This is a genomic window from Bacillus sp. 22475 (assembly GCF_052044835.1).
Classification (GTDB): Bacteria; Bacillota; Bacilli; order Bacillales; family Bacillaceae_G; genus Bacillus_A; species Bacillus_A cereus.
Genome location: NZ_JBQENW010000006.1, coordinates 227,043 through 284,713, shown reverse-complemented (window position 1 = coordinate 284,713; position 57,671 = coordinate 227,043). Strand labels below are relative to the sequence as shown.

The following is a 57,671-nucleotide window of genomic DNA, read 5'->3' as shown; positions in this document are numbered from 1 at the left end:
TTACTCTCTACTTTTGTTTTCTCTTCTTTTACTTGTGTATCTGTTTTCGCTTGATCATTATTTTTTGTTGTAGCAGCTACGCCGTTATCGCTACCTACAGCTTTTACATTTGCATCAAAAGCAAAACGAATTGTGTAGTGGTGGTCATAGTTTGCATTCGGTACAACAACATGAATTTTTACAGCTGCTGGTTTGGATAAATCATCTACTTTAAACTCTACTGTTCTTTTATCTGCCGATTCATCTTTACTAACAACTTTCGCATCAACAAAATTCCCGTTCTCTGGTGCTTTAAATTCTGTAATCCAAGCACTATGATTCATTGGAACTTGTACTCTCATCTCACCGTTTTTCACTATTAATTTTGCTGGCTTTTCAAAATAGTCATTTGCCATTGAAGCTGAATCATTTTCCGCTTTTTGAATTACGTAATTAATATCGTAAGTACCATCAGCTAGTTTTGCTGATGCATTCCCGTATGGCATTACAAGAAAAGCTAGCATACATACGAACGTTATAATAAAAGCGGGTAATACAGAAACCTTTTTCATTTTTCTTGTTTCCTCCTTGGTTATCTTTCACTTCACTTTTTAAAAATGATAATTATTCTCAATTTATAAGAAAAAAAATAATCTCTTCTACCTATTATTTAATTAGCATTCTTTTATGTAACATAAGCATTATTGATTATCATTCTCATTGAATGTTAAAAATAATATCTCACCCTATTCCTTATATGAAGGCATAGAAACTGAGAAAAAATTACACAACTCATTTATTGATTATCATTCTCAATGTAAATCAAAAAAAATAAACTATCTCTTCTCCTCTTCTTTCACTTCTTCCCCCTAACAACACTTTAGTTATAGAAACCCCTTTTCCCTCACTTCCCTTCCAATATTTCCACAACTAAGTCAATCTTAGCCTACTCATAAATTTTTTGTCAACTATATTACGTATAAAATTTTTAATATCTGAATTTCTCTATATGTGGCTTTTTCTACAAAAAAAGAGACTTTCTACTATAGAAAGCCTCTTTTCTCTATTTTTCTACAGCAATTTCCTGCTTTTGAAACTTAGAAACTATATAACCAAATCCTATACCGATTATGCCTGGAACTAACCAACCAATTCCTACACTATATAATGGAATCTTATCTAAAATAGGTGCTAGCGCTGCAATTTGAAGGTTTGCATTGTGTAACCCATCAAAGAAACTTATTGCAAATGCTCCTACAATCCCGCCCACATACATCGCTAATGGAAGACGAACGTAGTTTTCAACAAGTGATAATACGATAAGTACGATTCCAATTGGATAAATGGCGATTAAGATTGGTAATGCTAATGCATTTAACTGAGTTAACCCAAGGTTTGCTACCATAAATGCTAATACACAGAAAATGAAAACGACTTTTTGATAAGAAAGCTTTGGTAATAAGGAAGAGAAGTAATCACCACAAGCTGCAACAATACCTACAGAAGTTGTTAAACATGCTGCTGTAATTGCGATCCCTAGTAATAAAGTTCCGTAGCTACCAAATAAATGATTCACGACATTTGTTAAAATAATTCCTCCGTTTGCGCCCATTCCAAGCGATACACTAGAAGCTCCAAGATACGCAAGCGCTAAATATACAAGTAGTAAACCAAGTGCTGCAATAAATCCTGCAAAGATTGTTACTTTTGCAATACTATTTTTATTTGTAATGCCTTTTTCTTTTAACGCATGAATTACAACATTTCCGAAAACAAGTGCTGCAAGTCCATCTAAAGTTAAATATCCATCAATAAATCCTTTGAAGAGAGGAGCACTATACGCTTCTGTCGGTGCACCAAATTCTCCAATTGGTGTAATAAGTGCTTTACCTACGATAATTGCAATAACTGCTAATAATATCGGAGTTAGTACTTTACCAATACGACCCACTAATTTTGAAGGATTTAAAGCTAAATAGAAAGTGACTGCAAAGAAAATAAGTGTAAAGATAACAAGTGGATATGACTGACCAGCTATCTCACTTGGTAAAAACGGTGCAACACTCATCTCATAAGCTACTGTTCCTGTACGCGGCACACTTACGAATACGCCTAAACATAAATAAATTGCAGTGATAAAAACAAGTGCGAATATAGGATGTACACGTCCTGCTAGCTCATTAATATCTCCCTTTAAAGCTATAACAATTACTCCTAATAAAGGTAGTCCAACCCCTGTTACGATAAAACCAAACAGCGCGATCCATACGTCCGTTCCAGCACCTTGCCCTAACGCTGGTGGAAAAATCATATTGCCTGCACCAAAAAACAGTGCAAATAACATTAAACTTATTGCAAACATCTCTGAAAACTTTAAAGATGATTTCATTTCTACTAACCTCCTAAAAAAATAATTGACAAAATATTCTGAATTAAAATCCGTCACATTTCCTCTTTCAAGCATACTTCCCCGTAAAAGAACGCAAAAAACACCCGTCCCTAACAAAGGGACGAGTGTTGAAATCGTGGTTCCACCCTTATTCTAATAAAATGAATTCATAACGAAATAAGCTCATTTTATAGCTCGTGTAAATTGATAACGGTTTTATCCGCCAAGAATTACAATGCATCATGTATGCAGTTCACTCTTGAAGTTTAGAGGTGGTAAGCTTGTCTTTTCGTATTAGGAAGCTCACAGCCTAAGGCTTCCCTCTCTGAGAATCGTAAAATACAACTCATGTCCTCATCATTACTTTTATAAAATATCTTGTCGAAACTTGTTGTTTTTTATTATATGGGCTATTTTTTAAAAAATCAATAGTTTTATTTTTTCTGACAAAAAAATATAAGGAGAAAATTTTTCCTCCCTATAACTGCCCTTTTAATATCTCTAATTCCTCAGTTGCAATGTTCCGCCATTTTCCTACTCCAAGCTCATTTAGCTCTATATTCATAATGCGCACTCGCTTTAGCTTTATTACAGTAAATCCGAAAGCACGACTCATTCTACGAATTTGCCTGTTCATTCCTTGCGTTAAAACGATACGAAATGTTGATTGATCGACTCTCGTCACTTTGCACGGCTTCGTCATACCATCTTTAATCTTTACACCGCTGGACATCTCATCAATAAACCAGTCCGTAAAAGGTTTATCGACTGTGACAACATATTCTTTCTCGTGTTCGTGATCACCGTGTAAAATTTGATTGGCAATCGCGCCATCATTCGTTAATAAAATAAGTCCTTCTGATGCTTTGTCTAATCGCCCAACTGGAAAGATTCGTTCTGGGTAATTGATATAATCGATAATATTATCTTCAATATGATCAGCTGCTGTACAAGTAATTCCGACTGGTTTATGAAAGGCTATGTACACCTTTTCTTTCTCTTCTTTTGCAATAACCTGCCCATCAATCGTTACAACATCACCATCTCTCACAAGTGCACCGTGCGTACATATTTCGCCATTAATAGCCACGCGTCCAGCTTTAATAAGGCGATCTGTTTCACGTCTGGAGCATGATTTTGCTTCGCTTATGTATTGGTTGATTTTCATGTTTTGTTCCTTTTCATATATAATAAAAACGTCAATCTATGGCAATATCATTATGCCACGATTGACGCTTTTTCACTTCGCAAAAACAACTAAATAAATAACCCCAATCACCAAAAATATTCCACAACAAGCTAACAATACTTTTGCAAGTTTGTCCATAAACATATAATGGTTTCCCCTTTGTTTCGTTGTTTTCTATTTCAATTCGACAACTGTTACGCCTAGGCCTCCCTCGCCCATGTCACCGTAACGGTAATTCTTCACGCCGCGGTGCTTCTTCAAGTAATCTTGTACACCTTGGCGAAGCGCTCCTGTTCCTTTACCGTGAATGATTGATACACGAGGATAACTTGCAAGCTGGGCATCGTCTAAATATTTTTCAACGCGCATCATTGCATCTTCATAACGTTCACCGCGAAGATCAAGTTCCAATGAAACGTGGTAATCTCTACCCTTCACACTTGCGACTGCTTTTTTCTCTGTTTGCTTCGGTGTGTTAATGTATTCCATGTTAGATTCTTTTACCTTCATCTTCAGAATACCGATTTGTACGCTCCACTCTGTATCACTTACTTTTTCAAGTAATTGACCCTTTTGACCGAACGTTAATACTTTTACTTCATCACCTGCGCGTAACTGTTGTTTCGGCGCAGTGTTTTTCACGTTTACTTTTTGTTTCTTCACAAGCTCTGGCGCTGTTCCTTCTAGACGGCTCTTCGCTTCAATAAGCTCATGGTCTTTCACATTTACAAGCTGTGCTTTACGCAATTGACGAAGTTCTTGAATAATACCTTCTGCTTCTTTCTTCGCAGCTTCGACTTTTTCTTCCCCTTCTTTTTGCGCTTTTAATAGTTTTTCATCACGCTCATCGTTAAACTCAATAATTTGACGTTGCAACTCACGATGAAGTTTCTGAGATTGTTTGCGAAGTGCCTCTGCTTCGTTCCAGTCACGCTCTGCGTTCTTCTGGCTTTCTTCTAACTTCGCAATCATATTTTCAATTTTATTTGTATCTGTACTAATATGGTTACGTGCTTGGTCAATAACGCGATCAGATAATCCAAGGCGCTTCGAAATTTCAAAGGCGTTACTGCGACCTGGTACACCGATTAATAATTTATAAGTTGGACTTAATGTATTTACATCAAACTCAACACTCGCATTAATAACTTGCTCACGGTTATATCCGTATGCTTTTAATTCTGGATAATGCGTCGTTGCAACAACGCGAGCACCGCGATTACATACTTCATCTAAAATTGAAATGGCAAGTGCAGCCCCTTCTTGTGGGTCTGTTCCAGCACCTAATTCATCGAATAAAACTAAGCTTTCAAAATCAGCTTTTTCTAAAATATCAACAATGTTCACCATATGTGAGGAGAACGTACTTAAACTTTGTTCAATCGATTGCTCATCACCGATATCAGCAAATATATTTTTAAACACACAAATCTCTGACTCATCCATTACTGGAATGTGAAGGCCAGATTGCGCCATTAACACACAAATACCAACTGTTTTCAGCGTAACTGTTTTACCACCTGTATTCGGTCCTGTAATAACAATTGTCGTGAAATCTTTACCTAACATAATGTTATTTGGCACGATTATTTCTGGATCGATAAGCGGATGGCGTGCTTGTCTTAAGTCCATATAACGCTCGTTATTTACAATCGGCTTTGTCGCTTTAATTCGCTTCGCATAAAAAGCTTTCGCAAAGATGAAATCAAGATTTGCAACTACTTCTACGTTTGATAAAACGATATCCGCTTCTACTGCCACTTCTTCTGTTAACATCAATAAGATGCGTTCGATTTCTTGTTTTTCTTTCACACGTGCTTCTTGCAGTGCATTATTTAATTCTACAATGACTTGCGGTTCAATAAATAACGTTTGTCCAGAAGCTGATTGATCGTGAACAATACCGCCATATACGCCGCGGTATTCTTGTTTTACTGGGATTACGTAACGTTCATTACGAATTGTTACAATCGAGTCAGACAGCATCTTTTGCGCGTTTGAAGAACGCGTCATATTTTCTAGCTTTTCACGAATACGGCTTTCCGCAGTACGAATTTGAGTACGAATACCACGCAGTTTATCACTCGCGCTATCGACTACTTCACCGCCATCACCGATGCAATTTGTAATTTTCTTTTCTAAATCATATAAAGATACAATTTGAGCGACATGAGTTTCTAAAATCGGAAGCTCGACACCGTTATCAGCCATATCTTCAATGAAACGTTTCATATTACGACTACCATACATCGTATTCGCAATATCAAGTAATTCATTTGGACTTAACATACTCCCAATTTTTGCACGCTTCACATTGGAGCGAATATCCGTAATACCACCTAATGGTGCACTACCTTTTAAACGAATAACTTTCGCTGCTTCATCCGTTGTATCTTGCATTTCTACAATTTCTTCAAAATCAGTGCTCGGCACTAAATTCTTCACTTTATCACGGCCAAGTGAAGAGGCTGTATGTTCAAGTAATTGTTCTTTTACTTTATTATATTCTAATACACGCAACGTTCTTTCTAACATGTTGCAGGTCCCCCTTGTGTTACTTATTACGTTTAATATAGTCTAATAAACGTTCAATATCCCATGTGTTAATCACGTTATCTTTTTGAAGCCAACCTTTACGTGCTGCAGCTACACCTGTTTCCATATCTTCTAACATTTCAAGTGTATGAGCATCCGTATTAATCGCTACTTTTACACCAGCATCTTGTGCTTGTTTTAATAATTTCGCGCTTAAATCTAGACGGTTCGGATTCGCATTTAATTCTAAAACTGTATTTGTCTCTTTTGCGAGTTCAATTAATAAATCTGTATCTACATCGTAACCCTCACGGCGCCCGAGAAGACGTCCTGTCGGATGGGCAATCATTGTGACATGTTTATTCTCAAGTGCAGTACGCAGACGCTTCATAATCGTTTCACGGTCTTGTGAGAAGCTAGAGTGAATCGCTCCAATGACATAGTCTAATTCTTCTAATACTTCATCATCAAAATCAAGCGAGGCATCTGGTAAAATGTCCATTTCAATTCCGCGTAAAATTGTAATGTCTGGATACTTTTCATTCATACGTTCAATTTCTTTCGCTTGCTCACGAAGACGCTCTTTCGTTAAACCATTCGCTACTTTCAAGTATTGCGAGTGATCAGTAATCGCCATAAACTTATATCCACGAGCACGGCACGCTTGTACCATTTCTTCAATAGAAAAAGCACCGTCACTCCAAGTTGTATGCATATGTAAATCACCTTGTATATCGGAAAACTGAATTAAGTTCGGATACTCTTTAATTAATTCAATTTCTTTTCCATCTTCACGCACTTCTGGCGGAATAAATGGCAGACCGAAATGAGCAAAGAAGTCTTCTTCAGTCTCAAATGTTTTCACTTCACCTGTTTCCAAGTTCTCTACACCGTACTCACTAATTTTCTCGTCTTTATCTTTTGCGATTTGACGCATTTTTACGTTATGGTCCTTTGATCCTGTGAAATGGTGAAGAGTTGTAATAAACTCTTCTGGTTTTACTAAACGAAAATCGATTGAAATATCATATTCATATTGAAGACGGACAGAAACTTTTGTATCTCCACTTGCGATTACTTCAATCATATTATCGAATTGTAGTAAATGCTCACGTACCGCTGCTGGTTCTGTCGTTGCAATGATAAAATCTAAATCTTTCACTGTCTCACGAACACGGCGTAAGCTACCAGCACGAGAGAAACGAATTACTTCAGCAATATTCGACAATTTCTCCTCTATTTCCCCGGCAATAGGCAATACCATCGCAATTGGTAAACGCTCTGGACGAGAGCCTACTTGATCGATTGCTTCTAATATTTTCTCTTCTGTCTTCTTACCGAAACCTGCTAAAGCCTGTACCTTATTTTCCTCACAAACAGCTTTTAGCGATTCCATATCAACAACACCAAGTTCTTTATATAACTTAGCCACCTTTTTACCACCAAGTCCTGGTAGTTTTAATAACGGCAATAAGCTACTTGGTACTTCTTTCTCAAGTTCTTGTAATACTTCAGATGTTCCCGATTCTATATATTCTTGAATAACGGCTGCTGTTCCTTTTCCGATTCCTGGAATCTTTGTGAAATCTTCAATTTCAGAAAGACTACGATCGTCACTTTCTAATGCTGCTGCCGCTTTACGAAATGCAGATATTTTAAATGGATTCGCACCCTTTAGTTCCATAAAAAGCCCGATTGTCTCTAATAATTTGATAACTTGTTTTTTATTTACTTTCATCATTGCCCCGCCTTTCTTTCATAGAAAAAAACTTCTCTTTCCGAAAAAAGAGAAGTTATACTCTGCTACCTGTCTGCCATAGTTCCTTCACCTTTTCAGATAGAATCGGTGTATCGTCTACAATTATTTTGCTAATTGATGATTTTTGTAATGGTGTTTGTACTTGTTCAATCGGAAGAATATTTCCAATGATAATTAAGACAAACAAAATAATATATACTTCTAAAAATCCGAGGATTGCCCCCGCAAACGCATTTACTTGCTTTAAAACCGGTATTTCTGCAAACATATTTAACAAATTACCAAGTAATGAAAGTGCAATTTTAGTGATAATAAACAATATGATAAACGCAAGCGCTTGATAAAATACTGTCTCAATATTATTTGCATCAATCCATTCTGGAACAGATACGTTTTTATCAAATGGATACGGAATAAATTTCGCAAGTGCTGGCGCTAAATCTTTACAGTACCAGTATGCAACAAGGTATGCGATAATAAAGCTTGTTAACTTTACAAGTTGCAGAATAAACCCTCTGCGTAAGCCGAGGAAAAATCCCATAACAAGCAGTAAAATGATAATAATATCAATCATGTTATTCCATTCCTTTTTTTGTCATACTTTCTTTCAATTTCTCATGTTCTTCTTTTAATTTTATGTAATCGTGTATGACGTTTACCGCCGTCAATACCGCTAGTCTACTCGTGTCAAGCGAAGGATTCTTGGCATTGAGTTCGCGCATTTTATCATCCACAATCGCTGCTACCATGCGGATATGACTTGTACTTTCATCGCCAACAACTGAATATTGCTGACCATAGATTTCTACATTAATTCGACTTTTCTTTCCCTTTTGTTGTGACAACTCACCGGCCTCCAATCACGTACAGAATCCTAAAGTTTATCATACCATGAACCTTCATAATATGGAAACAGAAAGAACAATCCGATATGATAAAAATAACAATATAAAAAAAGGGGCGACCATTATGTCAAATTCTATCGTAATTCAAACAAATTCTACAGTAATTGAAGACATGAAACAACAATATAAACATTCGCTTAGCCCGAAAACTCCGCAAGGCGGGATCTTCATGGCAAAGGTACCATCTTGCACGATTACAGCGTATAAATCTGGAAAAGTAATGTTCCAAGGAGGCCGCGCTGAAGCAGAAGCTTCTCGTTGGCAAACTGTCTCTCAAACACCGAAAACAGCTGTAAAAAAATCTGTCGATTCCCATCGTTATGCGCCTCCTGCTTCCATCGGTACAATGTCTATTGTAGGGTCTGATGAAGTTGGTACGGGAGATTTCTTTGGACCGATGACAGTCGTTGCTGTATATGTGGATGCAAAGCAAATTCCACTACTAAAAGAACTTGGTGTAAAAGACTCTAAAAACTTAAATGACGATCAAATTACTGCCATTGCGAAACAACTTCTACACGTTGTTCCTTACAGCTCCCTTGTCCTTCATAATGAAAAATATAACGAGCTATTTGATAAAGGAAACAACCAAGGTAAGTTAAAAGCTTTACTACACAATAAAGCTATTACAAACTTATTAGCTAAAATGGCACCTACAAAACCTGAAGGCGTCTTAATCGATCAATTCACACAACCTGATACATACTATAAATATTTAGCAAAACAAAAACAGGTACAGCGTGAAAATGTTTATTTCGCTACGAAAGGTGAAAGCGTCCATTTAGCAGTAGCCGCTGCTTCTATTTTAGCTCGCTACTCATTCGTAAAACAATTTGACGAACTAAGTAAAAAAGCTGGTATGCCACTTCCAAAAGGTGCTGGTAAACAAGTTGATATCGCTGCAGCTAAATTAATTCAAAAGCTTGGTAAAGAACGATTACCCGAGTTTGTGAAACTGCATTTCGCTAATACGGAGAAGGCGTTTCGCTTATTAAAATAGTATCGACAAAAACAGGAGCCTACAAACTCCTGTTTTTTGTTTCACCCTACTATTGTCCTTGTAATTATGTCACAACATAAATATACATATTATTAAAATTAAAGAAGATCATTCCTATTACTATTTCTACAAATGATTCTAAACATCTTACTAGGTAATCCCATGAAAGAAAATTCAAAATTAGGGAGAATATCCAACTATTAAGTGAGCAACAGGAGTTCCAAAATTTAATCGAAAGATATGGTAGATCATTCCTATTAAATTTTCGGATTCGAAAATTTATCGTGAAACACGATGCACAACAAGCTACAACACTTCTGTGAGGAACTTGAATGTATGATTAGAAGAAAAGGATTGTTTACATAAGGAGGGGATTCATATGAGCGCCGTTAAAGTTAAAAAGGTATTATATGTTTTCGTACACCTCGTAGGTCCACTTTCTTACCTCACTATTTCTACCATTTGGGGAGCTTTTTTCACTACTAAATCTACATTTGAAAATATATCTGATAATCTTGGCGTTATGGCCATCTATTACGTGTTCATGAGTTTACTGTGGTTTTTTTATTTAGATCGATTAGACAAAGATGTAGATAAAATTACAAAAGAGATTCATGATAATAAGATGTAATATAAAAAAGGAGAGTCGCCAAGACTCTCCTTTTTTATATTAGCTTCGTTTCTGCTTCTTATTAGATGAAGGTACTTTATGAGAGCCCGTTTCATGTGTCGTCGTTCCTTGTCCTTCTACTTCCGGAGAACCTAGGCCCGATCTTGAATGATCTTTTTTCACTTTTTTACTCATTTTATACTCACCCCTTCGCGTTACTTTTTGCTACGGGGGAGTAAACTATACAATATGCAAAATAAAAAGCGAGAGGAAATCCTCTCGCTTTTTTTATATTTTAGAATTCAGAAGAACCTGGAGTTCTTGGGAATGGAATTACGTCACGGATGTTAGCCATACCAGTGATGTACATTAGGAAGCGCTCGAAACCTAGACCGAATCCAGCATGTTTTGTACCGCCGTATTTTCTAAGTTCTAAGTACCACCAGTAGTCCTCTTCGTTCATACCTAATTCTTTAATTCTGTCTACTAAAACGTCCATTCTTTCTTCACGTTGACTTCCGCCAATTAATTCGCCGATGCCAGGAACTAGAAGGTCAGTAGCAGCTACTGTTTTACCGTCTTCATTCAAGCGCATGTAGAATGCTTTAATGTCTTTCGGATAGTCAGTTACGAATACAGGGCGTTTGAAGATTTCTTCTGATAAGTATCTTTCGTGCTCTGTTTGTAAGTCAATACCCCATTCTACTGGGTATTTGAAGTCAGCACCTGATTCTTGAAGTACTTTAATTGCTTCTGTATAAGTGATGCGACCGAAGTCAGAGTTAATCACGTTGTTCATACGCTCTAGAACTGTTTTATCAACGAAGCTGTTGAAGAAGTCCATTTCTTCTGGTGCATGCTCTAATACGTATTTCATTGCATATTTCAGCATATCTTCTGTAAGGTTCATTACGTCACCTAATTCAGCGAATGCAATCTCAGGCTCAACCATCCAGAACTCAGCAGCGTGGCGAGTTGTGTTTGAGTTCTCTGCGCGGAATGTAGGTCCGAATGTGTATACATCGCGGAATGCTAATGCATAAGCTTCAGCGTTCAGCTGTCCACTTACTGTTAAGTTTGTTTCTTTGCCGAAGAAGTCTTTTGACTCATCAACTTTTCCGTCTTCACCTTTTGCTACGTTGTTTAAATCTTGCGTTGTTACGCGGAACATTTCGCCAGCACCTTCTGTATCACTACCAGTGATGATTGGTGTGTGAACATGTACGAATCCACGCTCTTGGAAGAATTGGTGAATCGCAAATGCTGCGATTGAACGTACGCGGAACGTTGCAGAGAATGCATTTGTTCTTGGACGTAAATGAGCGATTGTACGTAAGTATTCAAACGTATGACGCTTCTTTTGAAGTGGGTAATCAGAATCTGATAAGCCCTCGATATCAATTTTTTCTGCTTTAATTTCAAAGGGTTGCTTCGCTCCAGGCGTTGCAATTACTGTTCCTTCTACTTTCACCGAAGAGCTAAGTGGAAGTTTTGCAATTTCTTTGAAGTTCTCTAATTCTGTATCAAAAACGATTTGAACGCTTTTGAAGAAGCTACCGTCGTTTAATTCGATGAAACCAAATGCTTTTGAATCACGTAAGTTACGAATCCACCCTGATACTTGTACTGTTTGACCTGCATACTTTTCTGTATCTCTATACAGACTTTTTACTAATGTGTTTTCCATAGTGAAATTCTCCTTTGCTGATATATTTAAATACAAAAAAACCTTTCATCCATAAAGGGACGAAAGGTTAAACTTCGCGGTACCACCCAATTTGTCATAAAGACCAACTTTAACTCGTATGTAATACATACTTCCCGGTTTGTAACAGGCCGGATTCCCGTCTAAGTCTACTCTTGAATACAAAATTCAATTTCGGTTAGCAACTCCAAGGTGTTCTTCACATATACCGCCTCATCAGGCTCTCACCATCCCTGACTCGCTTTGGATTATAGTATATACTACTTTTCCTTATCATCGTCTTTCGTTTTGTTAAACTAAAATTAATGTACTACATTCGAGAGAAAGATGCAAGATGCCAGAAAATATATAAGCGATTTTTATAATATATGGACTTACCGACATCTTTCGACGATTGTGCAATAAAAAAATTGCCGGAATGAATCCGGCAATTTTCTAATTACTTACGTAACTCCGCACCAAATTTCTCTTCTACCGTTGTTAATACACGGTTATGTGCTTCTGTTACTTCTTCGTCTGTTAACGTACGTTCTGCATCGAAGTAAGTCATAGAGAATGCAAGTGATTTCTTGCCTTCTTCCATTTTTTCACCTTCGTATAAGTCGAATAGTGTTACGTCTTTCAGAAGTTCTCCGCCAGCTTCAGCAATGACTTGCTTCATTTCACCAGCTTTTGTTTCTTTTGTTACTACAACAGCCATGTCACGTGTCATAGATGGGAAACGTGGAATTGCTGAGTAGTAAGTTTCTTCTGCGTCTGCACCGAATACTTTTACAAGAGATAGTTCGAATACGAATGTATTTTTCACATCTAATTGTTTTTCTGCTTCTGGGTGCAATTGACCGATGAAACCAATTACTTCGCCATCTAATACGATATCAGCTGTACGGCCTGGATGCATACCTTCACGTTTTGCTGGTGCATATGTGATTTGGTTTGAAACGCCAAGTACGTCGAATAGTCCTTCTAGTACACCTTTCATAACGAAGAAGTCTACTACTTTCTTCTCACCTTGCCATGCATGGTGAAGAGCAAGACCTGTCATAACACCTGCAAGGTGTTGTTCTTCTTTCGGAAGTTCTCCTGCTTCTGTTGGTAAGAAGATAGAACCTACTTCGTACAAAGCAACGCTGTCGTTTTTACGAGCAACATTGTATGAAACTGCTTCTAGCAATTGTGGCACTAAGCTTAAACGAAGTTGGCTGCGCTCTTCGCTCATTGGAAGCGCAAGGTTTACAGGTGCTTTTTCGTTTGGCTCAACCATGTATTGTTTCGCTTTGTCAGCGCTTGTTAATGAATACGTGATTGCTTCATATAAACCAGCACCCTCTAAGAAGCGGCGTACTTTACGACGTTTCGTTTGTGCTGATGTTAATTTACCACGAGTCATCGTTCCAGAAGGTAATGTAACTGGAATGTGGTCATAACCGTATAGACGGCCCACTTCTTCTACTAAGTCTTCTGAAATTGTAATATCAGGACGACGTGCTGGTACATTTACATGGAATGTTCCTTCTACTTCTGTGAATGGGAATTTCAAGTTTGTGAACATTGTACCCATTTCACTCGCAGAAATATTTGTACCTAATACACGGTTTACTTTTTCAGCAGTAACAGATACTGTACGCTCTTGTACTTGTAAGTTGTCAGCTTCTACTACACCTTCAAGTGCTTCACCGCCAGCATATTTCGCCATTAAAGCAGCTGCGTGTTGAATTGCTTCAAATGTACGTGTTGGGTCGATTCCTTTTTCGAAACGTGCACTTGATTCACTACGAAGACCTAAGTCTTTTGATGTACGACGCACTGTTTGACCTGCAAAGTATGCAGACTCAATTAGAACGTTTACTGTCTCATTTGTAACTTCAGAATCCGCTCCGCCCATCACACCAGCAACAGCTAAAGCTTTTGTACCGTTTGTAATTACAAGGTGGTGGCTTTGTAATGTACGCTCTTGATCATCTAACGTTTCAATTTTTTCGCCTTCTTTTGCAAGACGAACAACGATTTCTTTTGAACCTAATTTATCGTAATCGAATGCATGTAACGGTTGACCGTATTCCATTAAAATGTAGTTTGTAATATCAACTACGTTGCTAATTGGACGAATACCAGCTGCCATAAGGCGAGTTTGCATCCACATTGGTGATGGACCAATCTTTACGTTTTTAACCATTTTTGCAATGTATAATGGGTTTTCTTCTTTCGCTTCTACACTTACAGAAATATAATCAGAAGTTTTTTCTGCTGTTTCTTGTAATTCGATAGCTGGAAGTTTTACTTCGCGGCCGTAAATAGCAGCCACTTCATATGCAACACCTAACATGTTTAAGCAATCTGCACGGTTTGGTGTTAAGCCAAGCTCAAGTACTTCATCGTGTAAGTTTAAAATTCCAAGTGCATCTGCACCAACTTCAGCGTCACTTGGGAAGATGAAGATACCATCTGCATATTCTTTTGAAACTAACTTTCCATCAATGCCAAGCTCTTGAAGAGCACAAACCATACCGTGAGAAGCTTCACCACGTAGTTTTGCTTTTTTAATTTTGAAGTTACCAGGAAGTACAGCACCAACTTTTGCAACTGGTACTTTTAAACCTTTTGCAATATTAGCAGCTCCACAAATAATTTGAACTGGCTCTTCTTCACCGATATCGATTAAGCATTTGCTTAATTTATCAGCTTCTGGGTGTTTTTCACATTCTAATACGTGACCAACTACAACACCTTTTACACCTTTATTTAATACTTCAACACCTTCTACTTCAATACCACTTTTCGTGATTTTGTCTGCTAGTTCTTGTGCTGTTACATCTTTAATATCTACATACTCTTGTAACCAACGATATGATACGAACATATTTATCCTCTCCTTCCCTTACGCTCGTTTGAATTGTTGTAAGAAACGTACATCATTTGTATAGAAATGACGAATGTCATCTACGCCGTATTTCAACATTGCGATACGCTCTGCGCCCATACCGAATGCGAAACCTTGATATTCTTTTGAATCATAACCAGCCATTTCAAGTACGTTCGGGTGAACCATACCTGCGCCTAAAATTTCAATCCAGCCAGTTCCTTTACAAGTGCCGCAACCTTTGCCATGACACATCATACAAGAAATATCCATCTCTACAGATGGCTCTGTGAATGGGAAGAAACTTGGACGAAGACGGATTTCACGATCTTCACCGAACATCTTTTTCACGAATACTTGCAGTGTACCTTTTAAGTCACTCATACGAATGTTTTTATCAATTACAAGACCTTCAATTTGCATGAACTGATGTGAATGCGTCGCATCATCATCATCGCGGCGATATACTTTACCAGGACAGATAATTTTGATTGGGCCTTTTTCTTTATTATTTTCCATCGTACGTGCTTGCACAGAAGATGTATGTGTACGTAGTAACGTTTCTTCTGTAATGTAGAATGTATCTTGCATGTCACGTGCTGGGTGATCTTTCGGTAAGTTTAGTGCTTCGAAGTTGTAGTAGTCTTTTTCTACTTCTGTTCCTTCAGCTACTTCATAACCCATACCGATGAATACATCTTCAATTTGTTCAACAACAGCTGTTAACGGATGGTGACAACCTGTTTCAACAGGACGACCTGGTAATGTAACATCAATTGTTTCCGTAGCTAATTTCGCTTCAATTACTGCTTTTTCTAAGTTACCAATTTTGTCTTCTAGACGCGTTTGGATCGCTTCACGTACTTCATTTACTAATGCTCCCATACGTGGACGCTCTTCTGCTGATAATTTTCCCATGCCGCGTAATACTTCTGTAATTGGACCTTTTTTTCCTAAATACGCTACGCGTACGTCGTTTAAGCCCTTTAGCTCTTTCGCTTCTTCAATAAGCTCTAACGCTTTTTGCTTTAGCTCTTTTAAACGTGCTTCCATTTTGGAACCCTCCTAATTTTAAAAATAAAAAAACCTCGCTCCCAAAAAGGGACGAGGTAAATTCGCGGTACCACCCTAAATTGACAGAACAAGTCTGCCCACTCATTAGTTATAACGATCAATTCTGACCGGAACGCCTTTACATATATATGGTCCTGGCGTCAACTCCAGAGGTGAATTCACTTCCGTCTACCATAAGAATGCTTTCAGTCTACGGCATTCTCTCCCTATATGGCGATTTTGTAAGCTACTCTTCTCTATCAACGTTTTTCGTTATTTAACTTTTAATATAATGTACTTCAACTTATTATAAGAAGTTTTTTATTTGTTCGCAACCGGGCTTTGCAAATAATACGTTAAAATCCCTGCTGCAACCGCAACATTTAATGATTCTGCCCCACCGTAAATCGGAATATACAAGTTTTGATCCGTTTTTGCAAGAATTTCTTGGCGTACGCCATTTCCTTCATTTCCAACAATTAATGCAAAACTTCCGGCCGGAGTTACTTCACCATACGGAACTCCATTTTCAAGAGCTGTTCCATATACAGGAACGTTATTTTCTTTTAACTTGTCTACCCATTCTTCTAAGTTCCCTTTTACAATTGGTAAGTGGAAAATAGAGCCTTGTGTAGAGCGGAGTACTTTACTATTGTAAACATCAACACAACCTTCTCCAAGCACAACGGCGTGAATACCAGCTGCATCAGCTGTACGAATAATTGTTCCTAAATTACCTGGGTCTTGCAGGCCATCTAATAAAAGGAATTTCCCATCAGTAAGAGCTACTTCTTTCTCATGCTTCTCACAAACAGCAAATACACCTTGCGTCGTTTCTGTTTCACGAAGTATTTTTACAATCGCCTCAGGCACGATATACATTTCCACATCATTAACTGTCCAATCTTTCGGAAGGTCTGTCTGATCTGAAACGATAAGTTCTGTTACAATTCCTGCCTTCAGAGCTTCCTCGACTAAGTGAAATCCTTCTACAAAAAATAAACCTTTTTTATCGCGTTCTTTTTTCGTTTGCAGCTTTTTCCACTGCTTTACACGCGGATTTTGTACTGAATCAATGTTTTTCATAATATGTATTTCCCTCTCTTCTTGTCTTATCATTATAGCCTATTTTTCATACATATTTACATAAAAAAGAACAAAAACTAACGTCAGTTTCAATTCTGAAGAAGAGGTGAAAGCAATGAGTTTTAATTTACGCGGTGCCGTATTAGCGAATGTATCTGGTAATTCACAAGATCAATTACAAGAAACAATTGTCGATGCAATTCAAAGCGGTGAAGAAAAAATGCTTCCAGGTCTTGGCGTTTTATTTGAAGTCATTTGGAAAAACGCTGATGAAAATGAAAAGCACGAAATGTTAGAAACACTAGAGCAAGGATTAAAAAAATAAGCAATTTGAAAATCACCTTCGCATAAGCTAAGGTGATTTTTTTACGAAAAAAATTTTTCTTCTCCTAAACATTTCTACTTTACTAACGAACTATGATGGAGTACAATGTTCAAAATACATTTAAACCGATCGATTTTTCTTCGTATACATCATTAGATAAAAGGAGTGAATGTTTTATGCACCGTATTACGCTTGAACAAGTTTTTAAACATCACATTACACAAAAATACGTAAACCGTTCCGGAATGGTCCACGCGATTGCTGTCGCTTACCATGCGTTTCACTTAGCTAAAAAGCACCACGCCTCAGTCGATGCTGCGACAAAAGCCGGTTTCCTTCATGATATCGGACATCATACGTGGTACACAGGCGGCGAATGGGACTATGACTTATATAAAAAGAATGATATCCATGCAATTAAAGGCGCAGAAAGAGCTCATAAATTACTTATTAGATTGGGAGAGCATCCAAAACTAGCAAAAGAAATTTCTATCGCAATTCTTCTTCATACAGATTCTTTCTTAGTGGAACAAGAAATTGAAAGAACATCTCTTCAAAACATTATTAAATGGGCAGACGAAGCAGATGAAGAACCAGGCGGAGCTCATCATTATAGAACGATTTCTTATGAAAAAGCACTTAAAGCTATTCAGCAACTAGATCGATTGGTAGAGCGTGAATTGCAAATAGAGCAAGCAAAATTGAATAACAAGGCAGAACATAGTTATCAATGAGAAAGAGGCATCACTACAGGGTGATACCTCTTTTATTATTTTATGGAAAATAAACCTTTATCCCGCATTAACGGGCAGTAAGACCCTCACCTCGAAATTCAGCAAAGACGAGGAAGTTAGGCGGGGAATCAACTGCCCGTAAAAGCCCGATTGGTGAGGGCTGATAATCAGTGGGGGATGAACCTCCCCAATGATTAAAGTTTCACTTTATATGTAATATTTAAATGTTACATTCAAAAACACTTTACTTTATAATTAAATATATAAATATAAAAGAGGTGATTTTACAAATGCAACCCGCTACACAGCTTTCTAATGAACAAAAATACTCGATGTCATGGGGACAATTTATTAGCTCTGTTTTATTCGCTTTTTTTGGAACTGGACTTATTACTGTGTTCCTCGCAATGCCATTAACAATTTATACAGCAGGTCTTACAGATAAAAAACAAGTTGCCCTGTATGAATCTATTGCAAATACTGTAAGTACCGTATTACAACTAGCTGTATTGTTATTCTTCATTTTTAAATTCGAACCCGCAAAAAAATTACTACTAAAATCTTTTAACTTTAAAACACTGAAAGAATGGCGCACATACGTATACTTACTTCTTTTCTTCGTTATCAACATCATACTCAATTACATCTTGTTAAATTATGTGTTCCAAGACGCAACAAAGCAGCAATCTTCCGCACTAAGCTTAGACGTCTTTAAGCAATATCAAATATTATTACTTCTCAGCTTTGCAATACTCACACCCATTTTTGAAGAGCTTATTTTCCGTGGTTTTATACTTCGCTTCTTCTCAGAACGCTTTCCATTTTGGATTGCAGCCATCGTAACAAGTTTCTTCTTCGGTATCGCTCATACATACTCACTTGGGGTAATGGTAATTACTTTCTTTATGGGATTATTAATGGCCATTTTATGTAAAAAAACAAAGTCCATTATTCCAGCTATGTTATTTCATATTATGAATAACATGTCGGCATTCTTAAGTTAAAAAGAGGTATCACCGCGATACCTCTTTTTACTCTTTTATCATAACTTCAAACTCTTCTGCGGTTAGCGCTTTTGATAATCCGTATCGTTATTACCCATTTCCTTCAATTTATATATATTCATTAATAATATCCAAAATAAACCTTATGTAGTAAAATATAACTTGACTATTATAAAGGAGTTTACATATGTTCAGTATTATGTGGATGGTTATTATGCCACTTCTCTTACTATGCGGAATTGCTGGTGGTATTTTTTTAATTGTAACAGGAATTAAACATCGGAAATTACTTGTTATCTTAATGGGGATTATTTGCTTTTCATTCGTTATAATGCCTTTTATTTTTTTGAAAACAGGTATCAATGGAGAAACCGTTCTCCACATTCCACCTGTCCTATATTGGATGCTTTTCTCTCTAGCTGGTTTATTAGCAGGATTGAATGGGGCACGTTCAAAAATTAAGAGTATACGCAACATGGGATTCATTATTTTCTCAATAGGACTGTTTGCAGCTATTTGCTATCAACTCATGTCCATGCCTGATTCAACTTTTATTCGTTAAGGAGTTATTACATATGGAATCTACCGGTTTATTTATTTGGCTTATCTTAGCCCCTATTTTGTTATTATGCGAATTCATCGTCGGCTTTTTTTTAATTATTGCTGGCATGAAGCATCGTAAATTACTTACTATTATAGCTGGTTTAATTAGCATATTACTTATCGTTGTTCCTATCGTTTGTATAGGTTCTGGAATAGATTTAGAGGGGATGGTTCCAATTTCGGGAACTTTATATTGGTGCTTCTTCTCTTTAGCTGGACTATTAGCTATTATAAGCGGCAGGCAAATATCGAGTATTTGTTCTATGGGGACAATTTTGTTTATAACAGGGCTGTGCTCTGTAACTGGTTATCATCTTTTATATGTAACTGCATAAAAAAGCAGGGAAATTAATTCCCTGCTTTTCTATTTGGTTTATTGCCTGATGGTAAGAAGAACGATAACACCCAAGCAATCCCTGCAAGTATCGTTGCAATTAAGAAGGCATCGTTAATACCGTTAATTGCAGATAGCTTTGAAATTTGTCCATATAATAGTTGCGTACCCATCGCATCTCCTGCTTGCGCTGATCCAGCTAAAGCCGCTAAGCTTTGCCCTATACCGTGTACTTTATCAACTAAAATTGGGTTTGACGTCGTTAACATATTTCCATAATCTGCTACGTGAGCAGTTGTTTGTTGCGTCATAAGTGTGATTAAAATCGCTGTTCCGATTGAACCAGCTACTTGTCTTGACGTATTTTGCGTTGCTGTACCGTGAGAAATTAATTTCATCGGCAGTGCGTTCATACCAGCTGTCATAATTGGCATCATAATGAATGACATACCAATTGAACGTATAATATAATCCGTCATAATAACGCTATACGGTGTATCCATCGATAATTTTGTAAATTCATATGTCGCATACGTCGTAATTGCCAATCCAATTATCGCTAATGGACGGATGCCATATTTATCGAATAATTTACCCGCTACTGGTCCCATGATCCCCATAATTAATGAACCTGGAAGAAGTAGTAAACCTGATTCAATTGGCGTGAAGCCACGAATATTTTGTAGATATACTGGAAGTAATAGCATACCTCCGAATAATGCCATCGTTACAATTGCATTAATTACTAAAGTAAAAGTAAATACTGGATATTTAAACACTTGTAAATCAAGCATTTTATTGTCCGTTGTTAACTCTCTCCAAATAAATAACGCTAAACCAATTACACCGATAACAAGTGAAATAATGACTTCTGCACTAGTCCAACTATTATTTCCAGCTTCACTAAATCCGTACAATAAGCTTCCTAGTCCAATACTTGAACTAACCACACCGAATATATCTAATTTCGTTTTAGACACTGGCTGAGCTAGTGTAAAGAATTTTAAAGATAGGAACGTAATAATTAAACCAATAATAAACATCGCATAGAACATTAAGTTCCAGCTATAGTTTTCAATCACCCAACCTGTTACAGTTGGTCCGATAGCTGGTGCTAAAATCATCGCTACACCTAGTAATCCCATCGCTGCTCCGCGCTTATGAGGTGGGAATAATGTCATGAAGATATTCATACCAACTGGCATTAAAATACCCGCACCAACCGCTTGAATAACGCGGCCCGTCATCATCATTGTAAAGTTTCCTGAAGTAGCACAAATGATAGATCCTACCGTGAAGAATAACATTGCTGCTACGAATAATTTACGATACGTAAATCGTGAAACTAAAAAGGCACTAATCGGTACTAAAATACCATTTACAAGCATGAAGCCTGTAATTAACCATTGTGCTGTTGAAGTTGATACGTTAAATTCATTCATTAACGGCGGCAATGCAACGTTTATGATTGTTTGGTTTAAAATAGAAACGAACATACCGAGAATTAATACTGTTACAACTGCTTTTACGTTCACATTCTCTATAGGCATAGACGTTTGTTTTTTCGGTACTTCTTTTTCTTGTTTTACTTCTTCTTGCTTGCCTGTTTCTAATTCAACTACATTAGAAATTTCTACTTCTTGCTTTTGTTCAATTTCTTTCTCTTCTGTTTCAACTTTACTTACTTCTATTTTACTTACGGCTGGGACTTGTTCTTCTCCCACGTTCGTTTTTTTCTTTCGTAAAAGACGATTTACAAGGAAGAAGACGATTATACAAAATAGTGCATATCCTACAATTGTAATTGAGGACATCTCATCTCCCCCTTACTTATGAATACGAACTGACACATTCATTCCAGGAACAATATTTACTGATTTACTATGATCTAAAGAAATTTTAACTGGTACTACTTGTGTTACTTTCGTATAGTTCGCTGTTGCGTTGCTTGATGGCAACATAGAGAATGTATTTGCTGTTGTTAAGCCAACTTGTTCTACTTTTCCTGTTAACGTTGTATCTGGGTATGCATCTACATACACATCTACATCTTGACCTTTTTGAACATCATCAACATCTGTTTCTTCAATGTTTGCTGTTACCCATAAATTGTTCATATCGAATGCGTAAGCAATCGGGCTACCAGCTCCAACGAAAGCATTTGTTGTTGCGTTTGATTGTACAATCGTTGCATTTTGTGGAATTGTTACATCTACTGTTTGTTCTCCATTAGCTGCCGCTACAGTAACAGCGCCTAATTTATCGTTCTCATTATAATTTTTTCCTACTTCAGCTTTCCAGTCAGTTAGTTTACCTGCTACTGGCGAAGCAACCGGAATTACCTTTCCATCAATCTTTGCATTGTCTGTTTTTAAGTAATTTTCCGTTTGGTTGTAATAGTAATAACCGCCAATACCGCCGCCAACTAGTACAGTTAATGTGATAATGTTGATAATTACCATTCTTCGAAACTGATTCATTGCATTCCTCTCCTTATATCGCATATAATTTTTTCTAAACTATTTATGTCCTTATTGTTTAGATTGTTTAATTGTTAATTATATTAACCTTTTAACAAAAAAATCACACCATCTGCAGAGTAAATCGAAACTTATCTACCTGCGAGCGGTGCTGATTTCTGAAGGACTATCGTTTATAATTATAAATAATTATTTTGAATCTACAACCGACAATTCACGTATGAAATGTTGCTTAAACAACAATATAATACCAATATGTTGTTTAAGTATAGAAAATTAAACGAGGAGAAGTAAAATGTCTATTAAAAATACAAATGATCCACGTGTAAAGCGAACGAGACAACTCATTCAGGATGCTTTTGTCGCTTTAGTAGGCGAAAAAGGCTTTGAAAATGTAACTGTGCAACATATCGCAGAACGCGCTCCTGTAAATCGCGCTACATTTTATAGCCATTACCATGATAAATATGACCTATTAGACAAAAGTATTGAAGAAATGTTAGAGAAGCTAGCAGAAGTAATTAAACCGAAAAATAGAAATAAAGAAGATTTTCAACTTACATTCGATTCACCTCATCCTACATTTTTGGCTTTATTCGAACATATCGCAGAAAACGTGAACTTCTATAACGTTATGCTTGGGGATAAGGCTGCCGGAAACTATTCTTATAAAATGATGAAAACGATACAAGTGCATTTAACATTAAGCTTGTCTATTTCACAACCAGATGACGAAGATCTTATGGTTCCTCGTGATATTTTGATTAGTTATGTGACAGGGGCTCACATCGGAATGATTATGTCATGGTTAAAAAGAGGAATGATATATACCCCGCATTTTATGGCGATGCAATTAACTCGTTTAATTATTTTAGGCGCTCATACTGCAGCGGGATTAGAACGACCTTTTTAAAACACAAAAAAGCGAAGGAAAATCTCCTTCGCTTTTTCTATTAATTAAATGTAATGTTATGTACAGCCTCTTTATCAAGACGTTTAATAACTTCTACAATTAACTTCACTGCATTTTCATAATCATCACGGTGTAACATTGCCGCATGAGAATGGATATAACGCGTTGCAATTGTAATTGCCATAGAAGGAATACCGTTTACAGCAATATGAATCGCACCCGCATCCGTTCCTCCGCCCGCTACTGAATCATATTGATACGGGATTTGTAATTCATCAGCAACATCAACTACGAAATCACGTAAACCTGTATGTCCAATAACAGAAGCATCATATAAAATGATTTGTGGTCCATCGCCCATTTTACTTTGCGCTTCTTTTGACGTTACACCCGGTGTATCTCCAGCGATACCAACATCTACTGCGAACGCGATATCTGGTTTAATATAATTCGCAGATGTTTTTGCGCCACGAAGACCAACTTCTTCTTGTACAGTTCCAACGCCGTATACAACGTTTGGATGCTTTTCATCTTTTAATTGTTTTAATACGTCAATTGCAATTGCACAACCGATTCGGTTATCCCACGCTTTTGCAAGTAACATTTTTTCGTTCTTCATCACTTGGAATTCAAAGTACGGTACAACTTGATCTCCTGGTCGTACGCCCCACTCCATCGCTTCTTCTTGGCTAGAAGCACCGATATCGATGAACATGTCTTTAATTTCAACTGGCTTTTTACGAGCTTCTGGAGGTAAAATGTGCGGTGGTTTTGAACCAATTACACCTGTTACATCTCCTTTACGCGTTACAATCGTCACGCGCTGTGCAAGCATAACTTGTGACCACCAGCCACCAACCGTTTGGAAGCGAAGGAAACCTTTGTCATCGATTTGTGTAATCATAAAGCCAACTTCATCTAAGTGACCTGCAACCATAATTTTTGGGCCGTTTTCTTCCCCTACTTTTTTCGCAACTAAACTCCCTAAATTATCAGTAGAAAGTTCGTCCGCAAACGGCTCGATATATTTCTTCATTACTTCACGTGGTTCACGTTCGTTACCAGCAATACCACGTGCATCCGTTAATTCTTTTAGCATTGTCAATGTCGCGTCTAATTTTGTCATTGCCAACACCCTCCTTTTTCTTCAGTCAATTCATTATACAATAATTAAATTGAAATATTCAAAAATTAAATTAGTATCCTTGTGTTTGACGCTGATGATTTACTTCATTTTTATCTAAATATGCTTTTTCAATCTCTTCTTGCTCAAATTCAAGTGCTTGTCCAAGTCGAAGATAGCTCGTAAATAATTCAATATAGTTTGTAATAGATGGTTGATCTGTAAAACGAATTACTTTCGCATATGTGTCTAAGAAAATTTCCACTTGTGTTTTATTCGTTTGTGCACATTTATAGAATAGGAAGTTTTTATCAATACCTAAATCAATTCCGATTGATAAAATAAAATGCAAACCATCTACGTATTCTTCTAATATTACTTCACGTTCCGAAGCTGGTTTGTTGCTCCAATATTTAAAACAACGTGTTTCATTTGCAAGTTCACCAATTTCTACAAGAAGAGCTAACATTTTTTCTTTTAACAATTTTTTCGGTTGTAAGTCATGTTCTTTTGCAATACGGTCATCTAATTCTTTTTGTAATTTAAATAGTTGTAGTAAGTCCATTCTATTGTCCTCCTCCAACATCGCATTTTACGTAACAATGTTGTTTCATCTCAAAGTTCATTATTATGTTTCAGTTCTTATGAATAAGTCAGCTATCTACCTCTTTATAAAATAGCTTGTCCTTAATTTGCAAATACGTTTCAGTCATCACTCTTAAATTGTTCATCTGATGAAAGTTCCATATCATCTTTCCATTATAGCAGTGTCGTTTCGGCTAGGAAAGATACTCTTCTTTCCAAACGTGCATAATTAAAAAAAGCCAGGAGGATTCTCCTGACTTCATATATATATTCTTCTATATCACTATAGTTTTTATGTTGATTTTGTCATATCGATAACAACACATACGTTAATCTTTAGAACTTCAAACTTCTCTCTGAATACAAACAAAAAACCTTAGAAGAAAATTCTTCTAAGGTTTCAACTAATTAATTAGTTAATGTTGTTTTTTGCAACTGTTGCTAATTCAGCGAAAGCTTTTTCGTCATGAACAGCTAAGTCAGCAAGCATCTTGCGGTTAACTTCGATGCCAGCATTTTTAAGACCGTGCATTAAGCGGCTGTAAGAAAGACCATTCATACGAGCTGCTGCGTTGATACGTGTAATCCATAATTTACGGAAGTCACGTTTCTTTTGACGGCGGTCACGGAATGCATACATTAGAGATTTCATAACCTGTTGGTTAGCAACCTTGAATAATGTATTTTTTGAACCGTAGTAACCTTTTGCTAATTTAATTACTTTTTTACGACGTTGACGAGTAACTGTACCACCTTTTACTCTTGGCATAATATTACCTCCTAATTGTTCTATATATCAGCCGAACTTATTTTAAGTTGTCAAGCATTTGACGAATGCGTTTGAAGTCACCAGCGCTTACTACACCAGCTTTACGTAGTTTACGTTTAGCTTTTGTAGATTTGTTAGCGAATAAATGGCTTGTGTAAGCGTGAGAACGTTTCAGTTTACCTGATCCAGTCTTTTTGAAACGCTTTGCAGCGCCGCGATGAGTTTTTTGTTTAGGCATAGGTATTTCCTCCTCTATCTATTACTTATCGTTTTTCGGTGCTAAAACTAAGAACATACTGCGTCCTTCCATTTTAGGCTTAGATTCAACTGTACTAACTTCAGCACAAGCTTCTGAGAAGCGATCTAAAACACGTTGACCGATTTCTTTATGAGTAATGGCACGTCCTTTAAAGCGAATTGACGCTTTAACCTTGTCGCCTTTCTCTAAAAACTTGATAGCATTACGAAGTTTTGTGTTAAAGTCGTGTTCATCAATTGTTGGACTTAAACGAACTTCTTTCATGCTAATTACTTTTTGATTTTTGCGCTGCTCTTTTTCTTTCTTCTGTTGCTCAAAGCGGAATTTACCGTAGTCCATAATGCGGCATACTGGCGGTTTCGCATTTGGAGCAACTAATACTAAATCAAGATTAAGATTTGCAGCTAAGTCTAAAGCGTCATTACGAGACTTGATTCCAAGTTGATCGCCATTTGCGCCAACTAAACGTACTTCACGTGCACGAATTTGCTCGTTAATCATCATATCCTTGCTAATAGTAAGCCACCTCCAAGGTTTTCTCAGAACATATTTTGTAGTCATAGAACCCGACAAAAAAAGTGCGGGCATACGACACCCACACTTGTAAAATCTTAAGTAAGAAATACATTTACCTGCTAACTGCGAATGCGTCCATCAGGTGAGAAGCGGGTGCTTCTACTTGTTCCACAAAACAATATTCTATTATCCTTGATGAGTTTATCATAGGACATGACGTCTGTCAAGAAGACGCGATGTGTTTTACTAACAACAAGAAATATTGTAACAAACAACTAACATACTTGCAATACTTTTTTATGATAAGTGTTACATGGTTATTTTTTCTAGTTTTTCTCTTTTATATTACAAAGAAAAGCCGCGGTATACCGCGGCTTTTTCTTATCGTTTTCCTTCTACTTTAATCATGTCAACAAAAGCATCTAATGCGATTGTTTCTGATTTTTGTTCACCATATTTACGTACGTTTACACCGTTTTCAGTTACTTCATTGTCACCTACTACAAGCATGTACGGAATTTTTTGCATTTGTGCTTCACGAATTTTGTAACCGATCTTCTCTTCACGAGTGTCTAATTCAACACGGATACCAGCACGACGCAATTCGTCTTGTACTTTCTTCGCATAGTCTAAATGTACTTGCGGAGAAACTGGAATTACTTGTACTTGAACTGGAGCTAACCAAGTTGGGAATGCACCTTTGTATTCTTCAATTAAGAAGGCTACGAAGCGTTCCATAGTTGATACAACACCACGGTGAATTACAACTGGACGATGTTGCTTACCGTCTTCGCCAACATAAGTTAATTCAAAGCGTTCTGGAAGTAAGAAGTCTAATTGTACAGTTGAAAGTGTTTCGTCTTTCCCAAGAGCAGTACGAACTTGAACATCAAGTTTTGGACCGTAGAATGCCGCTTCACCTTCAGCTTCATAGTAATCAAGACCCATTTCATCCATAGCTTCTTTTAACATACCTTGTGCTTTTTCCCACATCTCATCATCCGCATAATACTTTTTAGTATCTGCTGGATCACGATAAGATAGACGGAATGAGTAGTTCTCTAAACCGAAATCTTTGTACACTTCTAGAGTTAAGTTTACAACACGTTTTAACTCTTCTTTAATTTGATCTGGACGAACAAAAATGTGCGCATCGTTTAAAGTCATTCCGCGTACACGTTGTAATCCAGATAACGCACCTGACATTTCATAACGGTGCATTGTTCCAAGTTCCGCAATACGGATTGGTAATTCACGGTAGCTGTGAATATCATTTTTATAAACCATCATATGGTGAGGACAGTTCATTGGACGAAGAACTAATTCTTCATTATCCATTTCCATTGATGGGAACATGCCATCACGGTAGTGATTCCAGTGACCAGAAGTTTCATATAACTCTCTACTTCCTAATACTGGAGTGTATACGTGATCATAGCCTAAGCTTGCTTCTTTATCAACGATGTAACGCTCGATAATACGACGAATTGTTGCACCCTTTGGTAACCAAAGTGGTAACCCTTGTCCTACTTTTTGGCTATTAGTAAATAGTTTTAATTCTTTACCTAATTTACGGTGATCGCGCTCTTTCGCTTCTTCAAGCATACGTAAGTGCTCATCTAATTCTGCTTTCTTAACGAATGCAGTACCGTAAATACGTTGTAGCATTTTATTATTGCTATCGCCGCGCCAGTAAGCACCTGCAACGCTTAATAATTTAAACACTTTAATTTTCCCTGTAGATGGAAGGTGAACACCACGGCAAAGGTCGAAGAATTCACCTTGCTCATAGATTGAAATAACTGCATCCTCTGGAAGATCGTTAATTAAATCTAATTTTAACTCATCACCAATTTCTTCAAAGCGACGAAGTGCTTCTGCACGTGGTACTTCATGACGAACGATTTCTAAGTTTTCGTTCACGATTTTTTGCATTTCTTTTTCGATTTTCTTGAAGTCTTCAACTGTAATTGCTTCTTCCATATCGATATCGTAATAGAAGCCATTTTCAATTACTGGACCAATGCCAAGCTCAAGCTTAACATCTTTATATAAACGTTTTAACGCTTGTGCTAAAAGGTGGGCTGTTGAATGGCGTAAAATATATAAGCCATCTTCAGAATCTAATGTAATAATAGAAACTGCACCATCTTCTTCGATTGGTGTAACAAGATCGATCATCTCATCGTTTAATTTTCCAGCTACAGCTTTTTTCTTTAAGCCTGGGCTAATAGAAGCTGCGATTTCTTCAGTTGTTACGCCTTTTGGAAACTCCTTCACAGCTCCATCAGGGAAAGTAATTTTAACTACATCTGCCATCACTGGTCACTCCTCTTTTTCTCAAAATAAAAAACACTCATCCCGTAAAAAGGGACGAGTGTTGAATTCGTGGTTCCACCCTTGTTCCAATTAACATAATTGTTAATTGCTCAAGTTCAACATAACGGTGTTGTCCGTTAGCAATTACTAGAAAAAACGTTCACTGCTAAAGTTTAGAGGTGGTAAGTAATAATCCCGTACTAGGAAGCTCACACCCTAAGGCTTCCCTCTCTGAAAATCGTAGAAAACTACTCATGTCCTCATCATGACATTTCGATATATTTCATTTATGTAGGTAATTATATGCTCAAAAACTTAGAAAATCAAGGGCGTTACCTTTATTTTTTAAATTTTTCACATTGCGCTCAAAATCGTGTAATCCATGTAATTGGACCCGTTCTTGAAACACATTTCGCAAAGTAATAATCATATTATGGTCTTGTTCTTTCGTATATAAATAAATCTTTTTGGGCGAAATAGAAAGAAGCGGCGCAATTACTTTCGTATCAATATATACATCGTTTTGCTTTAATAATTCCTCATCTATATATTGGACCAACTTCTCCTGTTTTAAACGTCTACCTTTATCATCATAAAAGATAAAGCTTTCATCAAAAATAAGATGCACACAGGACAAGCGTGATTTACGGCTACTTACTTGTTGCCGAAGCGTCTCAATGAACATTTGGTATTCTTGCTCCATCTTATATTCATCAATTGCCACTTCCGCAAGTTTAGCCACCATTTCCCTATATGTACGAAGACGAAAACGGATATATGATGAAAACGAGAATGAGAGCGGATCACAAAGCCAATTATTTAAAGAAGACTTAATATATGACTCAAATGCGTTACGCGTTAAATCCTGAGCTACACCTTTTCTTCTTCCCTTTAAAATCTCATGTGCCATGTGCAATATTTGATGACACTCTTCTTGTTCTTCATAAAAAAACTTTTCTTTTAAAATCGTATAAATCCACTCATTTTGTTTCACATTCACAATGAAATACACCATTACTGGCAATAAGATCTTTTCAATATAATTCGATTCACGTACTGGTATGTGAATTACCACTTTTTGTTCCTGTAAATACACACTCGTTTCCTTATATAATACTTCCGCTCTTTTCAGCAATTGTCTATATACGTGCATAGCATCATTTTTTTCTTCGAAGCAAATTTCAATCACTTTTGTCCCCCCTTTTATCCCAGCTCTAAAGGACTGTATCTATACGTTACAAATCCTATAAGAGTCCGTCCCGTGGAAGTTCACTCTTAGTAGAATTACATTTCCTATCGTTAGAAAATCCACTCAATATGGCTTGCTAATTTTATATATATTAAGGGAGGGAGAAAAAAATGATACAAGCTACTATGAATTTTTTTATTGTATACTTTACTTATTACTAAAGGGAGGTATCTGAATGTATGAATATAAATTCGTAAAAGTCGAATTGCATTGGGGGCTCACTCGTTCAAAACTAGCTGAAGACTACCAAGAAATTATTCAAGAACACGCTAGAGATGACTGGAGGTTCGTACAGATTGTAGCCCCTACGATTGGCAGTTCTGGACAACCTGAATATTTCGACCTCATATTTGAAAAGAAAATATCACTATAATACAAAAGAGCAAGCTTCTCAGCTTGCTCTTTTACTTATGACGACGGTTTTTCCCACCAATTGGAATTGGTTTCGCTAAATATTTAATTCGTTCCATAATACGTGCTGCCTTCATTTCTTCAGCCTCACCACGTTGTGTATACGTTAAATGATGTTCCAATTGTTTAAAATCAAAATTAGACGTAAAGAACGTCGGTAAGTTTTCTAACATACGGAATTGCAAGATTGCACCAAGCACATCGTCACGCACAAAGCTCGACATCGCTTCTGCCCCGATATCATCTAACATTAAAACTTGTACGCGTTTAACCGCATCAATCTTTTCGCCAATCGAATTATCTTGAATCGAACTTTTAATTTCACGTAAAAATTCCGGGAAGTATACGAGCATCGAACTTATTTTCTTTCGAGCAAGCTCGTTCGCAATTGCTCCTAAAAGGTACGTTTTTCCTACACCAAATTTACCGTACAAATATAACCCTTGTGCTTTTTTACCTGGTTCATATGTACTTAAAAATTCATTCGCTGCGCCAATTGCATCGATACGTGCATTTAAGTCAGAAGGGTCTAAGTTTTCCATAGTTGCCTGTAAAATATCCGTTGGCATATATACACTTTGAACGAGTTTTTCATATTTCTTTCTCTCGTCATATGCTACTTTTCTAACGCAACGATCGTATTGAATATCAATCATCTTCCCTTGAATAACAAGCTTTGGCTCGTATCCTTGCAGCATATTTTTACATGCACCTAAATCCGGACAATCCACGCAACCTACACTTTGTCCAATATATTCATATAACTTCACAAGACTGCGCTCAATCATAGAAGTCGTTACTTCACCTTTATGTTCGTCTATAAATTCTTTTACACGCGGGTGCGCCATTACTTCTGCCTTTAATACTTCATATCTATTTTTAAAGTTTTCATTTTCCATTAATTTTGTAAATGAATTTTGAATATGCTCCATTTTCTCACCTCAAAGAGCGTTCATTCTCTTCTATTAATCACGCTTATATTTTTTTAACACTTCTTCTAATCGTTTTCGTTCATCTTCTAGCGTACTTGCATCTTTTTCTACACTTACATCTTTCTTCGCTGTTTCTTTCTCTTGTTCTTTCGGCTCTTCTTCCTTAAGCCAATCTGGCACCATTTCTTTTCGTACCGTTTTCTTCGCCGTACGGCCTTTTTTCTTTGTCTCAGCCCACTCTTGATATTGACGGTTCTCTTCTTTCGCTAACGCCATCGCGTCCGCTACTGTACCGACCTTTTTACGTGCCCAATGCCCAGCAATCTTCTCGACATACGTTTTCGCAAGTTTCATATCTGAGCGTAGCATAACGTAATAAATAAGTACATTCACAACTCCTGGTGTCAATTTTTGATTAATCATGACATCTTCAACGATTTGCAAGTCCGCTTTCGTTGCCTCTGCACCACCAGAAATCTCTTTCAATAATTGTTTTGGCGAGATTTCTTCTAGCTGCTTTATTAACATCTCCTCTTGCGATGAAGGCTCTTTCTCTTTCATCGTACGTGCAGCATGAGGCTGTACTCTTTCACTTAGTACCGGTAATGCTTGACCATTTTCAAATTGATACCAATCGCGCGCTCCTTTTCTAAGCCTTTCCATATCAATTGTTTGCATCTCTGTCACCGCACCAAGAACGATATTTTGCATCGATAACACATCTACACCATACACGTAAGCAAGTGTTATAACGCAGTCTCTTACTTGATCTGTAATCGCCTTTTTAGGAACAAGAGCGGACAATCCATCTACAAATAAAGAGAAATCAAAGAAATCATTCCAAACTTTCGGAGCGTCTCCCTTCTCGTTACTTGGCATAGTTGTCGTTTTTGGAATACGAAGGTCTTCTTGCGCATGCTCAAGCTGTCCTGGATTAAACGAACCAAACACATCATTGAAAGAGCGCGTAACATTTTCATAAGAAGCAAAATCAAATTCTTCTTCTAAGAAATATTGCTTTACTTGATTATATTTTGTCCGACTCAATCGATTGTATAAAAAGATACTTAAAACAATATCATCAAAAAACTGCTTCGGAGATAAAGGTGGTTGCAACTCATATATGAACATTCGAATATCTTTTTCTTTCTTAATATATACCTTCAAAAGCCCAATTGCCTCTAACTTTACTCGTTCCTCATATATTTCAGGAAGTTGCATTTGCATAGTCACCATAAGGGAATGATGTGTATTCTCTTTTCCAAATACACGATCTTGCTCTAGCTCCCCCCATAGTGTCATGTATAAGCTAAAAGCTCTACTACCTATTAACGGCTGATACAACATCGTTAGTACTTTTCGGTCGTAATTATGCAGTAACCCTTTCGCACTTACTTTATAACGATCAATCGGCAATAGCTCCATCCATGACTGTTTTTCCATTCTTGCTTTTCCTTTCTCTCATCCAATCTATCCTCTACTTCATTCGTTCTATCTTCATTATATAAATTCTTAGTGAAAAAGAGCTATTAGCTTGCGCTTCTAGCTCTCTTATCCTATTACTTACGGTATGTAAAGAGAATAAAATACAACTTCTACTCTCTTTCTTTTTGCAGTATATCTTTTAATTCTTCAATAAATACATTTAAATCTTTAAATTGACGATATACAGAAGCAAAACGTACGTAAGCAACATCATCAATATCGCGAAGTTCTTCCATAACAATTTCACCAATCATATCACTTTTCACTTCTGATATACCTAAATTACGCAGTTCACGTTCCACGCTTTGTGTTACTTCTTCTAATTGTCTTAAAGATACTGGTCTTTTTTCACACGCTTTAATTAAACCGCGTAAAATCTTTTCTTTATTAAACTCTTCTCGTGTGCCTTCTTTTTTAACAACGATAAGAGGTGACTCTTCTACCCTTTCAAAGGTCGTAAAGCGACTTAAACAACTTTCACACTCTCTTCTTCTTCGAATAGAGCGCCCCTCGTCTACCGGACGCGAATCTAACACTCTTGTACCATTATGAGAACAGGATGGACAACGCAATTCATTCACTCCTTTACACTATACTCTTTATTTTTCTCTACTCAATTCACCTAAAATATATATACAATATTATATAACTCATTCTAACTCTCTTACCACTTTAAGTTTCAGCGCATCACTTTATCATCTCATACTTAAAAATAAGATGGTATATAGGGCACTACCTCATTTGCAAGAGTCCAATGTATTCAACTAACGAGTACGTTATATTTTTCCTTTTTTATAAACTAAAAAAGAGGTGCATTATACACCTCTTTACATTTTAAATCAATTATGTTCTTTTTTAAAGAGCTTTTGTTTCTCTCTGCTTAATTTCGAAGCTACCAGTGCCTCGAGGAAGCTCGATGCTCTCACGCGTTTTCGCGTTTAAACCTTCTGCAATATATTCTGCAGCAACATTTGGATCAATACGATCCCCACAAGTATAAACATCAATACTTGCGTAACCGTGCTCCGGAAAGCTATGAATTGTTAAATGTGATTCTGAGATAATTACTACTCCACTTACACCTTGTGGTGCAAATTTATGGAAAGCAACCTCACGCACTTCAGCACCAGCTCTTAGTGCTGCATCCACAAATAATTGTTCAATATACGGCATGTCATTAAGCTTGTCGAAATCGCAATCCCAAAGTTCAGCGATCACGTGACGACCCATCGTATCCATAGTATCCATTCTACAGTTCCCCCTTGTAAATTTATTCTAACTGTTCGAATTGAAAACTAATTTGCAATTTGGCTTGCTCCACTACCACGGGGGAAAGTTAGTCCAGAGAGGTCCTAACCCTTTAAGTAGTGACTACGTACCTCAGCTCTTAAGTTTACGAGTGTTAGTATACTTTGTTTATTTTCATTTTGCAACAACAGTTTTTTCGATTTTCTGTCATATTTTCCTCTTTACTTTTCCCTAAAAAAAATAAACGATTCACAAATGCAGTAATCACAACGTTTCGTGGTATGTCCACTTTTTAAAATATACTTATATAATTTTTTTCCTTTTCAGAAAAAAATAAAAAAAGAGGGCAAATATTGCCTTGCCCTCTCCTCCCTTATTCACTTAAATGTGTTGCACATTTTCTTGTTTCGCTAACTCTTCAACAACTAACGTTACAAGATCTACAACACGACGAGAGTAGCCCCACTCGTTATCATACCAAGCAAGTACTTTCACTTTACGATCACCCATTACCATTGTAGATAAACCATCGATAATAGCTGAATGTGTATTTGTATTAAAGTCGATAGATACTAAAGGCTCTTCGCTGAATTCTACAATACCTTTTAAAGCACCGTTTGCAACAGTTTTGAATGCATCGTTAATAGCTTCAACTGTCACATCGCGTTTTACATCTACTACTAAGTCAACAAGAGACACGTTTGGTGTTGGTACACGAAGTGCCATACCATGAAGTTTTCCGTTTAAGTGCGGAAGAACTTTTGCTAGCGCTTTCGCAGCACCTGTCGTTGTCGGAATGATTGATTGTCCGCAAGCACGTGCTCTTCTTAAATCTTTATGTGGGTTATCAATATTTTTTTGGTCATTTGTATAAGCGTGAACTGTCGTCATTAAACCGTTTTCAATTCCAAACTGCTCATCTAACACCTTCACAACAGGCGCTAAACAGTTTGTTGTACAAGATGCATTTGAAATAACAGTATGTTTTGTAATATCTAATTGGTCTTCGTTCACACCAACTACAATTGTTACATCTTCATTTTTACCAGGCGCTGTTAAAATAACTTTTTTCGCTCCAGCTTCAACGTGAAGAATTGCTTTTTCTTTTGAATTAAATTTACCAGTTGCTTCAATTACAACTTCAACACCTAAATCTGTCCAAGGCAATTCCTTTGGATCGCGGTTGTTTAAAAGGCGAATCATTTTTCCATCAACTAATAAGTGATCTTCAAATGCTTCTACTGTTCCGTCAAACTTGCCATGAACTGTATCATATTTAATTAAGTGTGCTAACGTTTCAGATGGATAGCTTGCATTGATTGCTACAATTTCGAATGCGCTTTCTTTTATTGCTTGACGAAATACCATTCTCCCAATACGTCCAAATCCATTAATTGCCACACGAGTCATAATATGTTATCCCCCTTGAATGCGTTATACTATTTATCTCCAATCCCAATAATAGTATAACACAAAAAGGAGATATGTCACTAAGCATTTTCATTAATTTCACAATTTTTTAGTCAATAATGTTCCACTTCTTTAAAATTACCTGCAATTGTGTTTTCGTTCCCATAATTGTGCCATCATTATTTATCACTTCATCTGCATTTTTCACTTTTTCTTCTAACGGCATTTGAGATTGAATACGAGCTGTTGCTTCTTCTTCTGAAAAGTTATTTCGTTTCATTAAACGCTCTAATTGCGTATGCGGCTTAACTGCTACAACTAAAACGCGGTCAACGAGACTTGTTAATTTGCTTTCAAATAAGAGAGGAATATCTAACACAACCGCTTGCATATCTTCTTTTATGTACATTTCCTTTTGCCTATTCATTTCCTCACGCACTGCAGGATGAACAATTTTATTTAACTGCAATCGTTTTTCTTCATTATAGAAAACGACACTTCCCAGTTTTGGACGATCTAGTTCTCCATCTTCTTGTAACACTTCCGTTCCAAATACTTCTACTATTTTGTTATATGCTGGTTTTCCTTGTTCTACAACTTCTCTTGCAATAACATCTGCATCAATAACTGGTATACTTAGCTCACGAAACATTTCTGAAACCGTACTTTTTCCGCTTGCAATGCCTCCCGTTAATCCAATTACTACTGTCATAATAATCCTCCTCATAATAAAAGGCGCGAAACCAAAGTTCCACGCCCATACTTACATTTTCCAAATTCCAATTATAATGAGTAATACCCCAGGCAGGAATGTAAATTTTTGTAACCACTTCATATTCGATAAAACCGTTCCAAGTTTCATTCCAATAAATAAAAACAAAGAACTCATAATTGCAACTAATATCGCCATCATAGCGGGTGCATACCCTAATAAAGATGCACCAATTCCGGCACCAAATGAGTCTACAGAAAGAGCGATACCAAGAAGCAATGCCTCTCCTGCAGAAATGGTGCCTGATTTATCAAAATCTGCTACAGTCGGTTTCCGTAAAATTTGAATCACTAGCCCTAGCGAGGCAATCTCTAATTTCCAGACCTTCTCCTCTTGCTTCGGTTCTTCTTTTTTCTCACTTCGAAAAAATTGATACAATACCCAAATCCCTATTCCAATAAGAACAAGCCCACCGATACGCGTTGCGATAACAGGTGAAAATACTTTCGCGATCATATGTCCAATTCCCATTGAAACAAGCATAACAGCCGCTGAACACATTCCGATAATTATAATTGATCTTAGTGGAATTCTTACGCTTCTTAAACCATATGTTAGCCCTACACTACAGCTATCTAAGCTTAATGTAAAAGCTAATAAAATAAGAGATAAATAAAGGTACATCGGTAAGCTCCTCCCTTATACATAGCTCTGCTGTATGTATATGACAAATGCCTATCCGATGTTATCTCTTTTCTATATTCTTGGCTGACAAATTGGGCAGTAATGCGTTCCTCGCCCGCCAACAACTGTTTTTTCTAATATCGTACCGCAAGTTACACACGGTTCTCCTTTTTTTCCGTATACATTTAGGAGTTCTTGGAACGAACCAATTTGCCCTTGTGAGTTGATATACGTTCGAATTGTACTTCCGCCACGCTTCACTGCTTCGCCTAGCGTTGTAACGGTAGCCTCATAAATTCGCTCAATTTCTTCTATTGTCAAAGACGAAGCTTCTCGTTCCGGATGAATTTGAGAACGGAATAAAACTTCATCTACATATATATTTCCAAGCCCTACTAAAAGACGCTGGTCCAATAGCACAACTTTTATTTTACGATTTGTCTTTTGCAATCTTTCTTGTAAATACTGTGGTGTCAATTCAGCATCAAACGGCTCCGGACCTAAGTCAGCAAGAGGCATTTGGTTCATCTCTTCACCTTTCTTAAAGAGATGCATCGTACCAAACTTTCTCACATCTTTATAATGTAATTCAGTTCCATCTGTAAATAAGAAACGGACGTGCGTATGTTTATCAATCGGCTCATCCTCTTGATGTAGTAAAAACTTACCTTCCATACGCAAATGTGAAACAATAACATAATTTGTTATATATAGAAGCAAAAACTTTCCTCTTCGCTTTATATTTTCAATCTTCTCGCCTTTTAGCATTTCTTTAAAGATTTCTGCATCATCCGGTCGTTTCACTATTTTTGGATAAGTAACAATAACATCTTCAATCGTTTTTCCTGTTACAAGATTTTCAAGTGTCCGTCTGACGTTTTCAACCTCTGGTAATTCAGGCATTTCATCACTTCCTTATTTTGCGTCGTACCAAGTTGGACCGTAAGAATAATCAACTTTCAGCGGAACTGCGAGTTCAATTGCATGCTCCATTACTTCAGGTACAAGCTGCTCTAATTTTTCAATTTCTTCTTTTGGTGCTTCAAATATTAATTCATCGTGTACTTGCAGAAGAAGACGCGCTTGTAATCCTTCTTCTTCTAAACGATCTGCCATAATAATCATCGCTTTTTTAATAATATCTGCTGCAGTACCTTGAATTGGTGTATTCATCGCTGTACGCTCAGCAAAGCTACGTAAATTGAAATTACGACTCGTAATTTCTGGAATATAACGACGACGATTTAATAATGTAGCCACATATCCTTTTTGTTTCGCATCTTTTACGATGTCCTCCATGTATTCTTGTACACCAGGGAAACTTTCTAAATACTTTTCAATAAATTCCGCTGCTGCTTTTCTTGTAATTCCTAAGTTTTGTGAAAGACCATAATCACTAATACCATACACAATTCCGAAGTTAACAGCTTTCGCTTGTCGTCTCATATTTGAAGTGACTTCATCTTTTTCAACGCCAAATACATCCATAGCTGTTTTCGTATGAATATCCATGTCATGCTGGAATGCTTCAACTAGCCCTTTATCATTTGCAATATGAGCTAATACACGCAGTTCGATTTGTGAATAATCAGCCGCATACATAATCCAACCTTCTTCTGATGGAACAAATGCCTGACGAATCTTTCTTCCTTCTTCTAATCGAATCGGGATATTTTGCAAGTTCGGATCCGTTGAACTTAATCGACCTGTTTGCGTTAACACTTGATTGAAACGAGTATGGATTTTAGATGAATCTTCATGTACAACTTTCAGTAAACCTTCAATATAAGTTGAATTTAGTTTCCCTAATTGACGATAATGTAAAATGTTTGGAATAATTTCATGGCGATCCATAAGCTTGTCTAATACATCAGCTGACGTAGAATAACCTGTTTTCGTCTTTTTGATAACCGGTAAGTTTAAGTTCTCAAACAGAATTACACCAAGCTGCTTTGGTGAATTAATATTAAATTCTGTTCCCGCAAGCTTATAAATTTCCTGTTCCATTTCCTTTAATCTACCTGCGAGTTCTTCTCCCATATTACGAAGACGCTCCGTATCAACTTTTACACCTTTTACTTCCATATCAGCTAATACACGCGCAAGTGGCAATTCTAACTCTGTAAACAGTTCATATTGCTCATTCTTCTTTAACTCTTCAACGAATGTTTGCTTTACATCATATAATACATGCACTTTACGAGCCACATGCTCCGCTACTACTTCTAACTCTGGAACAGCACGCTTCGCACCTTTTCCGTAAACTTCTTCATCTGATTTCACAGCATGCGTTTCTTTCATTTTCGCTACAGTACGGAAATCTTTATCTGTATCAGCCGGGTCAAGTAAATAAGCAGCGATTAATAGATCAAAGTCAATCCCTTGCATATCTATCCCATTCCATTTCAGTGCAACGATTGCTCGCTTCGCATCAAATGTATGCTTTCTCATTTCTCCATTTGCAAGCCATGCTTTAAATGCATTCGATGCAAGAGCAATATCCTTCTGAATAAAGTAGCAACCATTTTCATTTTGAATACCAAAGCCTTGAATATCCGCCTTATGATAATTATCTTCTTGCACTTCTACGATAAGCGCACTATCTTGCTGAAGCATTTCTTCTGTAACTTCTTCCACAATATCAAATGTAATATCATCTAATTCAGCTGGAGCTGTTTCTTCTGGCGTAACGCCTAATTTATTTAAAAGAGATGTAAATCCTAAACTCTCGAACATTGGAATCACATCACTTGCTTCATATCCTTTATACGCCATATCATCCACATGAACTGTAATCGGCGCATCTGTAATAATAGTCGCAAGATCTTTACTCATAAGAGCTTGTTCTTTATTTTCTTCCAGTTTTTCTTTTAATTTCTTCCCGCTTACTTGATCTAGATTTTCATACACTTCTTCAACCGTTCCAAACTGTGTTAACAATTTAATCGCCGTTTTTTCACCAACTCCTGGTACACCCGGAATATTATCTGATTGGTCTCCCATTAAACCTTTCATATCGATAATTTGCTTTGGTGATAAGCTATATTTTTCAAATAAAGATTCTTTCGTATATTCATCTACTTCCGTAATCCCTTTTCGCGGAATACATACAAGCGTGTTATCAGAAACAAGTTGAAGTAAATCTTTATCTCCTGAAATAACTTTTACACTTGCTCCTTGTTCACTCGCTTCTTTTGCTAGCGTTCCCATAATATCATCCGCTTCATAATTTTCTAATTCATAACGCGGTACATTGAACGCATCCAGCATCTCACGAATAAACGGGAACTGCTCTGATAATTCAGGTGGAGTCTTTTGACGTCCTCCTTTATACTCACTATACGTTTTATGACGGAAGGTTGTTTTGCCTGCATCAAACGCCACTAACATATGAGTTGGCTTTTCTTCCTCTAATATTCTCATTAACATCATTGTAAAACCGTAAATTGCGTTCGTATGTATACCTTTGTCGTTATTTAAAAGCGGTAGTGCAAAGAAAGCACGATACGCGATATTATTACCATCTACTAATACGACCTTTTTTTCCAAAATTGAAACCTCCCCATACAAATTTGAAATGATTTTTTTCACAGAAAAAAACCGTTCCTTTCCTCTCTCTATATTAACATGACTAATAGAGAGAAGAAAAATAACGGTTATTTTCTTTCATATATAAAACAGACTTATATTGGCATAAAGGGAAGTGACGAGAACAGCTTAACTATTCTCGTCCAAAATTACTCCTTGGATGAAGGGGTTTTCATGTATTATATTAACAGAGCTTTATTAATATTTAATTAAGCCATTGTTAATATATTGTAAACATCCTTCATCCTATTTTTCAGTTGCTGATTTTGGTAAAACAACTGTAAATGTTGTCCCTTCCCCAACTTCACTATCCACTGTAATTGTACCGTGATGCGCCTCTACTAAATGCTTGACAATTGATAACCCAAGGCCTGTACCACCAGTATTTCTACTTCTCGCTTTATCCACTCGGTAAAAGCGTTCAAAAATACGCGGAATTTCCTCTTTACTAATACCAATTCCAGTATCCGATACTTTTATATAAACATTATATTTATCGTCCGCTAACTCTACTGAAACAACGCCTCCAGCCGGTGTATATACGATCGCGTTATTCATTAAATTAATAAAGATTTGTTTCAAACGACTTGGATCTCCAATAACAGAAGCACGTTTTAATACATTCACTTGTAAAGAGATTTCTTTTTCTCCTGCTTTATTATCAAGCACCATATGAATATCTTCAAGCAGCCCCTTCATGTCAACGGTTCCCATATTTAATTTAAATCCTTGTTGTTCAATCTTCGACAAATCTAATAAATCTTCAATTAACCCTTGCATACGCTCACTTTCTTTTAAAATAATGTGCAAGAAATGTTCGCAGAATTTTTTATTATCCATCGCTCCGTCTAAGAGTGTCTCTGAAAAACCTTTAATAGAAGTAATCGGTGTCTTTAATTCATGAGAAACATTCGCTAAAAAGTCTTTTCTCATTTGTTCTAATTTCTTTAACTCTGTTATGTCATGGAATACGAGAACAATCCCTTTCCATTCATGGTTTGTCCCGATAATCGGCGCTCCATATACTTCGAAATGCTTCCGCTCAATTCCAAGTGGCAATAACATTTGTTTACGCACTTTCACTTCTGTCATAAAGATTTCTTCTACAAGCTCAATAATTTCTGTATGATGAAACGATTCATAATATAAGCGATCTAAATATTCTTCATCTGTTACGTGGAAAGTTTCCTTATAAGAGCGGTTTACAAGGTTTATATACCCGCGGCTATCAATTAAAATCATTCCGCTTCCCATATTTTCAATTAACGTATGCAGACGATCTTGCTGCATTTCTTGTTCAAGTGTCATCTCTTGTAAGTTACGAGCTAAAATATTAATCGCTTTACTCAGCATTCCTGTTTCATCCGAATGACTTTCGTATGCACGTGCTTTATAATTACCCTTTGCCAATTCAATTGCAACTTTCGTAACCGATTCAATTGGCCTAATATATTGCCCTGTAATTTTCATACCTAAAAATACAACTACGAGACAAGCAATGACAAATCCGATAATTAATAATCCCCACGTTTTTTGATGTACGTCTTTTAAAGGATCGATTGTACTTTTCACCAAAACGTATCCTTGTTTTCCTTCTACATCTTGAACGAACACCGCATGATAAAATTCATTCTTTCGATCTGTCTCTTTCGTAATCACTTTACTTCGTTGTTTTGCCACTTCCGAAGTAAGTTCTTTAATCGTCTCTGGACTAAATGCCAATTCTTGTCCTTTTCTATATTGAACTTTCTTTTTTTCATCCACAAATACGATAGAAGCTGGTATTTTTTCTTCTAACTTTTCAAATACGTATGGATTTTTTAAAACATTATCAAAACCTTGCTCTTCTGCTAACGCCGCAACATACTCCGTCTCTTTTACCATTCTCTCTTTAGCATGATCTATATAGTAGTTTTCAAACACAGTTTCTAGCAATAAACCTAGTCCAACTAAAATAAATACAATAAGAGAAACAAATGTAAAAAGAAGCCTGGAACGAAATTTATTCATTCCCTTTTGGCTCCTCTAATTTATATCCTAAACCACGTATCGTTTTAATGTACGTCGGTTTTTTCGTATTTTGTTCAATTTTATCGCGCAAATGGCTAATATGAACATCAACAATTCGTGTATCACCAGCAAAATCGTAATTCCATACAGCACTTAATAATTGATCACGCGTCAACACGCGACTTTTATTTTTCGCAAGATACACAAGTAGTTCAAATTCTTTTGGTGTTAATTCAAGCTTTCTTCCTTGGAAATAAGCCTCATAAAACTCCGGTAAAATTTTAAGTTCTGCAATTGTGATGCTATCTTCATCTGGCGCTTCTGCAACTTGTTCTTCTTGTTGTAATTTCGTGCGGCGCAAAATTGCCTTCACACGAGCAACAACTTCCCTTGGACTAAATGGCTTCGTCATATAATCATCTGCCCCAAGTTCAAGGCCTAGCACCTTATCAAACTCATCATCTTTTGCCGTTAACATTAAAATCGGCGTCATAACGCGCTGCAATCGTAATTCTTTACACACTTCCATACCATCCATTTTCGGAAGCATTAAATCTAATATAATTAAATCTGGGCGTTCTGTTGTCGCTTTTTGAAGCGCCATTTCTCCATCCATCGCTGTTATAACTTCAAACCCAGCTTGTTGTAAATTAAATTCGATTAAAGTTAAGATAAATTCCTCATCATCAACTACTAAAATACGATTGTTCATTCTTTTCCTCCAAGTTATAGACTTGAAACCTTCTTCATCCTAGTATTTTCCCCGTTATTCTCATCATACTAGAAAACAAGGTCCCTCTCAATATAATTGTCTATTCATGGAGATCGTTTGTGTAGAATTGAGAAAATAGAAGTAATTACGATTCACCTGCAACTACACAGGATTTTGCCAAACTTTATAGATTGCCCTCTCTTCTTTAAAGCTCACTTCCGTATGAACTATAAAATCTTGATTTTGTGCTAGGAAAAACGAAAGAGCATACGCTATTTTATAATCTGGTGTTTCATATCCATCAAATACTCTCCCGTACATTTCATTCGCAACCCCGTCTGCCCACACTTCAGCTTCTCTTACCGTTTCAAAGATCACGTCTTCTCTTTTCCACCTCACCTAAAAAACCACTCCTTTAATTGACTTCAATTACCGATAATTATATTATTAATCTTAATATATAAATTAATAATATACGGAGGTCTATTATGCGACTAATACTATCCATTCTATCTTTAGCAGTCACATGTATTCTTGCTTTCAACACTCCGAGCTGGGATACGATTAAAACGGGGTGCTCAGAATTTGCTGAAGGGTTCAAAGAAGGATTCTTCAACTAAAAATAGCGCTAGCATCCTTATTAAAGGTATGCTAGCGCTATTCATATTTTCATCTTTTAAAAATTATCTAATGCTTTTTCCATAATGGAAACAGATTTATAAGGTGGCGTTACTGTTAATGAACCCTTTACAACAGTTTCTCCTTTTTCATCATGAGCAGATACAAGCATATCAATTGTATGTTCCTCCTCAGAAACAGCCACAACTTCAAAGTGGATTTGTAACGTTTCATAATGGTGAACATGTTTCACGAATGTAAGGTCCTTTCTCGTAATATGACTTCCTGGACCCGGTAAATATTTCGTAACCGCCGTTGTAATCATTCCCGTTAGCATAATGCTTGGTACAATCGGCTTTTCATACGGAGTTTGGGATGCGTAATCATGCTGAATATATAATGGATTGGCATCATTCGTTAACCCTAAGTACAATAACAAATCTTTATCCTCAACTTTTTCAGTGATAGATAATTTCTCTCCTACTGTAATTTCATCCATTTTACGACCAATTTGAACTTTTTTCTTTAACATGTTACAACCCCCTCCGATTTTTTTCACCTTATTATCCTACTAAAAGCGATACCTTATCCGAACTTTACTATGATGAGGGCAATATATAGTATAAATCTATAGTTTCATTATAGGATACTACAAATGACAGCGTTTTCATATTATTTCAAAAAAACAATTCGGTAAATAGTAGAAAAAGATTCGGAATCCCGAATCTTTTTCACTACTATTCAATTATTAAACAAGAACTTTCATTACGTTACGTACAGATTCTACAGAGCGATCTAACGCTTCTTTTTCATCTGAAAGAAGTTCTAATTCAATAATTTTTTCAATTCCGTTACCACCTAGAATTACTGGTACCCCTAAGTAAAGGTCACTATAACCATACTCACCTTCAAGGTACGCAATAGCTGGTAATACACGGCGTTGATCTTTTAAGATTGCTTCTGTCATTTCAACTAAAGAAGCTGCTGGTGCATAATATGCACTACCGTTTCCTAATAAGCCTACAATCTCACCGCCACCTTTACGTGTACGTTCTACGATTGCTTCTAAACGCTCTTTCGGAATTAACGTTTCTAACGGAATGCCACCTGCATAAGAATAACGCACAAGAGGTACCATATCGTCACCGTGTCCACCAAGAACAAATCCTGTAATGTCTTTTACAGAAAGATTTAATTCTTGTGCGATGAATGTACGGAAACGAGCTGTATCTAATACACCCGATTGGCCGATTACACGCTCTTTCGGGAATCCTGCTTCTTTAAATACAGAATATGTCATTGCATCAACTGGATTTGTTAACACAACAATAATTGCATTTGGTGAATGTTTTGCAATGTCGCGCGTAATACTTTTCATAATTTTAGAGTTCGTTGCTACTAAGTCATCACGGCTCATACCAGGCTTACGTGCAATACCTGCTGTAATAACGACAACGTCAGAATCAGCAGTATCTGCGTAATCAGATGTTCCAATAATGTTAGCATCAAAACCTTGTACTGGGCTCGCTTCTAACATATCTAACGCTTTCCCTTTTGTTGGATTTTCCAGTTGTGGAATGTCCACTAATACAACATCTGCAAGTTCTTTTTGTGCTAATAAGAATGCCGTTGTTGCTCCTGTAAATCCTGCACCGATGACTGAAACCTTCTTGCGTTTGATTGTCATAATTTACCCCCCGCTTTAATTATGCGTTTTTGATTATCGCTACATCCATGTTTTTAATAAGCTCATTAGCAAACTCAGAACACTTCACTTCTGTTGCGCCTTCCATTAGGCGAGCGAAGTCATATGTTACTACTTTTGATGCAATTGTTTTCTCAACTGAATCTGTTACTAATTTCGCTGCTTCATTCCATCCTAAGTGTTCTAATAATAATACACCTGAAAGAAGAACTGAAGATGGGTTTACTTTATCTAAACCTGCATATTTTGGAGCTGTACCATGTGTAGCTTCAAAGATAGCATGTCCAGTCACATAGTTAATGTTTGCACCAGGTGCAATACCAATTCCACCTACTTGTGCAGCAAGTGCATCAGAGATATAGTCACCATTTAAGTTCATTGTTGCAACAACATCGAACTCACGTGGACGAGTTAAAATTTGTTGTAAGAAGATGTCTGCAATAGAATCTTTTACGATGATTTTTCCAGCCACTTCAGCGTCTGCCATCGCTTTATTTGCTGCATCTTTACCATCTTTTTCAACAATGCGATCATATTCAGCCCAAGTAAATACTTTGTCGCCGAATTCTTGTTCCGCTACTTCGTAACCCCAGTTTTTGAAAGCACCTTCTGTAAATTTCATAATGTTTCCTTTATGAACTAATGTAACAGAAGAGCGTTTTTCATTAATTGCATATTGAATTGCAGCACGAACAAGACGCTTTGTCCCTTCTTCTGAGATTGGTTTAATACCAATACCAGATGTTTCTGGGAAGCGGATTTTATTAACACCCATTGCTTCTTTTAAGAAAGCAAGAACTTTTTCTGCTTCTGGAGATCCTTGTGCATATTCAATTCCAGCATAAATGTCTTCTGTATTTTCACGGAAAATAACCATATCAGTATCTTCCGGACGTTTTACAGGTGAAGGAACACCTTCAAAATAACGAACTGGACGTAGACATACATATAGATCTAATTCTTGACGAAGTGCTACGTTTAGAGAACGAATACCACCGCCAACTGGAGTTGTAAGTGGACCTTTAATTGCGATTAAATATTCGCGAATTAAATTTAAAGTTTCTTCTGGTAACCACTCGCCTGTTTGGTTGAATGCTTTTTCCCCTGCAAGCACTTCTTTCCAAACGATTTTCTTCTCACCATCATAAGCTTTTTCAACTGCTGCTTCTATTACGCGAGATGCAGCTGCCCAAATATCAGGACCAATTCCATCTCCTTCAATAAATGGAATAATCGGATTGTTTGGTACATTCATAACACCATTAGTTACAGTAATTTTTTCACCTGTCGTCAATGTGATAACCCCCATGTTTGAATTTCATATGTATGAAACTGAGGGAATAACCCCTCAGTTCAAACCGTTAGTCAAATTAAAATATTCTAATCATTACATCTTTCCGAAAAAATCAGACTTTTGAAAGCGTATTTTCACTATCGAAATAGTGTTTTTTGCTTATCTTTGTGCGATTGGAACATACACTTGATGCGTTGGTCCATTATAATCAGCACGCGGACGGATTAAACGGTTATTTTCATATTGTTCTAGAATATGAGCTAACCAGCCTGACATACGGCTAATTGCAAAAATAGGTGTAAATAAGTCATGGTCAATTCCTAAACAATGGTATACAGAAGCTGAATAGAAATCAACATTTGGTGGAAGACCTTTTTCTTTTGTTACAATGTCTTCAATTTTGATAGACATATTATACCATTTGTCTTCTCCTAAAAGCACGCATAATCTCTTAGACATTTCACGTAAGTGTTTTGCACGCGGATCACCTTGCTCATACACACGGTGACCAAATCCCATGATTTTCACTTTATTTTGAAGAGCATTATGAATATATGATTCTACATTTTCTTCTTCGCCAATTTCAGTTAACATCTTCATTACATTTTCATTCGCCCCACCGTGAAGAGGACCTTTCAACGCACCGATTGCTGCTGTAATACCAGAATATACATCTGAAAGTGTAGCTACGCAAACACGTGCAGTAAATGTAGAAGCGTTTAACTCATGATCCGCATGAAGTACAAGCGCCTTATCAAAAGCTTCAATTTCAACTTCATTTGGCTCGCGATCATTTAACATGTACAAGAAGTTTGCAGCTAATGATAAATCTTTTCTTGGCTCAACAATATCTAAACCTTTACGGATTCTCGCGTAAGCAGCAACTAAAGTTCCCACTTGAGCCTGTAATTTAACCGCTTTCAAATAATTAGACTTTTCATCCATAATTTCAGCGCTCTCATCGTATAATGATAGCATGGAAATCGCAGTTCGTAAAACAGACATCGGATGTGCAATTTTTAAATCTACTTGTTTCAAATATGTTAAAATCTCACCTGGAACTTTATAGTATTCAGATACAATTTCATTAAATTCCGCTAGTTCTTTTTCATTAGGAAGCTTGCGGTGCCATAATAAGTACACTACTTCTTCAAACGTAGCATTCTCAGCTAAATCATCAATATTATACCCAACATAAGTTAATGTATCATCAATAATAGAGCTCACAGATGATGTTGTTGCTACTACCCCTTCTAAACCTCGAATAACAGTCATGACATTCTCTCCTTTTCCTGAAAATTCTCCCAACCTTGCTCCTTATATCTATTTGCTCCCCTTATGAATTATGAACGCCCGTTCACTCTTTAGGCAAGCAAAATGCACGATCATGCAAATTTGTTGCGATGTTCCCCTCTTATTGTCCATTGTTTACATGGAAAGCATGAGCGTGAATGTCTCCCCGAATCCTCACGCTCAAAACAACAAGTTAGTGAGGAAAATACATTCCGAAGAGTTTTATGATAAAAACAACATAAAACAATATCATTATAAAATTGTTTTATGTTGTTTTTATTTTATCTGGTGTAAAGTCTCTGCTGTTATGTAACTTTTCAAAGTTTCTAATCCTATTATAAACAATTATCTGACTTTTGTGAACAGAAAGAATTCAAAAATTTTATATTACTATAAAATTCCTTATTTAAACATTTGTATAATACTCATAACCGCATAGGCAATTCCAGCCCCAATTAACGGACCAACAGCAACCCCATTAAATAACGCAACCGCTATAATTGTCCCAAAAACAAGCGCAGTTGTAATATGAGGATCCGTTGTCAACAATTGTACGCCGCCTTTCGCTAACAAAGCGACCGCTACACCTGAAGCTAAAGCAATCCACGCATAATACGATTTCGCCGCTTCTCCAAGTTGTTTAAAACCTATTTCCCCCGTCGCAATCGGTACGAGCACCGCTATTGTAATGACCGTTACACCTAGGTTAATTCCTTTCGTTTGTAAATAAGGAAAGACCTTATCTCCTAAAAACGTAAACTTCAATAGAAATAACACACCAATAGCTACAGTAAGCGATTGGTTTTTAGCAATAAGTCCTATAATAAGTAGTATGAATAAAAATAACGTTGACTGACTAATCATGTTTGCACTTCCTTTCTGAAAATAATGAACTCATTTCCAAACAAAAATACCTTTAAACCTATCGTTATACATGCTATATCGATGCCTATCCAACATGAATCACTTCATTTTTTATGTATTTTAAAATGAAAAACTGAGACTTTCACCATCAAAATTTAAGCATGTATACATTTTAAAAAACGGGCGTCTCTTCTTTCTTTTCTAATTAGAAACAGGTAAAATAAAAAGAAGAGAAAATGAAGTTTTTACCATATAGTAGAAGCATCACCAATAGGCTTTCACAGCTATTCATATACCGAAAAAAGCAGGTTAAATCCATCATTCCACTATAACATAAAGTAAAACTTTAATCAGTTGGGCATCTTCCGCTGATTATTGACCTTCACCAATTGGGCTTTGGCGGGAGATTTACTGCCGATAAAGTGAGACTTTAATCAGCAGAGCACGCTAGTTATAAGTTGAACGAATTAGGATAATCCAAATCGGAATGGGAGGTATACATCTTTGAACCGAAACTTACTATATATGATATTGCGACTCATATTTGTCATTGTAGCAACGATAGCTGGGTTCTATGTATTACTATACATGTCAGGGCTTATCTATCCTTTTATTATCGCTTTTGCATTTGCTTATTTGATTAATCCTGTCGTCAATTTCCTTAATCAAAAACTACAATTTCCTCGCGCACTAGCAGTACTCGTTAGCTTAATTCTCGTATTTGGAGCTATCGTTGGACTTGTTACATATCTTGTGACTGAAGCAATATCTGCCACAACATACTTACTCCAACTTGTTACAGTAAAGTTTCCGGATATCGTTACATTCGCTCAGCAATTTGCACTTAATCATATTATGCCTCTCTACGATGATTTAATCTCTAAATTTAATCATCTTGGAGAACCACAGCGCTATACAATTACACAAAACATCCAAAACTTAGGAACAGAAGCAACAACACAAATGAAAGAACTTTTAACCGCCATTATAAGTGGGTTAACGAATTTCATTAGTGCACTGCCAACAACGTTAACTGTCCTTGTATTCATTTTATTAGCCACTTTCTTCATTAGTTACGATTGGCACCGTCTTGCTCAGAAAGCAAGAAATTTGCTACCGAATCGTGTACATGGATACGGAAAAACTATTTTTGTCGATTTAAGAAAAGCTTTGTTTGGTTTTGTGAAAGCACAACTTACACTCGTATCTATGACAACCGTTATTGTACTGATCGGACTTTTAATATTACGCGTACCATACGCCATTACTATTGCGATTATTACAGGAGTTGTAGATTTACTACCCTATTTAGGAACAGGCGCGGTCTTCGTTCCGTGGGTTATATACGTATTTTTCACTGGCGATACCGCATTCGCCATTGGCCTTCTCATTTTATACATCGTCGTGATTGTCCAAAGACAAATTATGGAGCCGAAAGTACTTTCATCTAACATCGGTCTCGATCCATTAGCAACACTCGTCGCTCTATTTGTCGGCTTTAAGCTTTTTGGCTTTTTAGGATTAATCATCGGTCCAGTCACCTTAGTACTACTTAATACATTACACAAAGCTAATGTCTTCCATGACTTGTGGAAATATATTAAAGGTTCACCTTCAAAATAACAGTTTCTAATTCATACAAAAAATCAAGCTATAATCAGTGGGAAATTCCCACTGATTATTCCTTTTACCTATTTTCCACACTACTCACACGCAACAAGAGAATTACCCAGAAACAGGATAATCCTCTTGTTTTTTTGCATAAAAAAACACATATTGTAGCTAAAAATACATTTTTATTCTATTTTACCTATAATTATTACTTACATTTATTACTTTTTATGTAAATGAATAAATATACAAAACGGCATAAAATAAGGCTTCAACTAACAATCCCCACCTTTTATATTAATTCTTTACACCCATCGCTCCTTTATATACGAAAGCAAAACTTTAATTTGGCTGCATTTCGCACCATCTTATTCATCCAAATTAATAGCACTAAAAAATCACACGTTTAATCGAAGCACAACAAGAGTTCAAACGAAAATTATATAGCAAATATAATAAGCGGACGTTTCGTTCATCCCCCCACATCAAACACTTACGAGCATCCCAGCTTTGAGATAGAAATTCCACACCCTACAAATAACGCGGTAAAGCAAAGCTTCAATCAGAAAGTTCCTCCCCTCTTACAAGACAAAAAAATAGCACTTAGATCGTTATAATCTAAGCGCTACTTCTGAATGATAATAGTAGAGTTCTTTCTAAACTTCCATTCCATCCACTTCATAACAAGCGGCTTCAATAAAGCTCTCGTAATAGGGATTACGCAGATAAACCCTAGCACATCTGTCACATAACCAGGAAGCACTAAGAGAATACCTCCTACAAATACAAAAATACCATCTAGTACTGCCTCACCTGGCATTTCCCCTCTATTCAACTTAGATTGAATCTCTCCAAGCACTTTAAATCCTTGTCTTTTCGCCAAATACACACCTACTACACCTGTAAATACAATCATAGCGAACGTAGACCATAAACCTATTACATGACTTGATCCGATTAAGACCGTAATCTCAATCGCCGGTATTAAAATAAACAAGAATAGTAACCACTTCATAGTTCTACACCTCTCTCACAACTCACTTTTAACGCCCTCACAACGCCTATATACATCATATGAAATATAATACCCTTTCATATTAAAACCCATAACAAACAGCTTTTAAAAGCAATTCTAGGCGTTTTAAGCTAATTCTATCTCGTTTTTGTGTAAAAAAAAGAGAAGGACTCCGATCCTTCTCTCCGTATTACTTATAGCACTTCCGCATGTCCATTATAAACAATTCCGCGTGCTGCATCAACTGTTACTTCTTGGCCATTTTTTAAAGTTGCTGTTACGCCGTTTACACCAACGATAACAGGAATACCGATTGATACGCCTACAACAGCAGCATGGCTTGTTAAGCCACCTTCTTCTACAACTAAAGCAGCAGCTTTTTCGATTGCAGGAATCATATCTTTATCAGTGCTTGTTGTAACAAGGATATCACCTTCGTTTACGTTCGCTACAGCTTCAGCAGCTGTTTTTGCTACAACTACTTTACCTTTTGCAGCTTTACGACCGATTCCTTGTCCTTTAGCAACTTCTTCACCAACAACGTGGATTTTCATTAAGTTTGTTGTACCAGTTTCAGCAACTGGAACACCAGCAGTAATTACTACAGTATCTCCAAGGCCGATTAGACCTGCATCCATACCTGTTTGAATTGCTGTATCTAACATTTCGTCAGTTGAAGCTGCGCGCTTCTCAGCCATAAATGCTTGTACACCCCAAACAAGTGCAAGACGACGCCCTACTTGCTCGTCAGATGTTACAGCTACGATTGGAGATTTTGGACGGTATTTAGAGATCATTTTCGCAGTATGCCCACTTTCTGTTGGAGCTACGATTGCAGCTACATCAAGAGCAAGTGCTGTATGCGCAACAGATTGGCTAATTGCATCTGTAATTGTTGGAGTGAACTCTTTAATACGTTTTTTGAACATATCTTCGTATTGTAATGATTTTTCAACACGTACTGCAATGTTAGCCATCATTGTTACTGCTTCTACTGGGTATTGACCAGCAGCTGTTTCACCTGAAAGCATGATTGCATCTGTACCATCGAAGATTGCGTTAGCTACGTCACTTGCTTCCGCACGAGTTGGACGTGGGTTGCGTTGCATAGAGTCTAACATTTGTGTCGCAGTAATAACTGGTTTACCTAACACGTTACATTTTTTGATTAGACGTTTTTGTACTAATGGTACTTCTTCTGGTGGAATTTCTACACCCATATCACCACGAGCTACCATTAAACCGTCAGAAACTTCTAAGATTGAATCGATGTTGTCGATACCTTCTTGGTTTTCGATTTTCGGTACGATTTGGATGTATTGAGCGCCATGCTCTTCTAATAATTCACGGATTTCTAATACGTCAGACGCTTTACGTACGAATGAAGCTGCGATGAAATCAACTTTTTGCTCGATACCGAAGATGATATCTTTTACGTCTTTTTCAGTGATACCAGGAAGCTTAATGCTTACGTTTGGTACGTTAACACCTTTTTTATTTTTTACAGTTCCGCTGTTAAGAACTTTTGTACGGATGTTTCCATCAGCTTTTTCGATTACTTCTAGTTCGATAAGACCGTCATCGATTAGAATGCGAGAACCTGGGTCTACATCGTCATAAAGACCAGCATAAGATACAGAGAACTTCTCTGCAGTACCTAATACTTGCTCAGTAGAAAGAACTACTTCTGCACCTGTTACAAGCTCAGCTTGTCCGTCTACGAAGTCGTGAGTACGGATTTCTGGACCTTTTGTATCAAGTAAGATACCAACTGTTTTACCAGTTTTCTTTGAAGCTTCACGAATGTTTTTAATACGAGCTCCGTGCTCTTCATGGCTACCATGAGAGAAGTTTAAACGAGCAACGTTCATACCTGCTTCAATTAATTGCTCTAATTTTTCAATACTTTCACTAGCAGGACCTATTGTACATACAATTTTAGTTTTACGCATATTGCACCTCCGAAAATTATGAAACCGTTCCCAAATATCCGACATTACGCCGATTAGATGGATAATTCTTTAGATAATTGATACATATCTTTATCGATTGTATGCTTTTGAGCTAACGCTTCGATAATATCATGATCAACAAGTTTGTTATCTTGAATACCTACACAACGTCCACCTCTACCAGCAATTAATAATTCAACTGCTCTTGCGCCAAGACGACTTGCTAATACACGGTCTTGTGCACTTGGTGATCCGCCACGTTGTACGTGACCTAATACAGTTACACGAGTATCAAAGTTTGTTGCTTCTTCAATGTGCTTACCAATGTCAATTGCACTTCCAACACCTTCAGCTACAACGATAATACTGTGTTTTTTACCACGTTCACTACCACGCTTCAGACGAGCGATAACATCATCCATGTCATACTCTTCTTCTGGAATTAATATTGTTTCTGCACCATCAGCTAAACCAGCCCATAATGCGATATCACCAGCGTGACGTCCCATTACTTCGATAACATATGTACGTTCATGAGATGTAGCTGTGTCACGGATTTTATCAATTGCATCAATAACAGTGTTTAAAGCTGTATCGAAACCAATTGTGAAGTCTGTTCCAGGGATATCATTGTCGATTGTACCTGGTACACCAACACATGGGAATCCTTGTTCAGTTAATTTTTTAGCGCCTTGGTAAGAACCATCTCCACCAATAACAACAAGTCCTTCGATACCATGTTTCTTTAATTGCTCGATACCTTTTAGTCGTACTTCTGGGTCTTTAAACTCAGGACATCTTGCTGTATATAATTTCGTACCACCGCGGTGGATAATATCGCCAACAGAACCAAGTTCTAATTTTTCAATGTGACCAGAAATTAATCCAGCGTATCCATGGTAAATACCATATACTTCAATATCATGGAAAATCGCTTTACGAACAACTGCACGAATGGCAGCATTCATACCAGGTGAATCTCCACCACTTGTTAATACACCAATACGTTTCATTTGTACTCACCTCATAAAGATTATTTGCCTTATAATAAAATAACACGAAAAAATATAAAAACACAATGGAGAAGATGTGTCTTTTCATAATAAAAACGTGCATTCGCGAAGAGGAACGCACGCTTTTCTTATTTTATCCCAATGGAAGCGTTTGAAAACGAAACTTGCCCAATTTTCATATATTTTTCATAACGTTTTTCGATTAATTCATCTTTCGAAATTCCGTTTAATTGTTCAAAAGTTTTTCTAATCATTAAGTCTATATTTTCTGACTGTTTTAAAAGATTACGGTGAGCTCCACCTTTTGCCTCTGGAATAATTTCATCAATTACACCTAATTCTTTCAAATCTGCTGCTGTAATTTTCATTGCTTCTGCAGCTTCCTTTGCTTTTCCTGCATCTTTCCAAAGAATTGCCGCTGCACCCTCTGGTGTAATAACAGAATAAGTGGAATTTTCTAGCATATGAATGTAATCTCCTACTCCAAGACCTAGCGCACCACCACTACCGCCTTCACCGATAACGATACAAATAACTGGTACCGTTAAACCTGCCATCTCAAATAGGTTGCGGGCAATAGCTTCACTTTGTCCACGTTCTTCAGCTGCTTTACCAGGATAAGCTCCCTTCGTATCGATGAAACAAATAATAGGACGATTAAACTTTTCCGCTTGTTTCATGAGACGCAGTGCTTTTCGATATCCTTCTGGATGAGGCATTCCAAAGTTACGGCGAATATTTTCTTTCGTATCTTTTCCGCGCTGATGCCCAATTACAGTTACAGGCATCCCTTTATATTTCGCAATGCCGCCGACAATCGCTGCATCATCGCCAAATAGACGATCTCCATGACATTCGAAAAAATCAGTAAATAAGTGCTCAATATAATCGAGCGTTGTCGGTCGTTCTGCATGACGAGCAATTTGAACACGGTCCCATACTTTTAGATTGCCGTATATATCTTCCTCTAAATTTTCTAGCTTTTCTTCCAAAATACGAATCTCCTCACTGAAGTCCATCTGGCTGTTTTTCGTATAGTCTTTCAGTTCACGAATCTTATTTCTTAGCTCAACAACTGGTTTTTCAAATTCTAGCTCTGCCATACAGCCAATTCCCCTCCTTGATGAACTTCTAAAATCTTGCGAAGCGATTCTCTCATATCATCACGATGCACCACCGCATCTAATTGACCATGATCTAGTAAGAATTCTGCCGTTTGGAAATCTTCCGGTAGTTTCTCACGCACCGTTTGTTCAATTACACGTCTACCAGCAAATCCGATAAGTGCACCTGGTTCTGCAAGATTATAATCACCAAGTGAAGCGAAACTCGCTGAAACCCCGCCCGTCGTTGGGTGAGTCATAACAGAAATAAATAACCCTCCTGCATTACTATGCTTTTTCAAAGCTACGCTTGTTTTTGCCATTTGCATTAAACTTAATATCCCTTCTTGCATACGGGCACCACCCGAAGCAGTAAAGATAATAAATGGAACTTGTAAGTCGTACGCCTTTTCAACCGCACGGGCGATTTTTTCTCCTACTACAGAGCCCATGCTCCCCATTCGAAAACGAGAATCCATTACTGCAACAACAACAAGCATGTCATCAATTGTTCCTTCACCAGTTACAACCGCTTCGTTCAATTCAGTCTTCTTACGATCGCTCTCTAGTTTCTCTTCATAACCTGGAAACTCGAGTGGATTTAATGAAACCATTTCTTTGTCATACTCACGGAATGACCCTTCGTCCAATATACTATCAAGACGTTCCCATGCATTCATAGGATGATGATATCCACAATTCACACATACTTTTAAATTTTTTAGAAGTTCTTTCGTATACATGATTTTTTTACATTCCGGACATTTTGTCATAACGCCATCTGGTACATCTTTTCGTACTTGTTCTGAAGGTATTGCAGCGTACTTTTTCTTTTTCACGAATAAATCTCTTAGCACAATTTGACCCCCTTCGTTGAGAGCTAAGGTTAGCGTAAGAAGAAAATGGGGCTAACACCAAAGTTTGATGTTAGCCTTATCTTCTCAATCTGTCTAATAACCTCACTCTTTACGTTTAACTTTAACCGCTACGCGGTAGAATGTTTGTCATAACGTGTCATGGTCATTTCGACAAATTTTATACATTACGAGTGAAACTGTATATTCTCTACTAATTCATCGTAAATTTTTAGTGCATCATTTTCTTGTTTTTCTTCCAAAGTAGCATAAAGCTTTCTATACATATCGATAGAATCTCTTGAAACTTTACAAGAAAGAGTTGCTACGTAATCATTTACGATCATCCAAATGCGATATAGTAAATAATTATCGACTTGTTCAATAAGTGTTTTAAAGAACGTTTGATGAAGCGTTGGGATTGAGCTTTCATTTTCTTCAAGTACTTGGTGTAATCTACTTAGTACTTTAGAAAACGTTTCTTTCGGTAAATTACATACAATTCGAATCATATCTTTCTCAAGCAATCGTTTTGTTTGTAATAAATCACGAATTGTTTTCTCATCTTGCAGTAAGAACGGAGCAATTAATTGTACAAGACCGTTATCATAAAAGTTTCGAATAAACGTCCCTTCACCACGTCTCGTTTCAATCAATCCTACCAGTTCTAAAGCACGCAATGCTTCTCTTACAGAGGAACGTCCTACGTTTAAGCGTGAACTTAACTCGCGCTCAGACGGCAAACGATCCCCCGCTACCAATCCATCCTCTTCCATAATGGAACGGATTTTTTTTACAATTTCGAGATATACTTTTGTATTTGATGATGTCAATGGAAATTCCTCGCTTATTCTTTACCAATCAGCGCTAATTG

56 protein-coding genes, 1 pseudogene and 5 other annotated features (2 of these 62 cut by a window edge) are annotated in these 57,671 nt (G+C 36.9%); of the genes and pseudogenes, 12 read left to right on the top strand and 45 right to left on the bottom strand.

What is annotated here, in order from left to right:
• The 7 genes from isdC to zapA form a co-directional block, all read right to left on the bottom strand.
• Nucleotides 1-551, bottom strand: partial view of a heme uptake protein IsdC gene (isdC, locus tag ACTJJY_RS13100; protein WP_440605677.1) — the 5' portion only. It extends 163 nt beyond the left edge of the window; 551 of the gene's 714 nt are visible here — the first part of the coding sequence; the start codon lies at nucleotides 549-551; the stop codon falls past the left edge of the window.
• 491 nt (nucleotides 552-1,042) lie between these two features.
• A complete protein-coding gene (gene brnQ6, locus ACTJJY_RS13095; RefSeq protein WP_000842650.1) occupies nucleotides 1,043-2,368 on the bottom strand; it encodes a branched-chain amino acid transport system II carrier protein BrnQ6 in 1,326 nt (441 codons plus the stop codon).
• A 114-nt stretch (nucleotides 2,369-2,482) separates the two neighbouring features.
• Nucleotides 2,483-2,738 (bottom strand) — a binding site (T-box leader).
• Nucleotides 2,739-2,846: 108 nt separating this feature from the next.
• Nucleotides 2,847-3,536 (bottom strand): 23S rRNA pseudouridine(2604) synthase RluF, encoded by a 690-nt coding sequence (locus ACTJJY_RS13090; protein WP_440605676.1) that lies wholly within the window; start codon nucleotides 3,534-3,536, stop codon nucleotides 2,847-2,849.
• A 195-nt stretch (nucleotides 3,537-3,731) separates the two neighbouring features.
• Complete coding sequence (locus ACTJJY_RS13085) at nucleotides 3,732-6,092, bottom strand: endonuclease MutS2 (RefSeq protein ID WP_440605675.1); 2,361 nt, start codon at nucleotides 6,090-6,092, stop codon at nucleotides 3,732-3,734.
• A gap of 19 nt (nucleotides 6,093-6,111) precedes the next feature.
• Nucleotides 6,112-7,830, bottom strand: a complete 1,719-nt coding sequence (gene polX, locus ACTJJY_RS13080; RefSeq protein ID WP_440605674.1) for a DNA polymerase/3'-5' exonuclease PolX — start codon at nucleotides 7,828-7,830, stop codon at nucleotides 6,112-6,114.
• A gap of 55 nt (nucleotides 7,831-7,885) precedes the next feature.
• Nucleotides 7,886-8,425: a CvpA family protein gene (locus ACTJJY_RS13075; RefSeq protein ID WP_000565409.1), complete on the bottom strand. Its 540-nt coding sequence runs from the start codon at nucleotides 8,423-8,425 to the stop codon at nucleotides 7,886-7,888.
• 1 nt (nucleotide 8,426) lies between these two features.
• Complete coding sequence (gene zapA, locus ACTJJY_RS13070) at nucleotides 8,427-8,696, bottom strand: cell division protein ZapA (RefSeq protein WP_000082701.1); 270 nt, start codon at nucleotides 8,694-8,696, stop codon at nucleotides 8,427-8,429.
• A 124-nt stretch (nucleotides 8,697-8,820) separates the two neighbouring features.
• Here zapA and rnhC point away from each other — a divergent pair, with 124 nt between their 5' ends.
• The 3 genes and pseudogenes from rnhC (at nucleotide 8,821) to ACTJJY_RS13055 (ending at nucleotide 10,387) form a co-directional block, all read left to right on the top strand.
• The gene (rnhC, locus tag ACTJJY_RS13065) at nucleotides 8,821-9,756 is read left to right on the top strand and encodes a ribonuclease HIII (protein WP_423115101.1); all 936 of its coding nucleotides are present in this window, start codon (nucleotides 8,821-8,823) and stop codon (nucleotides 9,754-9,756) included.
• A 132-nt stretch (nucleotides 9,757-9,888) separates the two neighbouring features.
• Nucleotides 9,889-10,122, top strand: a pseudogene (locus tag ACTJJY_RS13060) (hypothetical protein).
• 13 nt (nucleotides 10,123-10,135) lie between these two features.
• Nucleotides 10,136-10,387: a hypothetical protein gene (locus tag ACTJJY_RS13055; protein WP_440605673.1), complete on the top strand. Its 252-nt coding sequence runs from the start codon at nucleotides 10,136-10,138 to the stop codon at nucleotides 10,385-10,387.
• A gap of 39 nt (nucleotides 10,388-10,426) precedes the next feature.
• Here ACTJJY_RS13055 and ACTJJY_RS13050 read toward each other — a convergent pair whose 3' ends face one another.
• The 5 genes from ACTJJY_RS13050 to ACTJJY_RS13030 form a co-directional block, all read right to left on the bottom strand.
• Complete coding sequence (locus tag ACTJJY_RS13050; RefSeq protein ID WP_000039588.1) at nucleotides 10,427-10,561, bottom strand: YuzL family protein; 135 nt, start codon at nucleotides 10,559-10,561, stop codon at nucleotides 10,427-10,429.
• A gap of 100 nt (nucleotides 10,562-10,661) precedes the next feature.
• The gene (gene asnS / locus ACTJJY_RS13045) at nucleotides 10,662-12,053 is read right to left on the bottom strand and encodes an asparagine--tRNA ligase (RefSeq protein ID WP_440605672.1); all 1,392 of its coding nucleotides are present in this window, start codon (nucleotides 12,051-12,053) and stop codon (nucleotides 10,662-10,664) included.
• A gap of 52 nt (nucleotides 12,054-12,105) precedes the next feature.
• Nucleotides 12,106-12,357 (bottom strand) — a binding site (T-box leader).
• A gap of 153 nt (nucleotides 12,358-12,510) precedes the next feature.
• A complete protein-coding gene (gene pheT, locus ACTJJY_RS13040; RefSeq protein ID WP_440605671.1) occupies nucleotides 12,511-14,931 on the bottom strand; it encodes a phenylalanine--tRNA ligase subunit beta in 2,421 nt (806 codons plus the stop codon).
• An 18-nt stretch (nucleotides 14,932-14,949) separates the two neighbouring features.
• The gene (gene pheS / locus ACTJJY_RS13035; protein WP_000388220.1) at nucleotides 14,950-15,984 is read right to left on the bottom strand and encodes a phenylalanine--tRNA ligase subunit alpha; all 1,035 of its coding nucleotides are present in this window, start codon (nucleotides 15,982-15,984) and stop codon (nucleotides 14,950-14,952) included.
• A 44-nt stretch (nucleotides 15,985-16,028) separates the two neighbouring features.
• Nucleotides 16,029-16,257: a binding site (T-box leader), on the bottom strand.
• Between the two features lie 48 nt (nucleotides 16,258-16,305).
• Nucleotides 16,306-17,103: a TrmH family RNA methyltransferase gene (locus ACTJJY_RS13030; protein WP_001986644.1), complete on the bottom strand. Its 798-nt coding sequence runs from the start codon at nucleotides 17,101-17,103 to the stop codon at nucleotides 16,306-16,308.
• An 82-nt stretch (nucleotides 17,104-17,185) separates the two neighbouring features.
• Between ACTJJY_RS13030 and sspI the strand changes: the two genes are divergently transcribed.
• From sspI to ACTJJY_RS13005, 5 genes are all read left to right on the top strand, one after another.
• The gene (sspI, locus tag ACTJJY_RS13025) at nucleotides 17,186-17,395 is read left to right on the top strand and encodes a small acid-soluble spore protein SspI (protein WP_000009509.1); all 210 of its coding nucleotides are present in this window, start codon (nucleotides 17,186-17,188) and stop codon (nucleotides 17,393-17,395) included.
• Between the two features lie 176 nt (nucleotides 17,396-17,571).
• Nucleotides 17,572-18,129: an HD domain-containing protein gene (locus tag ACTJJY_RS13020; RefSeq protein ID WP_000554803.1), complete on the top strand. Its 558-nt coding sequence runs from the start codon at nucleotides 17,572-17,574 to the stop codon at nucleotides 18,127-18,129.
• Between the two features lie 290 nt (nucleotides 18,130-18,419).
• Complete coding sequence (locus ACTJJY_RS13015; RefSeq protein ID WP_440605670.1) at nucleotides 18,420-19,133, top strand: lysostaphin resistance A-like protein; 714 nt, start codon at nucleotides 18,420-18,422, stop codon at nucleotides 19,131-19,133.
• A gap of 187 nt (nucleotides 19,134-19,320) precedes the next feature.
• The gene (locus ACTJJY_RS13010; protein WP_440605669.1) at nucleotides 19,321-19,695 is read left to right on the top strand and encodes an ammonia permease; all 375 of its coding nucleotides are present in this window, start codon (nucleotides 19,321-19,323) and stop codon (nucleotides 19,693-19,695) included.
• A gap of 13 nt (nucleotides 19,696-19,708) precedes the next feature.
• The gene (locus ACTJJY_RS13005) at nucleotides 19,709-20,071 is read left to right on the top strand and encodes a hypothetical protein (RefSeq protein ID WP_023523150.1); all 363 of its coding nucleotides are present in this window, start codon (nucleotides 19,709-19,711) and stop codon (nucleotides 20,069-20,071) included.
• Nucleotides 20,072-20,084: 13 nt separating this feature from the next.
• Here ACTJJY_RS13005 and ACTJJY_RS13000 read toward each other — a convergent pair whose 3' ends face one another.
• Together ACTJJY_RS13000 and ACTJJY_RS12995 are read right to left on the bottom strand one after the other, a co-directional pair.
• Nucleotides 20,085-21,884 (bottom strand): DHA2 family efflux MFS transporter permease subunit, encoded by a 1,800-nt coding sequence (locus ACTJJY_RS13000; RefSeq protein WP_440605668.1) that lies wholly within the window; start codon nucleotides 21,882-21,884, stop codon nucleotides 20,085-20,087.
• Nucleotides 21,885-21,896: 12 nt separating this feature from the next.
• Nucleotides 21,897-22,550: an HlyD family secretion protein gene (locus tag ACTJJY_RS12995; protein WP_440605667.1), complete on the bottom strand. Its 654-nt coding sequence runs from the start codon at nucleotides 22,548-22,550 to the stop codon at nucleotides 21,897-21,899.
• 295 nt (nucleotides 22,551-22,845) lie between these two features.
• Between ACTJJY_RS12995 and ACTJJY_RS12990 the strand changes: the two genes are divergently transcribed.
• Nucleotides 22,846-23,463, top strand: a complete 618-nt coding sequence (locus tag ACTJJY_RS12990) for a TetR/AcrR family transcriptional regulator (RefSeq protein ID WP_000023661.1) — start codon at nucleotides 22,846-22,848, stop codon at nucleotides 23,461-23,463.
• A 40-nt stretch (nucleotides 23,464-23,503) separates the two neighbouring features.
• On the opposite strand, the gene ACTJJY_RS12985 is transcribed toward ACTJJY_RS12990, so the two are convergent.
• The 7 genes from ACTJJY_RS12985 to ytxC all read right to left on the bottom strand — a co-directional run bounded on the left by ACTJJY_RS12985 (nucleotide 23,504) and on the right by ytxC (nucleotide 30,223).
• A complete protein-coding gene (locus ACTJJY_RS12985; protein ID WP_000163555.1) occupies nucleotides 23,504-24,589 on the bottom strand; it encodes a M42 family metallopeptidase in 1,086 nt (361 codons plus the stop codon).
• Nucleotides 24,590-24,659: 70 nt separating this feature from the next.
• Nucleotides 24,660-25,151 (bottom strand): dUTP diphosphatase, encoded by a 492-nt coding sequence (locus ACTJJY_RS12980; RefSeq protein ID WP_000365050.1) that lies wholly within the window; start codon nucleotides 25,149-25,151, stop codon nucleotides 24,660-24,662.
• Nucleotides 25,152-25,583: 432 nt separating this feature from the next.
• Nucleotides 25,584-25,940, bottom strand: a complete 357-nt coding sequence (rplT, locus tag ACTJJY_RS12975) for a 50S ribosomal protein L20 (RefSeq protein ID WP_001138362.1) — start codon at nucleotides 25,938-25,940, stop codon at nucleotides 25,584-25,586.
• A gap of 37 nt (nucleotides 25,941-25,977) precedes the next feature.
• Entirely contained in the window at nucleotides 25,978-26,178 is a 201-nt protein-coding gene (gene rpmI / locus ACTJJY_RS12970; protein WP_001125945.1) for a 50S ribosomal protein L35, read from the bottom strand.
• A gap of 21 nt (nucleotides 26,179-26,199) precedes the next feature.
• A complete protein-coding gene (infC, locus tag ACTJJY_RS12965; RefSeq protein WP_000973215.1) occupies nucleotides 26,200-26,703 on the bottom strand; it encodes a translation initiation factor IF-3 in 504 nt (167 codons plus the stop codon).
• A gap of 62 nt (nucleotides 26,704-26,765) precedes the next feature.
• Nucleotides 26,766-26,886 (bottom strand) — a sequence feature (ribosomal protein L20 leader region).
• A gap of 210 nt (nucleotides 26,887-27,096) precedes the next feature.
• Nucleotides 27,097-29,034, bottom strand: coding sequence for a threonine--tRNA ligase (thrS, locus tag ACTJJY_RS12960; protein WP_000786077.1), 1,938 nt, complete (start codon nucleotides 29,032-29,034; stop codon nucleotides 27,097-27,099).
• Nucleotides 29,035-29,081: 47 nt separating this feature from the next.
• Nucleotides 29,082-29,310: a binding site (T-box leader), on the bottom strand.
• Between the two features lie 31 nt (nucleotides 29,311-29,341).
• Complete coding sequence (gene ytxC / locus ACTJJY_RS12955; RefSeq protein WP_000569629.1) at nucleotides 29,342-30,223, bottom strand: putative sporulation protein YtxC; 882 nt, start codon at nucleotides 30,221-30,223, stop codon at nucleotides 29,342-29,344.
• A gap of 235 nt (nucleotides 30,224-30,458) precedes the next feature.
• Between ytxC and ACTJJY_RS12950 the strand changes: the two genes are divergently transcribed.
• Nucleotides 30,459-30,656: a DUF4177 domain-containing protein gene (locus ACTJJY_RS12950; RefSeq protein WP_440605666.1), complete on the top strand. Its 198-nt coding sequence runs from the start codon at nucleotides 30,459-30,461 to the stop codon at nucleotides 30,654-30,656.
• Nucleotides 30,657-30,687: 31 nt separating this feature from the next.
• Here the strand turns inward: ACTJJY_RS12950 and dnaI are convergent, their stop codons facing one another.
• From dnaI to ACTJJY_RS12890, 12 genes are all read right to left on the bottom strand, one after another.
• The gene (gene dnaI / locus ACTJJY_RS12945) at nucleotides 30,688-31,626 is read right to left on the bottom strand and encodes a primosomal protein DnaI (RefSeq protein ID WP_000400120.1); all 939 of its coding nucleotides are present in this window, start codon (nucleotides 31,624-31,626) and stop codon (nucleotides 30,688-30,690) included.
• 33 nt (nucleotides 31,627-31,659) lie between these two features.
• Nucleotides 31,660-33,069, bottom strand: a complete 1,410-nt coding sequence (locus ACTJJY_RS12940; protein ID WP_000415025.1) for a replication initiation and membrane attachment family protein — start codon at nucleotides 33,067-33,069, stop codon at nucleotides 31,660-31,662.
• 152 nt (nucleotides 33,070-33,221) lie between these two features.
• Nucleotides 33,222-33,683, bottom strand: a complete 462-nt coding sequence (nrdR, locus tag ACTJJY_RS12935) for a transcriptional regulator NrdR (protein ID WP_001203687.1) — start codon at nucleotides 33,681-33,683, stop codon at nucleotides 33,222-33,224.
• 283 nt (nucleotides 33,684-33,966) lie between these two features.
• Entirely contained in the window at nucleotides 33,967-34,350 is a 384-nt protein-coding gene (gene speD / locus ACTJJY_RS12930) for an adenosylmethionine decarboxylase (protein ID WP_002003660.1), read from the bottom strand.
• A 390-nt stretch (nucleotides 34,351-34,740) separates the two neighbouring features.
• Nucleotides 34,741-35,769 (bottom strand): glyceraldehyde-3-phosphate dehydrogenase, encoded by a 1,029-nt coding sequence (locus ACTJJY_RS12925; protein WP_000198974.1) that lies wholly within the window; start codon nucleotides 35,767-35,769, stop codon nucleotides 34,741-34,743.
• Nucleotides 35,770-35,878: 109 nt separating this feature from the next.
• Nucleotides 35,879-36,481, bottom strand: a complete 603-nt coding sequence (gene coaE / locus ACTJJY_RS12920; protein ID WP_440605665.1) for a dephospho-CoA kinase — start codon at nucleotides 36,479-36,481, stop codon at nucleotides 35,879-35,881.
• Nucleotides 36,482-36,532: 51 nt separating this feature from the next.
• Complete coding sequence (gene ytaF / locus ACTJJY_RS12915) at nucleotides 36,533-37,165, bottom strand: sporulation membrane protein YtaF (RefSeq protein ID WP_000281743.1); 633 nt, start codon at nucleotides 37,163-37,165, stop codon at nucleotides 36,533-36,535.
• Between the two features lie 72 nt (nucleotides 37,166-37,237).
• On the bottom strand, nucleotides 37,238-38,068 hold the full coding sequence (gene mutM, locus ACTJJY_RS12910; protein WP_440605664.1) for a DNA-formamidopyrimidine glycosylase: 831 nt from the start codon (nucleotides 38,066-38,068) through the stop codon (nucleotides 37,238-37,240).
• Nucleotides 38,069-38,080: 12 nt separating this feature from the next.
• Entirely contained in the window at nucleotides 38,081-40,714 is a 2,634-nt protein-coding gene (polA, locus tag ACTJJY_RS12905) for a DNA polymerase I (RefSeq protein WP_440605663.1), read from the bottom strand.
• Nucleotides 40,715-40,999: 285 nt separating this feature from the next.
• A complete protein-coding gene (gene phoR, locus ACTJJY_RS12900; RefSeq protein ID WP_440605662.1) occupies nucleotides 41,000-42,763 on the bottom strand; it encodes a sensory box histidine kinase PhoR in 1,764 nt (587 codons plus the stop codon).
• Entirely contained in the window at nucleotides 42,756-43,475 is a 720-nt protein-coding gene (gene phoP / locus ACTJJY_RS12895) for a two-component system response regulator PhoP (protein ID WP_001065220.1), read from the bottom strand. The genes phoR and phoP overlap by 8 nt, the downstream gene beginning before the upstream one ends.
• Before the next feature lie 162 nt (nucleotides 43,476-43,637).
• A complete protein-coding gene (locus tag ACTJJY_RS12890) occupies nucleotides 43,638-43,874 on the bottom strand; it encodes a hypothetical protein (protein WP_001267383.1) in 237 nt (78 codons plus the stop codon).
• A gap of 89 nt (nucleotides 43,875-43,963) precedes the next feature.
• Here ACTJJY_RS12890 and ACTJJY_RS12885 point away from each other — a divergent pair, with 89 nt between their 5' ends.
• Nucleotides 43,964-44,095, top strand: coding sequence for a hypothetical protein (locus tag ACTJJY_RS12885; RefSeq protein WP_440605661.1), 132 nt, complete (start codon nucleotides 43,964-43,966; stop codon nucleotides 44,093-44,095).
• 56 nt (nucleotides 44,096-44,151) lie between these two features.
• On the opposite strand, the gene ACTJJY_RS12880 is transcribed toward ACTJJY_RS12885, so the two are convergent.
• The 5 genes from ACTJJY_RS12880 to ACTJJY_RS12860 form a co-directional block, all read right to left on the bottom strand.
• Nucleotides 44,152-44,625 carry a MaoC family dehydratase gene (locus tag ACTJJY_RS12880; RefSeq protein ID WP_440605660.1) on the bottom strand — a complete coding sequence of 158 codons (474 nt, stop codon included), beginning with the start codon at nucleotides 44,623-44,625 and terminating at the stop codon, nucleotides 44,152-44,154.
• A gap of 216 nt (nucleotides 44,626-44,841) precedes the next feature.
• On the bottom strand, nucleotides 44,842-45,780 hold the full coding sequence (mdh, locus tag ACTJJY_RS12875; protein WP_440605659.1) for a malate dehydrogenase: 939 nt from the start codon (nucleotides 45,778-45,780) through the stop codon (nucleotides 44,842-44,844).
• A 19-nt stretch (nucleotides 45,781-45,799) separates the two neighbouring features.
• A complete protein-coding gene (gene icd, locus ACTJJY_RS12870) occupies nucleotides 45,800-47,092 on the bottom strand; it encodes an NADP-dependent isocitrate dehydrogenase (protein ID WP_000206893.1) in 1,293 nt (430 codons plus the stop codon).
• A 159-nt stretch (nucleotides 47,093-47,251) separates the two neighbouring features.
• Complete coding sequence (gene citZ / locus ACTJJY_RS12865; protein WP_000503651.1) at nucleotides 47,252-48,400, bottom strand: citrate synthase; 1,149 nt, start codon at nucleotides 48,398-48,400, stop codon at nucleotides 47,252-47,254.
• A gap of 387 nt (nucleotides 48,401-48,787) precedes the next feature.
• Entirely contained in the window at nucleotides 48,788-49,249 is a 462-nt protein-coding gene (locus tag ACTJJY_RS12860; RefSeq protein WP_000625507.1) for a DUF441 domain-containing protein, read from the bottom strand.
• A 504-nt stretch (nucleotides 49,250-49,753) separates the two neighbouring features.
• Here ACTJJY_RS12860 and ytvI point away from each other — a divergent pair.
• The gene (ytvI, locus tag ACTJJY_RS12855) at nucleotides 49,754-50,872 is read left to right on the top strand and encodes a sporulation integral membrane protein YtvI (protein WP_440605658.1); all 1,119 of its coding nucleotides are present in this window, start codon (nucleotides 49,754-49,756) and stop codon (nucleotides 50,870-50,872) included.
• Nucleotides 50,873-51,485: 613 nt separating this feature from the next.
• Here ytvI and ACTJJY_RS12850 read toward each other — a convergent pair.
• The 7 genes from ACTJJY_RS12850 to ACTJJY_RS12820 form a co-directional block, all read right to left on the bottom strand.
• Entirely contained in the window at nucleotides 51,486-51,875 is a 390-nt protein-coding gene (locus tag ACTJJY_RS12850; protein ID WP_000871631.1) for an FxsA family protein, read from the bottom strand.
• A gap of 194 nt (nucleotides 51,876-52,069) precedes the next feature.
• Nucleotides 52,070-53,827, bottom strand: coding sequence for a pyruvate kinase (gene pyk / locus ACTJJY_RS12845; protein ID WP_001232667.1), 1,758 nt, complete (start codon nucleotides 53,825-53,827; stop codon nucleotides 52,070-52,072).
• A 53-nt stretch (nucleotides 53,828-53,880) separates the two neighbouring features.
• Entirely contained in the window at nucleotides 53,881-54,840 is a 960-nt protein-coding gene (gene pfkA, locus ACTJJY_RS12840) for a 6-phosphofructokinase (RefSeq protein ID WP_000821158.1), read from the bottom strand.
• Nucleotides 54,841-54,968: 128 nt separating this feature from the next.
• On the bottom strand, nucleotides 54,969-55,943 hold the full coding sequence (gene accA / locus ACTJJY_RS12835; protein WP_000818801.1) for an acetyl-CoA carboxylase carboxyl transferase subunit alpha: 975 nt from the start codon (nucleotides 55,941-55,943) through the stop codon (nucleotides 54,969-54,971).
• On the bottom strand, nucleotides 55,931-56,800 hold the full coding sequence (gene accD / locus ACTJJY_RS12830; protein WP_000942855.1) for an acetyl-CoA carboxylase, carboxyltransferase subunit beta: 870 nt from the start codon (nucleotides 56,798-56,800) through the stop codon (nucleotides 55,931-55,933). Before accD ends, accA begins: the two co-directional genes overlap by 13 nt.
• Nucleotides 56,801-56,985: 185 nt before the next feature.
• Nucleotides 56,986-57,630: a FadR/GntR family transcriptional regulator gene (locus ACTJJY_RS12825; RefSeq protein WP_000204444.1), complete on the bottom strand. Its 645-nt coding sequence runs from the start codon at nucleotides 57,628-57,630 to the stop codon at nucleotides 56,986-56,988.
• Between the two features lie 14 nt (nucleotides 57,631-57,644).
• On the bottom strand, nucleotides 57,645-57,671 hold the final stretch of the coding sequence (locus tag ACTJJY_RS12820) for an NAD(P)-dependent malic enzyme (protein WP_161114790.1). The gene runs 1,182 nt beyond the window's last position; 27 of the gene's 1,209 nt are visible here — the last part of the coding sequence; its start codon lies beyond the right edge, outside the window — the gene reads right to left on this strand; it ends in the stop codon at nucleotides 57,645-57,647.

Coding starts and splice junctions, on each gene's coding strand:
- ACTJJY_RS13020 (WP_000554803.1), top strand. CDS start 17,572: ATGCACCGTATTACGCTTGAACAAGTTTTTAAACATCACATTACACAA.
- thrS (WP_000786077.1), bottom strand. CDS start 29,034: ATGGCAGATGTAGTTAAAATTACTTTCCCTGATGGAGCTGTGAAGGAG.
- phoP (WP_001065220.1), bottom strand. CDS start 43,475: ATGAACAATCGTATTTTAGTAGTTGATGATGAGGAATTTATCTTAACT.
- ACTJJY_RS12850 (WP_000871631.1), bottom strand. CDS start 51,875: ATGAAGTGGTTACTATTCTTGTTTATTTTAATACCGGCGATTGAGATT.
- ACTJJY_RS13010 (WP_440605669.1), top strand. CDS start 19,321: ATGTTCAGTATTATGTGGATGGTTATTATGCCACTTCTCTTACTATGC.
- ACTJJY_RS13005 (WP_023523150.1), top strand. CDS start 19,709: ATGGAATCTACCGGTTTATTTATTTGGCTTATCTTAGCCCCTATTTTG.
- ACTJJY_RS13055 (WP_440605673.1), top strand. CDS start 10,136: ATGAGCGCCGTTAAAGTTAAAAAGGTATTATATGTTTTCGTACACCTC.
- ACTJJY_RS12860 (WP_000625507.1), bottom strand. CDS start 49,249: ATGATTAGTCAGTCAACGTTATTTTTATTCATACTACTTATTATAGGA.
- ytaF (WP_000281743.1), bottom strand. CDS start 37,165: ATGTACCTTTATTTATCTCTTATTTTATTAGCTTTTACATTAAGCTTA.
- pyk (WP_001232667.1), bottom strand. CDS start 53,827: ATGCGTAAAACTAAAATTGTATGTACAATAGGTCCTGCTAGTGAAAGT.
- pfkA (WP_000821158.1), bottom strand. CDS start 54,840: ATGAAACGTATTGGTGTATTAACAAGTGGTGGAGATTCACCTGGTATG.
- ACTJJY_RS12985 (WP_000163555.1), bottom strand. CDS start 24,589: ATGACAAAATTAGACGCGACATTGACAATGCTAAAAGAATTAACGGAT.
- speD (WP_002003660.1), bottom strand. CDS start 34,350: ATGGATACGATGGGTCGTCACGTGATCGCTGAACTTTGGGATTGCGAT.
- phoR (WP_440605662.1), bottom strand. CDS start 42,763: ATGAATAAATTTCGTTCCAGGCTTCTTTTTACATTTGTTTCTCTTATT.
- ACTJJY_RS12880 (WP_440605660.1), bottom strand. CDS start 44,625: ATGTTAAAGAAAAAAGTTCAAATTGGTCGTAAAATGGATGAAATTACA.
- mutM (WP_440605664.1), bottom strand. CDS start 38,068: ATGCCTGAATTACCAGAGGTTGAAAACGTCAGACGGACACTTGAAAAT.
- rplT (WP_001138362.1), bottom strand. CDS start 25,940: ATGCCAAGAGTAAAAGGTGGTACAGTTACTCGTCAACGTCGTAAAAAA.
- ACTJJY_RS13000 (WP_440605668.1), bottom strand. CDS start 21,884: ATGTCCTCAATTACAATTGTAGGATATGCACTATTTTGTATAATCGTC.
- ACTJJY_RS13075 (WP_000565409.1), bottom strand. CDS start 8,425: ATGATTGATATTATTATCATTTTACTGCTTGTTATGGGATTTTTCCTC.
- ACTJJY_RS12995 (WP_440605667.1), bottom strand. CDS start 22,550: ATGAATCAGTTTCGAAGAATGGTAATTATCAACATTATCACATTAACT.
- ACTJJY_RS13015 (WP_440605670.1), top strand. CDS start 18,420: ATGCAACCCGCTACACAGCTTTCTAATGAACAAAAATACTCGATGTCA.
- polX (WP_440605674.1), bottom strand. CDS start 7,830: ATGAAAGTAAATAAAAAACAAGTTATCAAATTATTAGAGACAATCGGG.
- ACTJJY_RS13030 (WP_001986644.1), bottom strand. CDS start 17,103: ATGATAAGACAAGAAGAGAGGGAAATACATATTATGAAAAACATTGAT.
- ACTJJY_RS12980 (WP_000365050.1), bottom strand. CDS start 25,151: ATGGACTTACTACAACTATTTAAATTACAAAAAGAATTAGATGACCGT.
- pheS (WP_000388220.1), bottom strand. CDS start 15,984: ATGGAAGCACGTTTAAAAGAGCTAAAGCAAAAAGCGTTAGAGCTTATT.
- pheT (WP_440605671.1), bottom strand. CDS start 14,931: ATGTTCGTATCATATCGTTGGTTACAAGAGTATGTAGATATTAAAGAT.
- ACTJJY_RS12925 (WP_000198974.1), bottom strand. CDS start 35,769: ATGACTCGTGTGGCAATTAATGGATTTGGACGTATTGGGAGAATGGTA.
- ACTJJY_RS12885 (WP_440605661.1), top strand. CDS start 43,964: ATGCGACTAATACTATCCATTCTATCTTTAGCAGTCACATGTATTCTT.
- dnaI (WP_000400120.1), bottom strand. CDS start 31,626: ATGGAGCATATTCAAAATTCATTTACAAAATTAATGGAAAATGAAAAC.
- ACTJJY_RS13050 (WP_000039588.1), bottom strand. CDS start 10,561: ATGAGTAAAAAAGTGAAAAAAGATCATTCAAGATCGGGCCTAGGTTCT.
- sspI (WP_000009509.1), top strand. CDS start 17,186: ATGAGTTTTAATTTACGCGGTGCCGTATTAGCGAATGTATCTGGTAAT.
- ACTJJY_RS12990 (WP_000023661.1), top strand. CDS start 22,846: ATGTCTATTAAAAATACAAATGATCCACGTGTAAAGCGAACGAGACAA.
- ACTJJY_RS13085 (WP_440605675.1), bottom strand. CDS start 6,092: ATGTTAGAAAGAACGTTGCGTGTATTAGAATATAATAAAGTAAAAGAA.
- infC (WP_000973215.1), bottom strand. CDS start 26,703: ATGATGATTAACGAGCAAATTCGTGCACGTGAAGTACGTTTAGTTGGC.
- ACTJJY_RS13090 (WP_440605676.1), bottom strand. CDS start 3,536: ATGAAAATCAACCAATACATAAGCGAAGCAAAATCATGCTCCAGACGT.
- accA (WP_000818801.1), bottom strand. CDS start 55,943: ATGGCAGAGCTAGAATTTGAAAAACCAGTTGTTGAGCTAAGAAATAAG.
- rnhC (WP_423115101.1), top strand. CDS start 8,821: ATGTCAAATTCTATCGTAATTCAAACAAATTCTACAGTAATTGAAGAC.
- mdh (WP_440605659.1), bottom strand. CDS start 45,780: ATGACAATCAAACGCAAGAAGGTTTCAGTCATCGGTGCAGGATTTACA.
- ACTJJY_RS12950 (WP_440605666.1), top strand. CDS start 30,459: ATGTATGAATATAAATTCGTAAAAGTCGAATTGCATTGGGGGCTCACT.
- brnQ6 (WP_000842650.1), bottom strand. CDS start 2,368: ATGAAATCATCTTTAAAGTTTTCAGAGATGTTTGCAATAAGTTTAATG.
- coaE (WP_440605665.1), bottom strand. CDS start 36,481: ATGACAGTAGTAATTGGATTAACGGGAGGCATTGCAAGCGGAAAAAGT.
- ACTJJY_RS12940 (WP_000415025.1), bottom strand. CDS start 33,069: ATGGAAAAACAGTCATGGATGGAGCTATTGCCGATTGATCGTTATAAA.
- rpmI (WP_001125945.1), bottom strand. CDS start 26,178: ATGCCTAAACAAAAAACTCATCGCGGCGCTGCAAAGCGTTTCAAAAAG.
- asnS (WP_440605672.1), bottom strand. CDS start 12,053: ATGGAAAACACATTAGTAAAAAGTCTGTATAGAGATACAGAAAAGTAT.